Annotated in this window: 12 protein-coding genes (2 of these 12 running past the window's edge); 7 read left to right on the forward strand and 5 right to left on the reverse strand. The window is 70.8% G+C overall.

The genetic code is table 11. The features are described from left to right. The 3 genes in view from IEZ09_RS12295 to IEZ09_RS12365 are tightly spaced (at most 36 nt apart) and all read right to left on the reverse strand, a layout consistent with a single transcriptional unit that may run on beyond the window. Nucleotides 1-11,207: the beginning of a type I polyketide synthase gene (locus IEZ09_RS12295; RefSeq protein ID WP_189253776.1), read on the reverse strand. It extends 18,556 nt beyond the left edge of the window; the window shows 11,207 of its 29,763 coding nt (coding positions 1-11,207); the start codon lies at nucleotides 11,205-11,207; the stop codon falls past the left edge of the window. 24 nt (nucleotides 11,208-11,231) lie between these two features. Next, nucleotides 11,232-38,720 carry a type I polyketide synthase gene (locus IEZ09_RS47700; protein WP_308202380.1) on the reverse strand — a complete coding sequence of 9,163 codons (27,489 nt, stop codon included), beginning with the start codon at nucleotides 38,718-38,720 and terminating at the stop codon, nucleotides 11,232-11,234. Nucleotides 38,721-38,756: 36 nt separating this feature from the next. Beyond that, entirely contained in the window at nucleotides 38,757-46,544 is a 7,788-nt protein-coding gene (locus IEZ09_RS12365) for a type I polyketide synthase (RefSeq protein WP_189253777.1), read from the reverse strand. 269 nt (nucleotides 46,545-46,813) lie between these two features. On the opposite strand from IEZ09_RS12365, the gene IEZ09_RS12370 reads away from it, so the two are divergent. From IEZ09_RS12370 to mhpA, 3 genes are read left to right on the forward strand one after another with little or no spacing between them, the layout of a single operon-like run. Then, nucleotides 46,814-47,836: an FkbO/Hyg5 family chorismatase gene (locus IEZ09_RS12370; RefSeq protein WP_189253778.1), complete on the forward strand. Its 1,023-nt coding sequence runs from the start codon at nucleotides 46,814-46,816 to the stop codon at nucleotides 47,834-47,836. Nucleotides 47,837-47,871: 35 nt separating this feature from the next. Beyond that, nucleotides 47,872-49,080 (forward strand): 3-deoxy-7-phosphoheptulonate synthase, encoded by a 1,209-nt coding sequence (locus tag IEZ09_RS12375; protein ID WP_189253779.1) that lies wholly within the window; start codon nucleotides 47,872-47,874, stop codon nucleotides 49,078-49,080. A 19-nt stretch (nucleotides 49,081-49,099) separates the two neighbouring features. After that, the gene (gene mhpA, locus IEZ09_RS12380; protein WP_189253780.1) at nucleotides 49,100-50,701 is read left to right on the forward strand and encodes a bifunctional 3-(3-hydroxy-phenyl)propionate/3-hydroxycinnamic acid hydroxylase MhpA; all 1,602 of its coding nucleotides are present in this window, start codon (nucleotides 49,100-49,102) and stop codon (nucleotides 50,699-50,701) included. A gap of 125 nt (nucleotides 50,702-50,826) precedes the next feature. Here mhpA and IEZ09_RS12385 read toward each other — a convergent pair whose 3' ends face one another. Continuing rightward, complete coding sequence (locus IEZ09_RS12385; protein WP_189253781.1) at nucleotides 50,827-53,565, reverse strand: helix-turn-helix transcriptional regulator; 2,739 nt, start codon at nucleotides 53,563-53,565, stop codon at nucleotides 50,827-50,829. A 194-nt stretch (nucleotides 53,566-53,759) separates the two neighbouring features. Here IEZ09_RS12385 and IEZ09_RS12390 point away from each other — a divergent pair, with 194 nt between their 5' ends. Genes IEZ09_RS12390 through IEZ09_RS12405 form a run of 4 tightly spaced genes read left to right on the forward strand, consistent with a single transcriptional unit; the run spans nucleotide 53,760 to nucleotide 57,593 of the window. Next, the gene (locus IEZ09_RS12390; protein ID WP_189253782.1) at nucleotides 53,760-55,133 is read left to right on the forward strand and encodes a glycosyltransferase; all 1,374 of its coding nucleotides are present in this window, start codon (nucleotides 53,760-53,762) and stop codon (nucleotides 55,131-55,133) included. Nucleotides 55,134-55,140: 7 nt separating this feature from the next. Next, nucleotides 55,141-56,196: a DegT/DnrJ/EryC1/StrS family aminotransferase gene (locus IEZ09_RS12395; RefSeq protein ID WP_189253783.1), complete on the forward strand. Its 1,056-nt coding sequence runs from the start codon at nucleotides 55,141-55,143 to the stop codon at nucleotides 56,194-56,196. Nucleotides 56,197-56,202: 6 nt separating this feature from the next. Next, nucleotides 56,203-57,381 (forward strand): cytochrome P450, encoded by a 1,179-nt coding sequence (locus IEZ09_RS12400; RefSeq protein WP_189253784.1) that lies wholly within the window; start codon nucleotides 56,203-56,205, stop codon nucleotides 57,379-57,381. A gap of 17 nt (nucleotides 57,382-57,398) precedes the next feature. Continuing rightward, entirely contained in the window at nucleotides 57,399-57,593 is a 195-nt protein-coding gene (locus IEZ09_RS12405; RefSeq protein ID WP_189253785.1) for a ferredoxin, read from the forward strand. On the opposite strand, the gene IEZ09_RS12410 is transcribed toward IEZ09_RS12405, so the two are convergent. Beyond that, nucleotides 57,590-57,671: the 3' portion of a LysR family transcriptional regulator substrate-binding protein gene (locus IEZ09_RS12410; RefSeq protein ID WP_189253786.1), read on the reverse strand. The gene runs 608 nt beyond the window's last position; 82 of the gene's 690 nt are visible here — the last part of the coding sequence; the start codon falls outside the window, past its right edge; the stop codon is at nucleotides 57,590-57,592. The two genes, IEZ09_RS12405 and IEZ09_RS12410, sit on opposite strands and share 4 nt — an antisense overlap.

Genomic DNA, 57,671 nt, shown 5'->3' on the forward strand with positions numbered 1-57,671 from the left:
CCGACGCCAGCCGTCGCGATCGCCGCTGGATCGATCCCGCCTGGGGCCCCTCCGGGGGAGACCGAGGTCCCCATCCCAATCATCTCAGGCAGGTCCGACAATTCCGGAGCCTCGAGAATCACGTGAGCGTTGGTGCCCGACACGCCGAACGACGACACACCGGCGCGGCGCGGGCGGGAGACCGAAGGCCACGGGCGGGAGGTCGTCAGCACCTCGACGGCGCCCGACTCCCAATCGACCTGCGTGGTCGGCGTGCTGACGTGCAGGGTCCGGGGCAGCACGCCGTGGCGGAGCGCCTGCACCATCTTGATCACGCCCGCGACACCCGCGGCGGCTTGCGTGTGGCCGATGTTCGACTTGATCGAGCCCAGGTAGAGGGGCTCGTCGCGATCCTGTCCGTAGACCGCGAGCAGCGCCTGTGCCTCGATCGGGTCGCCGAGCTTCGTGGCGGTGCCGTGCGCCTCGACGGCGTCGACGTCCGCGGGCGACAGCCCGGCCGACGCCAGGGCGGCGCGGATCACGCGTTGCTGCGAAGGCCCGTTGGGCGCGGTCAGGCCGTTGGACGCGCCGTCCTGGTTCACCGCCGAGCCCCGCACGACGGCCAGAATCGTGTGACCGTTCCGCAGAGCGTCGGACTGGCGCTCCAGCACCAGCAGGCCGACGCCCTCACCCCAGCCGGTGCCGTCGGCGTCGTCCGAGAACGCCTTGCACCGCCCGTCGACGGAAAGGCCGCGCTGCCGGGAGAACTCGACGTAGGTGGTGGGCGTCGACATCACCGTCACACCGCCGGCGACCGCGAGCGAGCACTCGCCCGACCGCAGTGCCTGCGACGCAAGATGCAGTGCCACCAAAGAGGAAGAGCAAGCGGTGTCGACGGTGACCGCGGGGCCCTCGAAGCCGAACGTGTAGGACACGCGCCCCGAAGCGATGCTGCCCGCACTGCCCTGGCCCTGGTGCCCCTCGAACTCGGCACCGTCCAGAATGGACGCGTAGTCGTTGTACATGACACCGGTGAAGACACCGGTCGCACTGCCGCGCAAAGAAGCCGGGTCGATCCCGGCCCGCTCCAGCGCCTCCCACGTGGTTTCCAGCAGCAGGCGCTGCTGGGAGTCCGTGGCCAGGGCCTCGCGCGGCGACATGCCGAAGAACGCAGGGTCGAACGCGCCCGCCTCGTGCAGGAAGCCACCCGAGATCGAGTAGGTCGTGCCCGCGTGGTCGGGGTCGGGGTGGTAGATGCCGTCGATGTCCCAGCCGCGGTTGACCGGGAACTCGGTGATGGCGTCGACGCCGTCGGACACCAGCCGCCACAGGTCCTCTGGCGACGACACGCCTCCGGGGTAACGGCAGGCCATGCCGACGATCACGATCGGGTCGTCCGAAGTGGACACCGCAGCGGGCAGCGCGGACACCGGTGACTCGGCACCGAACAGCTCGTCCTTCAGGAAGCTCGCCAGCACCGCGGCGGTCGGGTGGTCGAACGTCAGCGTCGCGGGCAGCCGCAGCCCGGTGACCTCACCGAGCCGGTTGCGCAGCTCGACGGCGGTCAGCGAGTCGAAGCCCAGCGACTGGAACGCGCGCGACGGGTCGATCGTCTCGCCGCCGCTGTGGCCGAGCACGGCGCCGACCTCGGCACGCACCAGGTCGAGGAGCGCCTCCAGGCGTCCGGCGTCGTCGAGGCCCGCCAGCTTCTGCACCAGCGACGACGAGGTGGCGGACGCGGCCGTGCGGCGTGCGCGGACCTTCACCAGGCCCCGCAGCACCGCCGGAACCTCACCCCGCGCACGGAACACCGGCAGATCGAGCCGCAACGGCAACACCAGGCCCGCGCCGGAAGACAGTGCGGCGTCGAAGAGTTCCACGCCTTCCGCGGGTGTGATCGGCGGCATGCCCGACTTGGCGAGGCGTTCGGCGTCGGCACCCGACAGCATGCCGGTCTCGGCCCACGCGCCCCACGCCAGCGACACACCCGGCAGACCCTGCGCCCGCCGGTGCTCGATCAACGCGTCGAGGAACGTGTTGCCCGCCGCGTAGTTGCCCTGGCCGGACGAACCGAAGATCCCCGCACCGGACGAGTACACGACGAACGCGGACACGTCGCCGGCGAGCTCGTGCAGGTTCCACGCGGCGTCGACCTTGGGCCGCAGGACGTTCGACACGCGTTCGGGCGTGAGCGACTCGATCACGCCGTCGTCCAGCACACCGGCGGTGTGCACGACGGAACGGATTCGGTTGCCCGCAAAGAGGTTCGCGACGGCGTGCCGGTCGGCGACGTCGCACGCCACGACCGTCACCGACGCGTCCAGATCGGCAACCCAGTCCGGGGTCTCACCGCGGCGGCTGACCAGAACCAGGTCACGAACACCATGCGCGGCAACGAGATGCCGCGCGATCACCTGACCGAGCCCACCGGTGCCACCGGTGATCAGCACAGGTCCTTCCAGCACAACGCTGTCACCCGCGGCGATCCGCGCGACGCGCGGCACGAACACCTCGCCGCCCCGCACCCGCAGCTGCGGCTCCGCACTCGCGAGCACCGCGTCGGGCAGGTCGCCGTCGGTCTCGACCAGCGCGAAGCGGCCGGGGTGCTCCGACTGCGCGGCCCGCACCAGGCCCCACACCGCCGACGCACCCAAGTCACCTCGCCGGGTGACGAAAACGAGCTTCTCCGCGCGGTCGGCGGCGATCCACTCCTGGATCTTGGCGAGCGCGGAGGCGGTCACCGCGTGCGCGACCTCGACCGGTGACCCCTCTGCCGACACGTGCTCGACGACGTGCGCCGCCGGAACCGCGTCGGTGAGCGTGATCGGCACCCAGTCCAGCCCGAACAACGCCTCCTGCGCCGCGGTGAGCTGCTCCGCCGACACGGCTCGCGTCACCAGCGATCCGACCGTTGCCACCGGTGCACCGGTGGTGTCGGCGATGGCGATCTCCATCGAGCTGTCGCCGGTGGTCCACAGCCGCACGCGCAGCGCCGTCGCACCGACCGCGTGCAGCGCGACGTTTTCCCACGAGAACGGCACCGCGCCCTCGGTCCGCTGGTCGGCGAACGCCACGGCGTGCAGCGCCGCGTCCAGCAACGCCGGGTGGAGTCCGAAACCGGCGGTGGTCACGTCTTCGGGCAGCGCGACCTCGGCGAACACCTGGTCGCCCAGCTTCCAGGCGGCCCGCAGCCCCTGGAACGCGTGCCCGTACTCGAACCCGACCTCCGCGAACCGCTCGTAGAGACCCTCGACCGGCACTGCCTCGGCTCCGGCCGGCGGCCACGCGGACGCGTCGAAGGTGGAAGCGTCGAAGTCAGCGGCCGTGGTGCCGGCAGCCAGGAAACCGGCAGCGTGCTCGGTCCACGGCAGGTCGCTGTCCTCGGGACGGCTGTGGATCGCCACGGCCCGGCGGTCGCCTTCGGCACCGACCCGGATCTGCAGCTGAACGGCACCCGTGTCGGGCAGCACGAGCGGCGCCGAGATGGTCAGCTCGTCGACGCGGTCGAGGCCTGCCTCGTCCGCCGCCCGCAACGCGAGCTCGACGAGTGCCGCGCCGGGCACGAGCACCTTGCCGTGCAGGGAGTGGTCCCGCAGCCACGGGTGGGTGCGCAGCGACAGCCTGCTCGTGAACAGCAGGCCCTCTCCCCCGGCGAGCTCGACGGCGGCGCCGAGCAGCGGGTGTTCGACCGCGCCGAGGCCCGCCGACCGGACGTCGGACCTGGTGGACACCTCGGGCCAGAACCGGTGCTGCTCGAACGCATACGTCGGCAGGTCGATCTTGCGGCCATGTTGACAGAACTTGTTCCAATCAACATTGACGCCGTCAACATTGATTCGACTCAATGCCGTCAACATTGACTTGACTTCGTCAACATCGCGCCGGACCGCGGGCACGCATCCGTCCACCAGGGCGGACAGCACGCCATCGGGCCCGACCTCGAGGAACTTCACGTCACCCAGGGCCGAGACGTTGTCGTGGAACCGGACGGTGGCGCGGACGTGGTCGACCCAGTAGTCGACGGTGTCCACTTGTCCGGATGTTGACATTCGGACATTCGGCTCGTGGAACGTCAGCCCGCTGATCGCGTCGCGGAAGTCGTCGAGCATCGGCTCCATCAACGGCGAGTGGAAGGCGTGCGAGACCTTCAACCGCTTGTTCTTCCACCTCGCGGCGATGGCAAGCACTTCATCTTCGACGCCGGAGATCACGACAGACCGAGGCCCGTTGACCGCAGCGATGGCCACGCCATCGGTCAGATGGGCACGCACCTCTTCTTCGGACGCGACCACCGACACCATCGCGCCACCCGCGGGCAACGCCTTCATCAACGAGGCGCGCGCCGTGACGAGCTGGCACGCGTCCTCCAGGCTCAGCACCCCGGCGACGTGTGCGGCGGCGATTTCCCCGATCGAGTGACCCGCGATGTGATCGGGCGTCACGCCGTAGAACTCGAGCAGCCGGTACAACGCCACCTGGAACGCGAACAGCGCCGGCTGCGCATACCCGGTCTGGTTCAACGCCTCGGCGTCATCACCCCACATGACCTCGCGCACGGCGGGGTCGAGGTGGACGAGCACCGCGTCGAGCGCCTCGGCGAACACCGGGAACGCCTCGTACAGCTCGCGTCCCATGCCGAGCCGCTGCGACCCCTGCCCGCTGAACAAGAACGCCAGCTCCCCGGCCTTCGCCACGCCGGTCGCCAGCACTTCGCCGTCGAGCAGCACAGCCCGGTGGTCGAACAACGCGCGCGTGGTCAGCAACGAGAAGGCGATGTCCGCCGCGTCCCCCGGCCACGCCTTGATCCGCTCGACCTGCGCCGCCAGCGAGGCAGCCGATCGCGCCGACACGACCAGCGGAACCGAGCCCGCGCCGGTCGCGGCTGTATCGATCCCGGTTGGGGCCCCTCCGGGGGAGACCGAGGTCCCCATCCCAATCATCTCAGGCAGGTCTGACAGTTCCGGGGCCTCGAGGATCACGTGGGCGTTGGTGCCCGAGACGCCGAACGACGAGACACCGGCGCGGCGCGGGCGCGACACGGAAGGCCACGGGGTCGCGGTGGTCACCAGGGAGACGTCGCCCGCGCTCCAGTCGATGTGGGTGGAGGGCTGGTCGACGTGCAGCGTCGCGGGCACCACGCCGTGGCGCATCGCGTGGACCATCTTGATGACGCCGGCGACACCGGCGGCGGCCTGGGTGTGGCCGATGTTGGACTTGATGGAGCCGAGGAGGAGCGGCGACGGGCGGTCCTGGCCGTAGACGGCGAGCAGCGCCTGGGCCTCGATCGGGTCGCCGAGCGTGGTGCCCGTGCCGTGGGCCTCGACGACGTCGACGTCAGCGGTGGACAGGCCTGCGGAGGCGAGGGCCGCGCGGATCACGCGTTGCTGCGACGGGCCGTTCGGGGCGGTGAGGCCGTTCGAGGCGCCGTCCTGGTTGACCGCGGAGCCGCGCACGACCGCCAGGATGGTGTGGCCGTTGCGCAGGGCGTCCGATCGGCGTTCCAGGACCAGCAGGCCCACGCCCTCGCCCCAGCCCGTGCCGTCGGCGGCGTCGGCGAAGGACTTGCAGCGGCCGTCCATCGCGAGGCCGCGCTGCTTCGAGAAGGCCACGAAGGAGCCCGGCGTCGACATGACGGTGACACCGCCGGCGAGGGCCAGGGAGCATTCGCCGTTGCGCAGCGCGGAAGCCGCGAGGTGCAGAGCGACCAAAGAGGACGAACAGGCCGTGTCGACGGTGACCGCGGGACCTTCGAGACCGAAGGTGTAGGCGACGCGGCCGGACAGCACGCTCTGCGCGGTGCCGGTGCCCTGGTAGCCCTCGAAGATGTCGTCGGACACCAGAGTCGAGTAGTCGTTGGACATCACGCCCGCGAAGACGCCGGTCTTGGAGCCCCGCACGGTCGCCGGGTCGATGCCCGCGCGTTCGAAGGCCTCCCAGGCGGTCTGCAGCAGCAGGCGGTGCTGGACGTCCGTGGCCAGGGCCTCGCGCGGCGACATGCCGAAGAAGTCCGGGTCGAACGACGGGGCGTCGTGCAGGAAGCCGCCCTGCATCACGTGGGTCTTGCCGGCGGCGTCCGGGTCCGGGTCGTAGAGCCCGTCGAGGTCCCAGCCGCGGTTGACGGGGAAACCGGTGATGCCGTCGCGTTCCTCGAACACCAGGCGCCACAGGTCTTCCGGCGACGACACCCCACCCGGGTAGTGGCAGGCCATGCCGACGATCACGATCGGGTCGTCGGAAACGTCAGCGGACACCGTTTCCGGCACGAGGACGTCGGCGCCGAACAGCTCGTCGAGCAGGTAGGAGGCCAGGGCACCCGCGGTCGGGTAGTCGAAGATCAGCGTCGCCGGGAGGCGGATACCGGTGGACGAGGTGAGGCGGTTGCGCAGTTCGACCGCGGTCAGCGAGTCGAAGCCGAGGCCCTGGAACGTGCGGGTGCGGTCCACTTCGGACGCATCGCCGTGGCCGAGCACCGCGGCCACCTCGGTGGCGACCAGATCCAGCAACGCCTCCAGGCGCGCATCGGAACCGAGACGCGACAACCGCGCGACAAGGCCATCAGACGCAACGGACTGGGCCGCAGCACGGCGCTTCGGCGTCTTGATCAGGCCGCGCAGCAACGGCGGAGGCGTGCCCTGAGAACGCAGCGCCGGAAGATCCAGGCGAAGGGGCAGCAGGAAAGCGTCCGAGCCGGCGGCACCGGCGTCGAACAGGGCCAGCCCCTCGGCGACCTTCAGCGGAGGCATGCCGGAACGGGCGATGCGCTGCATGTCGGCGTCCGACATCGCGGCGGTCATGCCCGACGTCTGCTCCCAGGCGCCCCACGCCAGTGCGACGGCGTGCTTCCCGGACGCACGGCGGACGCGCGCCAGAGCGTCGAGGAAAGCGTTGGCGGCGGCGTAGTTCGCCTGGCCCGCGCCACCGAACGTGCCCGCGGCGGACGAGAACAGCACGAAAGGCACGTCAGGCAGAAGCTCGTGCAGATGCAGCGCCGCGTCGGCCTTGGGGCGCAGCACGGTGTCGAGCCGAGCGTCGGTGAGCGACTCGACCACGCCGTCGTCGAGCACCGCGGCCGTGTGCACCACGCCACCGACGGAATGCCGCGACAGCAACGATTCCAGCGCCGGCCGGTCGGAGACGTCACACGCCTCGACGATCACGTCCGCACCCAGCTCGCGCAACGCCGACACGTCGGCGGAACCACTGCGCGACACCAGCAGCAGCTCCCGGACGCCGTGCTCCTCGACGAGATGCCGGGCCACCAGCTGACCGAGACCGCCGGTTCCACCGGTGATCAGCACGCGGCCGGACCACGACAGGCGCTCGGCGGGCAGGGCGGCTCGGGCCAGCCGGGCCGCGAGAACGACACCGTCGCGGATCGCGAGCACCGGCTCGTCGGTCGTCAGCGCGTGCAGCACCGCGCCCGCGGACGCCTCCGAGAAGTCCAGGTCCACCAACACGAAACGGCCGGGGTGCTCGGACTGCGCCGACCGCACCAGGCCACGCGCGGCAGCCGCGGCGAGGTCGTCACCGTCCACCGCACCGCGCGTCACGAACGCCAACCGGCCGTCGGGTCGCGCGAGGAACTCCTGGATCAGCGCCAGCACCCGCGAACAGGTTTCCCGCACATCGGTGCCCACCACGGGAACCAGCGTCAGGTCCGCGTCGGTCAGCGACTCGACCACCGGTCCCGCCGCCAGCGACAGCACGTCCGGGCCGAGCACCGCGACGGTCTGCTCGGCGAAGCCGGCCGGCAGCTCGACGGGCGCCCACTCGATGCGGAACAACGAGTCGCGCTCCACCCCGGATCCCAGTTCATCCACGGGAACCGGCCGTGTCTGCAGAGCCTCGACGGACGCGACGGGAGCACCGGTCATGTCGGCGACGGCGATCTCCATCGAGCCGTCCTCGCCCCGCGACAACCGCACCCGCACCGCGGAAGCGCCCGCGGCGTGCAGGGAGACGCCCTGCCAGGAGAACGGCAGCCCGCCCCGGCTGATCGAGCCGAGGTCGCCGAACCCGGCGGCGTGCATGCCGGCGTCCAGCAACGCCGGATGCAGCCCGAACACCGACCCGTCCACGCCGTCCGGCAACGCGACCTCGGCGTACACGACGCCGTCACCGCCGCGCCACACCGCCCGCAGGCCCTGGAAAACCGGCCCGTAGTCGAAGCCCAGGTCGGTGAAGCGCTCGTAGGAGCCGGAGATGTCGACTGCTTCCGCACCCGCGGGCGGCCACACGGAAGCGTCGAACGACACCTGCGACGCACCAGCGCCGAGCACACCGGACGCGTGCTGAACCCAAAGCGCGTCAACAGAACCCTCGGGCCGCGAGAAGATCGCGATCGAACGGCGGCCGGTGGAGTCGACGGCCCCAACGGACACCTGCAGCTGAACGGCGGACTCCGGCGTCAGCACCAGCGGAGCGGCGAGCGTGAGCTCCTCGACCCGATCGCAGCCCACCTCGTCCGCGGCACGGACCGCGAGCTCCAGGAACGCGGTACCGGCGAACAGAACCCGCCCCATCACCACGTGATCGGCGAGCCACGGGTGCGTGGCCAGCGACAGCCGCGAGGTGAACAGGTGCCCCGCCGAGCCCGCGAGCTCGACGGCCGCGCCGAGCAGCGGGTGGCCGACCGAGCCGAGGCCCGCGCCGCGCACGTCGCCGGCCTGGGTCTTCGGCCGCGGCCAGAACCGCTGCCGCTGGAACGGGTACGTCGGCAGGTCCGTCCGGACAGCCCCGGAACCTTCGAACAACCGCGCCCAGTCAACGGGCACACCGGCGACGTGCAGGCGCGCCAACGCCGTCACGAACGCGAGCTCCTCGCCGCGGTCCTTGCGGGAGGTGGGCACCGCGCCGTCGACCATCGCGGACAGCACGCCGTCCGGGCCGACCTCCACGAACGTCTTGTCGCCCATCGCGACCACCGTGTCGTGGAAGCGCACGGCTTCGCGGACGTGCTGCACCCAGTACTCGGATTGTTGAACGATCCCACGAGTCAACAGCGGGATCGTCGGATTGTTGAACGAAATACCGGAGATGGCCGCGCGGAACTCGTCCAGCATCGGTTCCATCAGCGGCGAGTGGAAGGCGTGGGAAACGTCGAGTTGCCGGACCTTCCTGTCGTTGAATTGTTCAACGATCCTACGAGCCTCTTGTTCCACACCGGCGATGACGACCGAGCGCGGGCCGTTGACGGCGGCGATGGAGACGCCGTCGGTGAGGTGCGGAAGGACCTCGTCCTCGGTGGCCTGCAAGGCGATCATGACGCCGCCCGCCGGGAGCGCCTGCATCAGCGACGCGCGCGCCGTCACCAGCGTGCAGGCGTCTTCGAGGGACAGCACACCGGCGACGTGCGCGGCCGCGATCTCGCCGATCGAATGGCCCGCCACCTGCTCCGGCACCAGTCCGAACGACTCCAGCAGCCGGAACATCGCCACCTCGAAGGCGAACAGCGCGGGCTGCGTGTAGCGGGTCTGGTTCAGCAGGGCGGCGTCGTCGCCCCACATCACCGAACGCAACGACGGGTCGAGATGCGCGAGGACCTCGTCGAAAGCGGAAGCGAACACCGGGAACCGGGCGTGGAGCTCGCGGCCCATCCCGATCCGCTGTGATCCCTGACCGGAGAACAGGAACGCGAGCGAGTGCTCCTCGACGGCCACGCCGCGCGCGAGCTCGGTGCCGTCCGGCAACACGACAGCGCGTTGCTCGAACGACGCACGCGCGGTCGCCAGCGTGAACGCGACGTCGAGCGGCGACAAGGCATCCACGACCGACTGCAGCCGTTCCCGCTGCTCCTCCAACGCCGCCGGAGTGCGGCCGGACAACACCCACGGCAGCACAGCGGGAGCGGAAACCTCCGCAGGCGCCTCGAAAGCCGGAGCCTGCTCGATGATCACGTGCGCGTTCGTGCCCGACACACCGAACGCGGAAACGCCTGCGCGCAAAGGCCTGTCCACGGACGGCCACGGCCGCGCGTCGTGCAGCAGCGAGACGTTGCCCTTGGTCCAGTCGACCTGGGTGGACGGCGTGCCGAGGTGCAGGGTCTTGGGCAGCAGCCCGTTCCGCAGGGCCATGACGACCTTGATCACACCGGCGACACCGGCCGCGCCCTGGGGGTGACCGATGTTCGACTTGATCGACCCGAGGTAGAGCGGTTCGGCGCGATCCTGCCCGTACACCGAGAGAATGGCCTGCGCCTCGATCGGGTCGCCCAGGGTCGTTCCGGTGCCGTGTGCTTCAACAGCGTCCACATCGGACGGTGCGAGGCCGGCGTTCTGCAGCGCCTGGCGGATGACGCGCTGCTGCGACGGGCCGTTCGGGGCGGTCAGGCCGTTGGAGGCGCCGTCCTGGTTGACGGCGGAACCGCGGACCACGGCCAGGATCTTGTCGCCCGCGCGCTGGGCGTCGGACAGGCGTTTCAGCACCAGCACGCCGACACCCTCGGACCAGCCGGTGCCGTCCGCGTCGTCGGAGAACGCCTTGCAGCGCCCGTTCCCGGCGAGCCCGCCCTGCGAGGTGAAGGCGGCGAACCCGGCGGGCGTCGTCATGACCGCGACACCACCGGCCAAAGCCAGGTCGCACTCGCCGGCGCGCAGGGCCTGAGCGGCGAGGTGCAGGGCCACCAGCGACGACGAGCAGGCGGTGTCGACGGTGACGGCGGGGCCTTCGAGGCCGAGGAGGTAGGAGATGCGGCCGGACAGCACCGAGGCGGCGAACGCGGTGGTGGCGTAGAGGCCGACGTCCTCGCCGGAACGGGAAAGGAGATCGGCGTAGTCCTGCGAGGTGGTGCCCATGAACACGCCGGTCTTGCTGCCGCGCAACGACTGTGCGTTCACCCCGGCGCGTTCCAGTGCCTCCCAAGCGGTTTCGAGCAGGAGGCGTTGCTGCGGGTCCATGACCACGGCTTCACGCGGTGAGATGCCGAAGAACCCGGCGTCGAACGACGCCGGGTCTTCGAGGAATCCGCCCTCGATCGTGGCCGTGTCCAGTTCGGACAGGTCCCAGCCGCGGTCGGTGGGGAAGCCGCCGATCACGTCCCTGCCTTCGGCGACGACCTGCCAGAGGTCCTCCGGCGACGCCACGCCGCCGGGGTACCGGCACCCGATGCCCACGATCGCGATCGGTTCCACCGCCGCCGCGATCAGCTGCTGGTTCTGCCTGCGCAGCCGGTCGATCTCCTTCAGTGACGACCGCAGAGCCTCGACGTACTGGTCACCAGAGGTGGTCATCGCGCTTCCTTCTCGGATCGCCCGCTAGTTCATGGCGTCCCCGATCGCCAGACGCAGGAGGGCTTCGCCGTCCATGTCGTCGATCGATTCCGCCTCGGCTGCAAGCACAACATCTCCGGCGCTGTTGTTTTCCCCACTGTCTTGAGCGAGTTGGAGGACGAGGTCCAGCAGACCGGCCTTGCGCAGGCGGCTGACCGGGATCGACGCCAGCGTGGCGCGGATGTGCGCGTCCGGGTCGTTGTCCGTGCTCGCGGCCTCGCCGAGCAGCTCGGTGCGGATGAACTGGGCCAGCGCCGCGGGGGTCGGGTAGTCGAACACCAGCGTCGCGGGCAGCGCCACGCCGGTGACCGCCTTGAGCCTGTTGCGCAGGTCCACGGCCGTCACCGAGTCGAAGCCGACGTCGCGGAACGCCCTCGTCGGCCCGAACGCCTCCGCGCTCTCGAAGCCCAGTGTCGCCGCGGCTTCCGTGCGGACGAGGTCGAGCAGCGTCCTCGTGCGTTCAGCGTCCGGCAACGCCAGCAGCCGTTCCCTGAGCCCGGAATCCGTCGTCTCCGGTTCCGCCAGGGCCTGCTGGACGGACGGGATGCCCATGAGCAGCGGGCTCGGCCGGGACGCGGTGAAGCTCGGCGCGAACTTCTCCCAGTCCATGTTGGTGATCGTCAGCGACGTGTGGCCGTCCTCGACCGCCTGCTGCAGCGCGGTGATCGCGAGGTCCGGTTTCATCGTGTGGACGCCGCGCCTGCGCAGCTGTTCGGCGCCTTCCTCGTTCTCCGACGCCATCCCGGAGTCCGCCCACGCGCCCCAGGCGATCGAGGTCGCCGGCAGCCCCTGTGCCCTGCGGAAGTGCGCGAGGCCGTCGAGGTAGGCGTTGGAGGCGGCGTACGCGGGTTGCGCGCCGCTGCCCCAGCTCGCCGCGCCGGACGAGAACAGGATGAACGCGTCCAGATCGCTCGTCAGCTCGTGCAGCAGCCAGGCGCTCGTCATCTTGGCCTTGAGCAGGCGGTCCAGCTGGTCGAGGCCGAGCGTGTCGGTCGTGGCGTTGCCCTCGACGATGCCGGCCGCGTGCACCACGGCTCGCAGGTCGGGGACGCTGTCGATCACCTGCCGGAGACTGTCCCGATCGGACACGTCGCACGCCGCGATCGTGACGCGGGCCCCGAGCGCCTCGAGTTCCGCCCGCAGTTCCCGCGCTCCCGGTGCCTGGTCGCCGCGGCGGCTGGTGAGCAGCACGTGCTCGGCGCCGCGTCCGGCGACCCAGCGGGCGACGTGACCGCCCAGCGCGCCGGTGCCGCCGGTGATCAGGACGGTGCCGCGCGGCGTCCACTCGGCGGGCTTCGGCGCGCGCTGGGCGGGAACGAGCCGCCTGCCGTGGACGCCGGTCGCGCGGACCGCGAGCTGGTCCTCGCCGCCGGTGTTGGTGATCGCGGCGATCAGGCCCTGCTCGATCTGGCCGTCGATCGTCTCCGGCAGGTCGACGAGGCCTCCCCAGTGGCGCGGCAGGTCGAGCGCGGCCACCCTGCCGAGGCCCCACAACGCGACCTGGCCGGGGTGGGCGACGTGGTCGGTGGCGCCGGTGGAGATCGCCTGCTTCGTGACCGCCCAGAACGGCGCGGTGCTGCCGGCGTCGCCGAGTGCCTGCAGGAGCAGGACGTTCAGCGCGAGGCCGAGCGGGGTCGACGTGAACTCCCGGTGCGGCGTCTCCTGGGTGCCCAGCAACGAGATCACGCCCACCGGCTCGATGCCGGTCAGTTCGGTGGCGAGCAGCGCGCGTTCGGCGTCGGGCCGCACGGTGATCCGCACGAGGTCGTTGCCGAACGTCCGCAGCACCGCCTCGGTCCACTCGTCGGTCTCCTCGGGGACCGCCGCGAGCCACGTGCCGTTGATGCCGGTCGCCCCGACGCCGCGCAGGAGCTGCCACGAGTCGCGGTAGCGCCATCCGTCCACAGTGGACTGCGTCTTCTGCTTCGCGCGCCATTCCCGCAGCGCCGGCAGGACGTTCTCCGCGTCGACGCCGAGCACCTCGGTGAGGTCGCCGTTCTCGACGAGCTGCCAGAACGCGCTGTCCTCCGCGCTCGTGGTCTTGGTGCTCGCCTTCGGCCAGAACCTGCTGCGGTTGAACGGATACGTGGGCAGGTCGATCCTGCGTCCGCCGGGGTAGCTCCACCGGACGTCGAGGCCCGCGACCCACGCCTCGGCGAGCGAGGTGGTGAACCTGCGGCTGTTGCCCTGGTCGCGGCGCAGTGAGCCGATCGTGACGAGTTCTGCGCCGTCCGCGTCGGCGGTGGCCTGGGCGGACATCGTGAGCACCGGGTGCGGGCTGCACTCCACGAAGACGCGGTAGCCGTCCTCGACGAGCTTCCTGGTGATCGCGACGAACTCGATGGGCCGGCGCGCGTTCTCGTACCAGTAGCCCGCGTCGAGGGTCGCGGTGTCGATGCGTTCGGCCTTGACCGTCGAGTAGAACGCGATGTCGCTCGACCGCGGCGTGATCGTGCCGAGCAGGCTCAGCAGCTTCTCCCGCAACGGTTCGACCTGCGGACCGTGCGAGGCGACGGTCGAGGCGACCACCCTGGCCCGGATGTCCCTGGCCTGGCACAGTTCCACGAACTCGTCGAGCTCGCGCAGAGAGCCGGCGACCGTGCAGGCGTTCGGGCTGTTGATGCCCGCGATGGACAGCGCCGGCCACTGCTCGATGAGCTTCCGCGCTTCTTCGACGGGCAGCGCCACGCTCGCCACCGCGCCGTTGCCGACGAGCTCGTCCGCGAACAGCTGGGACCGCTTGACGACGATCTTCGCCGCTTCGTCGAGGCTCAGCGCCCCGGCGACGTAGGCGGCGGCGATCTCACCCTGGGAGTGACCGACGACGGCCGCGGGTTCGACGCCGTTCGCCCGCCACGTCTGCGCCAGCGACACCATCACGGCGAACAGCGTCGGCTGCAGGACCTCGATCCGCTCCAGCAGTGCGGCGTCGCCCCGCAGGACGTCGATCACCGACCAGTCGACGAGCTCGCCGATCGCTTCGTCGCAGCGGCGGATCCAGTGCGCGAACGTCTCGTCCTCGTCCAGCAGCTCCACGGCCATGCCGTGCCACTGCGAACCCTGGCCGGGGAAGATGAACACCGGCGCACTCTGTTGTGCAACGCCCTCGACCACTTCGTCGCCGATGAGCACCGCACGGTGATCGAACACCGACCGCGTCGTCAGCAACGAGAACCCGATGTCCTCCGCCTTGCCTTCGAGCGCGCGCACCTGCTCGATGCGGGCCTTCAGCGACGCCGGCGATTTCGCCGACACGACCAACGGCACCGCCCCCACCTGCGGAATCGATCCCGATTGGCGGGCCCCCTGGGGGGATTCACCCCCCATCCCAATCATCTCAGGCAGGTCTGACAATTCCGGCTGAGCTGGGGCTTCCTCGAGGATCATGTGCGCGTTCGTGCCGGAGATGCCGAACGCCGAGACGCCTGCCCTGCGCACGCGACCGTTGGACGGCCACTCACGTGCCGACGTCAGCAGCTCGACCGTGCCCGCGGACCAGTCGATGTGCGACGACGGCGCGGTGACGTGCAGCGTCTGCGGGAGCAGCCCGTGCTGCAGGGCGAGCACCATCTTGATCACGCCCGCGACACCGGCGGCGGCCTGGGTGTGGCCGATGTTGGACTTCACCGAACCCAGCCACAGCGGCGTCGACCGGTCGGCGCCATAGGTGTTGATCAAAGCCTGCGCCTCGATCGGGTCGCCCAGGGCCGTGCCGGTGCCGTGCGCTTCAACGGCGTCGATGTCACCAACGGACAGACCGGCGTTCGCGAGAGCAGCGCGGATCACCCGCTGCTGCGACGGACCGTTCGGCGCGGTCAGGCCGTTGGACGCGCCGTCCTGGTTCACCGCCGAACCGCGGATCACCGCCAGCACCCGGTGCCCGTTGCGCACCGCGTCGGACAGCCGCTCCATCACGACCATGCCGACGCCCTCGGACCAGCCGGCACCGTCGGCGTCATCGCTGAACGCCTTCGACCGGCCGTTCGCCGCGAGCGCGCCCTGACGCGTGAGCTCGGCGAACACGTGCGGCGTCGCCATGATCGTCGCGCCGCCCGACACCGCGAGTGAACACTCACCACCGCGCAATGCCTGCACGGCGAGATGCATGGCGACGAGAGAGGCGGAGCACGCCGTGTCGACGGTGACCGCAGGTCCCTCGAAGCCGAACGTGTAGGACAGGCGACCCGAGATCACCGAAGCCGCGAGGCCTGTGGCCGCGTGGCCCTCGGTGTCCTCGTCCGACGACGTCAGCAGAGTCGCGTAGTCCTGGCCGTTGGTGCCGACGAACACACCGGTCTGCGAACCGCGCAACGAGAGAGGATCGACGCCGACGCGCTCCAGGGCCTCCCACGTCGTCTCCAGCAGGAACCGCTGCTGCGGATCCATCGCGAGAGCCTCACGCGGCGAGATCCCGAAGAACGCCGGGTCGAAGTCCGCTGTTCCGGTGAGGAACCCGGCCTCGCGGGTGATCGACGTCGACAGCACCGACTCCAGGTCCCAGTCGCGGTCGACCGGGAACGCACCTATGCCGTCACGTCCGTCGAGCAGCAGCTGCCACAGGTCCTCGGGCGTGTTCACGTCACCGGGGAAGCGGCACGCCATGCCGACGATGGCGATCGGTTCGTCGTTGCGCGCAACGACGGTCTCCGACGAGTCAGCCGCACCTCCACGCAGGTGGTCGGCGAGACGGCGTGGCGTCGGGTAGTCGTAGACCAGCGACGCGGGCAGCGTCCTGCCGGTCGCCGCCGACAGCTGGTTGCGCAGCTCGACCGCCGTGAGCGAGTCGAACCCGAGGTCACGGAACTCCTTGTCCACGCCCACCGCGTGCGGACCGGCATATCCGAGCACCGATGCGACGGCGGTGCGCACGACCTCCAGCACGTCGCCGCTGACGGCGATCTTCTTCCGTGCCTTGGGCTTCTCGGGCAGGATCGCGATGGCGACGGTCGGCGCGTCCTCCGCGACCGCGCGCCACATCGACTCCACGGCCAGGTCCGGCCGCATCGTGATGCCGTGCGCGTCAACGCTTTCGGCCATGCCCGCGCCGGCCCAGGCACCCCACGCGATCGACGTCGCGGGCAGGCCGTGTGAACGCCGATCCCGTGCGATCGCGTCGAGCGCCGCGTTGGCGGCCGCGTAGTTGGCCTGGCCGGGGTTGCCGAGCGCGCCCGCGACCGACGAGAACAGCACGAACGCGTCCAGCTCCAGCGACCGCGTCAGCTCGTCCAGCACCAGCGCCGACGCGACCTTCGAGCGGAACACGTCCGCGAACCGTTCCGGCGCAAGGCCTTCCAGCACGCCGTCGCTCAACACGCCGGCGGTGTGCACGACGGCGTTCGGTGGGTACTGCTCCAGCAACTGCTGAACGGCGGCACGGTCCGCGACGTCGCACGCCACGATCTCCGCACCCAGCTCGTCACGCAGCTGCGCGGCACCCGGCGCGTCCAGGCCACGACGGCTGACCAGCACGATCTTCTCGACGCCGCGGCGCTTCAGGTCGCGGGCGACGTGCGTGCCGAGCGCGCCCGTGCCGCCGGTGACGATGACGGTTCCGTGCGGCTCCCACATCGCATCGGCAGGCGCACCGGCGTCATAGCGTCGCGCGAACACGCCCTCGGCACGGATCTCGACCTCGGCCTCCTCGCCGGCGAGCACCGCGCCGAGCTGCGCGACGTCCCCGGTGATGTCGACCAGGCCACCCCACTGAGCAGGCAGTTCCAGCGCCGCGACCCGGCCGAGACCCCAGACCGCGCTCTGTGCCGCGCTGGTCGCCGCGCCTCGCGTCACCACCCACACCGGAGCGCTGACACCCTTGCGCGCCAACGACTGGATCAGCTCCATCGTGGCGATCACGCCGCGCGGCACACCGTTTTCGTCCACGGCGGAGTCCAGCGCCAGCAGCGACACGATCCCGTCGAACGGCGTCTCGGGCACCTCCTGCACCACCGTGCCACCGACAGCCGCCGCGACGTCGCGGGCGAACTCGTCCTCCGCGCCGAGCACCAGCCACGTGCCGGAAACCATGCCGTGCGGGCTGATCTGTTCCCACGACTCGCGGTGCCGCCACGAGTCCACAGTGGACTTCGCGCGGTCGACCGGTGCGACGTCGAGCACGGTCGGCCAGTAACGCTCGTGCTGGAACGCGTACGTCGGCAGGTCGACCCGCCGTGCGCCCGTTCCCTCGAACAGCGCGCCCCAGTTCACCGTCGTTCCGCCGACGTGCAGGCGGGCGAGCCCGGTGACGAACGCCTGCTCCTCGCCGCGGTCCTTGCGCAGCAACGGGATGCCGCCGACCATCGCCGACAGCACGCCGTCCGGGCCGATCTCCAGGAACGTGCTGCCGTCGAGCGCGCGCACCGTGTCGTGGAACCGGACGGCGTCCCGGACGTGCCGCACCCAGTACTCGGGTTGTTGAACAATCCCACCAGTCAACAACGGAATCGTTGGATCGTTGAACGAAATGCCGGCGATGGCCGCGCGGAAGTCGTCCAGCATGGGCTCCATCAGCGGCGAGTGGAACGCGTGGCTGACCTTGAGCTGCTTAACCTTCCGATCGTTGAGTTGTTCAACAATCCTACGAGCCTCTTGTTCAACACCGGCGATGACCACGGCAGCAGGCCCGTTCACCGCCGCGATCGAGACGCCGCCGGTGAGCAACGGCGTGACCTCGTCCTCGCTCGCCTCGATCGCGAACATCGCGCCGCCGACGGGCAGCGCCTGCATCAGCGAGGCGCGCGCGGAGATCAGCGTGCACGCGTCTTCGAGGCTGAACACCCCTGCGACGTGCGCGGCCGCGATCTCACCGATCGAGTGGCCCGCCAACCGGTCGGCCTTGATCCCGAACGACTCCGCGAGCCGGTACAGCGCGACCTCCAGCGCGAAGATCGCGGGCTGCGCGTTCCCGGTCTGGTTCAACGCGTCGGCGTCCTCGCCCCACATGATCGACCGCAGCGCCGGGTCGAGGTGGGCGAGCACGGCGTCGAAGGCGTCCGCGAACACCGGGAACCGCTCGTACAGGTCGCGGCCCATGCCGAGCCGCTGCGAGCCCTGCCCCGTGAACAGCAGCGCCAGATCGCGCTCGGCCGCCTCTCCCCTGGCGATCTCGACGCCGTCGACGAGCACGACCCGGTGCTCGAACGCGCTGCGCGACACCGCGAGCGAGTACGCGAGGTCGAGCTGCGACGCCTCGACCGTGCCCAGACGGGCGAGCTGGTCGGCCAGCGCCTCCTCGGTCCTGCCCGACACCACGAGCGGCACCACCGACGCGGTAGCGGTCACCTCGGGAACCGCGGGCGTGAACTCCAGCGCCTCCTCGATGATCACGTGCGCGTTCGTGCCGGAGACACCGAACGACGACACACCGGCCCGCCGCGGACGGCCGTTCGCCGGCCACTCACGACGTTCGGTCAGCAGCTCGACGCTACCCGCCTGCCAGTCCACATTGGACGACGGGGCGTCGACGTGCAGGGTCTGCGGCAGCACGCCGTGGCGCAGCGCCATGACCATCTTGATCACACCGGCGACACCGCCTGCCGACTGCGGGTGGCCGAGGTTCGACTTGATGGAGCCGAGCAGCAGCGGCGTCGAGCGGTCCTGCCCGTACGTCGCGAGCACGGCCTGTGCCTCGATCGGGTCGCCCAGCGTGGTGCCGGTGCCGTGCGCCTCGACAGCGTCCACTTCGGACGGCTGGAGCCCGGCGTTCGCCAGCGCCTGCCGGATCACTCGCTGCTGCGACGGGCCGTTCGGCGCGGTCAGGCCGTTCGACGCGCCGTCCTGGTTGATCGCGGAGCCGCGCAGGACCGCGAGCACCTCGTGGCCGTTGCGGCGCGCGTCCGACAGCCGTTCGAGCAACACCACACCGGCGCCCTCGGACCAGCCGGTGCCGTCGGCGGCCTCGGCGAACGCCTTGCACCGGCCGTCCGGTGCGAGCCCGCCGGCCGCGGTGAACGCGGAGTAGGCGTTGGGCGTGGTCATGACCGCGACACCACCGGCCAAAGCCAGGTCGCACTCGCCGTTGCGGAGCGCCTGCGCGGCCCAGTGCATCGCCACGAGCGACGACGAGCACGCCGTGTCGATCGTGACCGCGGGGCCTTCCAGCCCGAGCAGGTAGGAGATGCGGCCGGACAACACGGACGCGGAGAACGCGGTCGTCGCGTACGGGCCGGTCTCCTCCAGCGACCGGTTGAGCAGCGACTCGTAGTCCTGCCCGGTGGTGCCGACGAAAACGCCTGTCAGGCTGCCCTTCAACGTGGTCGGATCGATGCCGGCGCGTTCCAGGGCCTCCCACGACGTTTCGAGGAGCAGGCGCTGCTGCGGGTCCATCACCACGGCCTCGCGCGGCGAGATGCCGAAGAAGCCCGCGTCGAAACCGGCGACGTCGTCGAGGAACCCGCCCTCGAACGTCGAACTCGCGAGCCGCTCGAGGTCCCAGCCGCGGTCGGCCGGGAACCGCGAGATCACGTCACGGCCCTCGAACACCAGCTCCCACAACGCTTCCGGCGTCGTCACGCCACCGGGATAACGGCAGCCGATGCCGACGATCGCGATCGGGTCGTCGGTGACGTTCGTGGCCGCGCGGACCTCGATCTGGTGCGTGCCACCGAACAGCTCGTCGCGGAGGTGCTGGGCGAGCGTGGTCGCGGTCGGGTAGTCGAAGACGAGCGTCGCGGGCAGCGCCAGTCCGGTCGCGGTCTTGAGGCGGTTGCGCATCTCGACCGCCGTGACCGAGTCGAAGCCCAGCTCGCGGAACGCCCTTCCTGCCGGAACCTGGTCGCTTTCGGTGTAGCCCAACGTCTTCGCGGCTTCCGCGCGGACCAGGTCGAGCAGTGCGCGGTCGCGTTCGGCCTCGGTGAGCCGGGCGAGGCGTTGCTTGAGCTCCGACTCCTCCACGGGCTCCTCGGCCAGCGCCGCGCGCACCTCGGGAATGGCGCTGAGCAACGGACTCGGCCGCTCGGCGGTGAAGCTCGGCGCGAACTTCGCCCAGTCGATGTTGGTGACGGTGAGCTGGGTCTGGTCGTCGGCGACGGCCTGACGCAGCACCCGCATCGCGAGCTCGGGCGGCATCGACCCGATGCCGATCCGCTGCAGCGCCTCGTACATGCCGTGATCGGCCGCCATTCCGGCGTCCGCCCACGCGCCCCACGCGATCGACGTCGCCTTCAGGCCCTGCGACCTGCGCAGATGCGCGAGGCCGTCGAGGTAGGCGTTGGCCGCGGCGTAGGCGGGCTGGCCGCCGCTGCCCCAGCTCGCCGCACCCGACGAGAACAGGATGAACCGCGCCCGCGGTGCGAGTTCGTGCAGGTGCCGGGCCGCGGTGATCTTCGTGTCGAGCAACGCGGTGACGTCGGAGTACCGGAGCTCGTCGATCGGGGCGTCGCCGGTGCCGATGCCCGCCGCGTGCACGACCGTGGTGAGGTCGTCGATGGTCTCCAGCAGGCTCGCCAGGGCCTCGCGGTCTGCCGCGTCGCAGGCCGCGATGGTGACACGGGTGGTTTTTTCGAGTTCTGCCTTGAGTTCTCGCGCGCCGGGAGCGTCGAGGCCGCGGCGGCTGGTGAGCACCAGGTGATCGGCGCCCGCCTCGGCCATCCAGCGGGCGACGTGACCGCCGAGCGCACCCGTGCCGCCGGTGATCAGGACGGTGCCGGACGCCTCGAACTCGGGGCTGTGGCGTGCGCTCGTGCGGACGAGACGGCGGGCGAACACACCGTTGTCCCTGATGGCGACCTGGTCTTCCGAACCGGTCAGCGCGGCCGCGAACCGTTGCGCTGCCTTGGTGTCCAGCGTCTCGGGCAGGTCGATCAGGCCACCCCAGCGGCGGGGCAGGTCGAGCGCGGCGACGCGGCCGAGGCCCCAGATCGCGGTCTGGGCCGGATCGACCTCCTCGTCGCCGATCGCGACGGCCTTGCGGGTGACGGCCCAGACCGGAGCGCTGACACCGGCCTCGGCCAGAGCCTGGACCAGTGTGATCGTCGCCTGCAGACCGGTCATCGCGATGACGCCGTCGATCGTCTCCGGCAGGCGCCCGACGAGGTCTTCGCGGCTGATCTGCTCGTCGACGTCGACGTGCACGGCGTTCAGCGCGTTGATCACGTCCTGGGCTTCGGTGCCGGACGTGACGGCGAGCCACGTGCCGCTCGGCGTGCCGGTGACGGTGACCGGGGTCCACTGGTCGCGGTAGCGCCAGCTGTCCACTGTGGATTCGGACTTGCGGCGGTTCCGCCACTGCGCGAGCGTGTGCGCGACATCCTGTCCGAGGCCGAGGTCTTCGAGCCCGCCGTTGTCGACGAGCTCCCAGAACTCGGCGTCGACAGGGTCGGACGTGTCCTTGACCAGCGGTTCCGGCCAGAACCTCTGCCGGTCGAACGGATACGTGGGCAGGGCGATCCTGCGCCCGCCGGGATAACGCCAGTCGACGTCGAGCCCCGCGACCCAGGCCTGGGCGAGCGAGGTCGTGAACCGCTGCCGGTCGCCCTGGTCGCGGCGCAGCGAGCCGATCGCCACGATCTCGGTGCCGGCGGCCTCGGCGGTCTGCTGCGCGGGCAGCATCAGCACCGGATGCGCGCTCGACTCGATCAGCACGCGGTGGCCGTCCTCGACGAGCCTCTCGACGGTCTTCGCGAAGCTGACTGGCCTGCGGGCGTTCTGGAACCAGTACTCGGCGTCGAGGCTCGCGGTGTCGATCCGCTCGGCCGTGACGGTCGAGTAGAACGGCACACTGCTGCTCTGCGGCGTGATGTCGGCGAACAGCTCCAGGATCCGGTCGCGGAGCCGGTCGACCTGCGCGCAGTGCGAGGCGACCGTCGACCCGATGACGCGGGCCCGGACGTCCTGGGCGACACAGCGCGCGACGAACTTCTCCAGCTCCGGGATCGCGCCGGCGACCGTGCAGGCGTGCGGGCTGTTGACTCCCGCGATCGCCAGTTCGTCCGGCAGCATGTCGCGCACCTGCTCGGCGGGCAGCGCGATGCTGGCGACCGCGCCGTTGCCGACGAGCTCGTCCGCGAACAGCTGCGACCGCTTGACGACGATCTTCGCGGCCTGGTCCAGGCTGAGGGCGCCGGCGATGTAGGCGGCGGCGATCTCACCCTGCGAGTGGCCGACGACCGCGGCGGGTTCGACTCCGTTCTCCCGCCACGTCTGGGCCAGCGAGATCATGATCGCGAACAGCGCGGGCTGCAGGATCTCGATGCGGTCCAGCAGCTCGGCGTCGCCGCGCAGCACCTCGACTACCGACCAGCCGACGTGCCGTGCGATGGCCCGGTCCGCCTCGGCCATCCACCGGGCGAACGTGTCGTCCTCGTCGAGCAACCGCACCGCCATGCCCGGCCACTGGCTGCCCTGGCCGGGGAACACGAACACCGGCCCCGGACCGGCCTCCACCACGGCGCCTTCGACGACCTCGTCGCCGACGATCACCGCCCGGTGCTCGAACCTGCTGCGGGCGGTCAGCGAGAACCCGACGTCCAGCGGGTTCTGCCCGGCGTCGACGAGCGCCTTGATCCGCTCGACCTGGGTGCGCAGCGACGTCGCGGACTTCGCCGACACCGCCAGCGGCACCGGTCGCGCCGCACCGGTTCCGGCCGTATCGATCGCCGCCGCAGGCAGGTCCGACAATTCCGGAGCCTCGAGGATGACGTGGGCGTTCGTGCCGCTGATCCCGAACGACGACACGCCGGCGCGGCGCGGGCGGGAGACCGACGGCCACTCGCGGGCCGAGGTGAGCAGCTCGACAGCGCCCGCGTCCCATTCAATGTGCGAGGAAGGCGCGGAGACGTGCAGCGTCTGCGGCAGCACGCCGTGGCGCAGGGCCATGATCATCTTGATGACACCGGCGACACCGGCGGCGGACTGCGTGTGGCCGATGTTCGACTTGATCGACCCCAGGTAGAGCGGCTCGTCGCGGTCCTGCCCGTACACCGCGAGCAGCGCCTGCGCCTCGATCGGGTCGCCCAGCGAGGTGCCTGTGCCGTGCGCCTCCACGGCGTCGACATCCGCGGGCGACAACCCGGCCGACGCCAGCGCGGCGCGGATCACGCGTTGCTGCGACGGACCGTTGGGCGCGGTCAGGCCGTTGGACGCGCCGTCCTGGTTCACCGCCGAGCCGCGCACGACGGCCAGAATCGGGTGGCCGTTCCGCACGGCGTCCGACTGCCGTTCCAGCACGAGCAGGCCGACGCCCTCGGAGAAGCCGGTGCCGTCCGCGCCCTCGGAGAACGCCTTGCACCGCCCGTCCGCGGACACGCCGCGCTGCCGGGAGATCTCGATGAACGTCGCGGGCGTCGACATCACCGCGACGCCACCGGCGAGCGCCAGCGACGACTCCCCCGTCCGCAGCGACTGCACGGCGAGGTGCATCGCGACGAGCGACGACGAGCAGGCGGTGTCGATCGTGACGGCCGGGCCTTCCAGACCGAGCACATAGGACACTCGGCCCGACGCGACCGACGGCGACGACCCCGTTCCGTGGTGGCCCTCGAACTCGCCGCCGAGCAGCTGCGCGTAGTCGTTGTACATGACGCCGGCGAAGACACCGGTGTCGCTGCCCCGCAACGAGATCGGGTCGATCCCGGCGCGTTCGAACGCCTCCCACGCGGTCTCCAGCAGCAGGCGCTGCTGCGAGTCGGTCGCGAGCGCCTCCCGCGGTGACATCCCGAAGAACACCGGGTCGAACTCCCCCGCGTCGTGCAGGAAGCCGCCGAGCCGGGTGGCCGAGGTGCCGGTGTCGTCGCCGGAGAACAACGCGTCGAGGTCCCAGCCGCGGTCGGACGGGAACTCGGAGATCGCGTCCGTGCCGTCGAGGACCAGCTGCCACAGCTCCTCCGGCGTCGTGACACCGCCGGGGAACCGGCACGCCATGCCCACGACGACGATCGGGTCGTCGTCCGAAACAGCGCGCGTGGCAACGACATCGCCGCCGTCCGCCCCGAACAGCTCGTCGCGCAGGAACGCCGCCAGCACCGCGGCGGTCGGGTAGTCGAACACGAGCGTCGCGGGCAGCCGCAGTCCGGTGACGGCGGTGAGGCGGTTGCGCAGGTCGACGGCGGTGAGCGAGTCGAAACCGAGGTCGCGGAACGCCTTTGCGGTGTCGAAGCTCTCCAACGCCAGCACCGCGCTGACCTGCGTGCGGATCAGGTCGAGCAGCGCGTCGAGACGTTCGGCGTCGCTCAACGGCCGCAGCTTCGCGGCCAGGCCGGTCGCCGCGTCGGAACCGGCGACCGTGCGGCGCGTGCGGGTCCGGATCAGCCCGCGCAGCAACGAAGGCACGTCACCCTGCGCGCGCAGCGTCGCGAGGTCGAGGCGCGCGGGCAGCAGCACCGCCTCGCCGGACGCGACCGCCGCGTCGAACAACGCGGTGCCCTGCGACGGCGTGATCGGCGGCATTCCTGCGCGCACCAGGCGTTCCCTGTCCGCGTCGGTCAGCGAACCGGTCAGGCCGACGGTGGCCTCCCACGTGCCCCAGGCGAGCGACACGGTGTTCGGCCGGTGCTGGGCGAGCGCGTCGAGGAACGCGTTGGCCGCGGCGTAGTTGCCCTGCCCCGCGCCGCCGAGGATGCCCGCGGCGGACGAGAACAGCACGATCCTGGCTTCGGGCAACAGCTCGTGCAGGTGCCACGCGGCGTCGACCTTGGGCCGCAGCACGGTGTCGAGCTGCTCGGGCGTCAACGATTCGATCACGCCGTCGTCCAGCACGCCCGCGGTGTGCACGACCGACTTCACGGGGTGCTTCTTCAGCAGGCGCTGCACCGCTTTGCGGTCACTGACGTCGCACTTGACGACCTTGACGGTCGCGTCGACCTCCCAGTCGGGTTTGCGGCCGCTGCGGCTGGCCAGGATCAGCTCGGTGACGCCGTGCTGTTCGACGAGGTGCTGCGCGATCACACCGCCGAGCCCGCCGCCACCGGTGATCAGCACGGGGCTTTCCCAGGTGATCTCCCGGGTTCCCGCGACGCGCTGCAGCCGTGGCGCGAACAGCTGTCCCTGCCGGAGACGCACCTGCGGCTCGTCCGTGGCGAGTGCTTGCGGCAGCAGGGTGTCGTCGTCGATGTCGAGCAACGCGAACCGGCCGGGGTGCTCGGTCTGCGCCGACCGCACCAGGCCCCACACCGCCTGCCCGGCGAGATCTCCTTCGCGGGTGACGAAAGCCAGCCGTTCCGCGCGTCCACCGGAAATCCACTCCTGGAGCTTGGCGAGCACGCGTGACGTCAGCGCCCGCGTCGAGGAGATGACGTCGCCGTCACCGGCGACGTGCTCGACGACCACGTTCTCCGCTGCCTCGGCAGGCAACGCGACGGGCGTCCACTCGATCCGGAACAGCGAGTCGCGGTCGATCTCGTTCCGCGGCACCGCGACGGGCCGCACGACGAGCGACTCGATCGTGGCGACCGGCTGCCCTGCGGTGTCGGCGAGCGCGATCTCCATCGCGTCACCGCGGGACCGCAGCCGCACCCGCAGCCGGGTCGCTCCGGTGGCGTGCAGCGACACGCCTTCCCACGAGAACGGCAGCCCGGCGCCGTCCTTCGCGAGCAACGCGGCGTGCAGCGCCGAGTCGAGCAACGCCGGGTGCAGCCCGAAGGCCGCGGTGTCCTCGTCCGTGGCGACTTCGGCGTAGACGTCGTCGCCGTCGCGCCACACCGCGCGCAGTCCCCGGAACGCGGGCCCGTACTCGAAGCCCATGTCCGCGAACCGCTCGTAAGCCCCTTCGACGTCAACGGTTTCCGCGTCCGGCGGCCACGTCGTCGCGTCGAAGTCGCTGACGGCGCTGCCCGTCGACAGCGTGCCGGAAGCGTGCTCCGTCCACGGCGCGTCGTCCTCGGTGCGGGAGAAGATCGCGATCGCGCGGCGCCCGTTCGGGTCCTCGCCCCGCACCGCGACCTGCAGCTGCACCGGTCCGTCGAGCACGAGCGGCGCGGAGATCGTGAGCTCGTCGAGCGTCTCGCACCCGACCTCGTCCCCGGCCCTGATCGCCAGATCGACGAACGCCGTGCCGGGCAGCAGGATCGTGCCGTTGACCGCGTGGTCCGCGAGCCAGGGGTGGGAGCGCGTCGACAGCGTCGACGTGAACAGCACGTCCTCGCTGCCCGCGACGCTCACCGCCGCGCCGAGCAACGCCTCGCCCGACCGGGCCGGCCAGAACCGCTGCCGCTGGAACGCGTACGTCGGCAGATCGACCAGCGCACCGCCGCGGAAGAACTCGCTCCAGTCGACGTCCAGACCGTTGACGTGCGCCTGCGCCAACGCCCTGAGCAGCTGTTCGCGCCCGCCTTCGTTGCGCCGCAACGTGCCGAGCACCACGGCGTCGACGTTCTCGACGGTCTGCTCGACGCCGAACGTCAGCACCGGATGCGCGCTGGGCTCGACGAAGAACCGGAACCCGTCCCGCAGCAACGCGTTCGTGGCGTTCTGGAACTGGACTGTCTGCCGCAGGTTCGTGTACCAGTAGCCGGCGTCCATGATCGCGGTGTCGATCGGCTCACCGGTCACCGTGGAGTACAACGGAATCGTGCTCGTGCGCGGCTCGATGCCCGCGAGGTCTGCCAGCACCCGCTCGCGGATCGCCTCGACCTGCGGCGTGTGCGAGGCGTAGTCCACCGCGATCATGCGCGCCCGGACGTCCTGCTCGTGGCAGGCGGCCACGATCTCCGCCAGCGCCTCGACCTCGCCCGCGACGACCGTCGCGCGAGGCCCGTTCACCGCGGCCACGGCCACTCGGTCCTCGTACCGGGCGATCAACGGCCGGACCTCGTCCACGGGCAACGGCACCGACAGCATGCCGCCCCGCCGCGACAACGCCTCGTCGACAGCCTTCGACCGCAACGCCACCACGCGCGCCGCGTCCTCCAGGCTCAACGCCCCGGCCACCGCGGCCGCGGCGATCTCGCCCTGCGAGTGCCCGACCACCGCTTGCGGCTCGACCCCGTAGGAGCGCCACACCTCGGCCAGCGACACCATGACCGCCCACAGCACGGGCTGCACGACGTCGACCTGATCGAGGGGCTGCTCGTCGGTGAGCACCTCGGCCAGTGACCAGCCGACGAACGGCCGCAGTGCCGCGTCGCACTCCGCGATCCGGCGTGCGAACACCTCGTTGCTCGCCAGCAGCTCGCGCCCCATGCCGACCCACTGCGAGCCCTGGCCGGGGAACACGAAGACGGCTTTGCCCGCGGTCTGCACCTTCCCGGTGACGACCTCGTCGCCGATGATCACCGCCCGGTGGTCGAACCGCGCCCGCCCGGCCAGCGTGAACGCGACGTCGAGCGGGTCGGCCTCCACCGCCCTGATCCGCTCGACCTGGGCCTCCAGCGCCTCGGCCGACTTCGCCGACACCAGCCACGGCACGCTCGCCACCGGTGGGCGGTCCGCAGGAATCGCCTGCGGGGCCGGGGCTTCGAGGATCAGGTGGGCGTTCGTGCCCGAGACGCCGAACGACGAGACACCGGCACGGCGCGGCCGATCGACGGAAGGCCAGGAACGCGTCGAGGTCAGCAGCTCGACCGAGCCCGCTTCCCAGTCGACGTGCGACGACGGTTCGGTGATGTGCAGAGAGCGCGGCAGGACGCCGTGCTGCAGCGCCTGCACCATCTTGATCACAGAGGCGACACCGGCGGCGGCCTGCGAGTGGCCGATGTTCGACTTGATGGAGCCCAGCAGGAGCGGCTCGGCGCGGTCCTGGCCGTAGGTGGCGAGCAGGGCCTGGGCTTCGATCGGGTCGCCGAGCGGCGTGCCGGTGCCGTGCGCCTCGACGGCGTCCACATCGGACGGAGCGAGGCCCGCGGAGGCCAGCGCCGCGCGGATCACCCGTTGCTGCGACGGGCCGTTCGGTGCGGTGAGGCCGTTCGAGGCGCCGTCCTGGTTGACCGCGGAGCCGCGGATCACCGCGAGGATCCGGTGACCGTTGCGCAGCGCGTCGGACTGGCGTTCCAGCACGACCTGGCCGATGCCCTCGGCCCAGCCCACGCCGTCGGCGGAGTCGGAGAACGCCTTCGAGCGGCCGTCCTCGGAAATGCCGCGCTGCCGGGAGAACTCGATGAACGTCGACGGCGTCGACATCACCGTCACACCGCCGGCGAGAGCGAGCGAGCACTCCCCCGACCGCAGCGACTGGATCGCCCAGTGCATCGCGACGAGCGACGACGAACACGCCGTGTCGACGGTGACCGCGGGACCCTCGAAGCCGAAGACGTAGGACACGCGGCCAGACGCGACACTGCCCGCACTGCCCTGGCCCTGGTGCCCTTCCAGGTCACCGCCGCCGACGACGGACTGGTAGTCGTTGTACATCAGGCCGGTGAACACACCGGTCGCGCTGCCCCGCAACGACGTCGGGTCGATTCCGGCGCGTTCCAGGGCCTCCCAGGCGGTTTCGAGCAGCAGACGCTGCTGGGTGTCGGTCGCCAGCGCCTCCCGTGGTGACATGCCGAAGAACGAAGGGTCGAACTCGGCCGCGTCGTGCAGGAAGCCACCGGACCGCGTGTAGGAGGTGCCGAGGTGGTCGGGGTCCGGGTGATAGAGGCCTTCGAGGTCCCAGCCGCGGTCGGTGGGGAACCCGGTGACGGCGTCGACCTCGTCGATCACGAGCTGCCACAGCTCTTCCGGCGTCGTGACACCGCCGGGATAGCGGCAGGCCATGCCGACGATCACGATCGGGTCGTCCGAAGTGGACACCGGCGCGGGCAGATCCGGCGTCTCCGCGACGCCGCCGAGCAGCTCGGCGCGCAGGTAGGAGGCCAGGGCTCCGGAGGTCGGGTAGTCGAAGATCAGCGTCGCGGGCAGGCGGATGCCGGTCGCGGCGGTGAGGCGGTTGCGCAGTTCGACGGCGGTCAGCGAGTCGAAGCCGAGGTCGCGGAACTGCTGCGCCGGGTCGATCGCGTGCGCGCCGCCGTGGCCGAGGACGCCAGCGACCTCGGTGCGCACGACGTCGAGCAACGCCTCCAGCCGGTCGGTCTCCGGCAGCGCCGAGAGCCGCGAGACGAGCGTGACCGCGGTGTCGGAGCCCGCCACGGAACGCTTCGAGCGCGTCCGCACCAGGCCGCGCAGCACCGGTGCCACCTCGCCCTTCGCCCGCAGCACGGCGAGGTCGAGCCGGAACGGCGCGAGCGCGGCGCCGCCGTGGGCGACGGCCGCGTCGAACAGCTCGACGCCCTGCTCCACCGGGATCGGGGGCAGGCCGGCGCGGCGCATGCGTTCGACGTCCACTTCGGACAGATGCCCGGCCATGCCGCCTTCCCAGGCGCCCCAGGCCAGCGACACGGTGTTCGGCCGATGCTGGGCGAGCGCGTCGAGGAACGCGTTGGCGGCCGCGTAGCTGCCCTGTCCCGCGCTGCCGAGCGTGCCGGCGACGGACGAGAACAGCACGAACCGATCGAGCTCGCCCGCCAGCTCGTGCAGGTTCCAGGCGGCGTCGACCTTGGGCCGCAGGACGTTCGACACGCGCTCGGGCGTCAGCGACTCGATCACGCCGTCGTCCAGCACACCGGCGGCGTGCACGATCGAGCGGACCGGGTGCTTCGTCAGCAGTTTCCGCACCGCTTCGCGGTCCGCGACGTCGCACCGGGCGACGGTGACGCGCGCGTCCAGCTCGTCGGCCCACTGCGGCTTCTCACCGCGCCGGCTGACCAGCACCAGCTCGTCAACGCCCTGAGCGACGAGGTGTTTCGCGATGACACCGCCCAGTCCGCCGGTGCCGCCGGTGATCAGCACCGGGCCCTGCCACGTGACCTCGCGCCGCGCGCCGGTCGCCCGCTTGAGCCGCGCGGCCTTCACCACGCCGTCACGGATGATCAGCTCGGGCTCGTCGATGCCCAACGCGCGTGGCACGAGCTCGCCGGAGTCGGTGTCGATGATGCCGAAACGGCCGGGGTGCTCGGTCTGCGCCGACCGCACGAGCCCCCGCACCGCCGCGCCCGCCAGGCAGCCCATGCCGGTGACGAACACCAGCTTCTCCTGCCGCTCTTCGGTGATCCACTCCTGCAGCCGCGCCAACGCTTGGGCGACAAGGGCGTGCGTCGCCTCGACGACCTCGCCCTCGGCGACGACGTGCTCCACCACGACGCCGTCCGCCGGTTCGGCGGGCACCTCGACCTCGACCCAGTCGAGCTGGAACAGCGAGTCGCGGTCCACGGTGGTGAGCTGCTCGGCGGACACCGCCCGCACCGCCAGCGCGTCCACCGACGCCACCGGCGCTCCCGTGGTGTCCGCCAGCGCGATCGCGATGCTGCTGCCGTTGCGGGTCAGCTTCACCCGCAACGCCGTCGCACCGGTCGCGTGCAGCGAGACGCCTTCCCAGGAGAACGGCAGCCCGGCGCCGTCGTCGACGAGCAACGCGGCGTGCAGCGCCGAGTCGAGCAGCGCGGGGTGCAGCCCGAACCCGCCGGCCGCCACGCCGTCGGGCAGCGCGACCTCGGCGAACACGGTGTCGCCGTCCCGCCACGCGGCCCGCAGCCCCTGGAACGCGGGCCCGTACTCGAACCCGTTCTTGGCGAACCGCTCGTAGGCGTCCGCGACATCGATGGCCTCCGCGCTCGGCGGCCACTCACCGATCTCGGCGACAGTCCCATCGGACCCGAGCACACCCGTGGCGTGCTCGGTCCACGGCTCGTCCACCGCCGTCTCTGGCCGGGAGTGGACGGAGATCGACCGGCGGCCGCCCTCCTCGGCTCCGACGATCACCTGGACCTGGACGCCACCCGTCTCGGGCAGCACCAGCGGTGCCGCGAGCGTCAGCTCCTCGACGCGGTCCAGTCCGACCTCGTCCGCCGCCCGCAACGCCAGCTCGACGAGAGCCGCGCCCGGCACGAGCACCGCGCCGTGGACGGTGTGGTCGGCGAGCCACGACCGGCGCGCCAGCCGCGCGGTGAACAGGTAGCCCGCTCCCCCGGCCAGTTCGACCGCGGCACCGAGCACCGGGTGCTCCACCGCGCCCAGGCCAGCCGACCGGACGTCCGACTTCGCGGTGGTCTCCGGCCAGAACGACTGGTGGTCGAACGCGTAGGTCGGCACGTCGACCCGTCGACCGCCCTCGTAGAACCGCGTCCAGTCAACATTGACGCCGTCAACATGTACTTGACTGAGTGCAGTCAACATTGATTCAACATCAGGCTTGACGCGCGTCAACGTCGGAATCAACCCGTCAACCATCGCCGTCAACTGCGCATCCGGCCCGATCTCGACCAGCGTCACGTCACCCAGCCGAGTGACGTTGTCGTGGAAACGCACGACGTCGCGGACGTGGTCGACCCAGTAGTCGACGGTGTCCACTTGTCCGGATGTTGACATTCCGACAACCGGCTCGTGGAACTCGATGTCCGCGATGGCCGCGCGGAAGTCGTCGAGCATCGGCTCCATCAGCGGTGAGTGGAAGGCGTGCGAGACCTTCAATCGCTTGTTCTTCCACCTCGCGGCGATGGCAAGCACTTCTTCTTCAACGCCGGAAATGACCACAGACCGAGGCCCGTTGACCGCAGCGATGGCCACGCCATCGGTCAGGTGAGCACGCACCTCTTCTTCGGACGCAACCACCGACACCATCGCGCCGCCTGCGGGCAGCGCCTGCATCAACGACGCCCGCGCCGTGACCAGCTTGCAGGCGTCCTCCAGGCTGAGCACCCCGGCGACGTGCGCCGCAGCGATCTCGCCGATGGAGTGCCCCGCGACCTTCGCGGGCCGCACGCCGAACGACTCGAGCAACCGGTACAGCGCGACCTGAACTGCGAAGATCGCGGGCTGCGCGTTCCCGGTCTGGTTCAACGCCTCGGCGTCGTCGCCCCACATGACGTCGCGAACGTCGAGATGCGCCAGCACCTCGTCCAACGCACGCGCGAACACCGGGAACGCCTCATACAGCTCCCGCCCCATGCCGAGCCGCTGCGACCCCTGCCCGGAAAAGACGTAGGCCAGCGGCTTCCCGCTCACCACACCCTTGGCGACGACCTTCCCGTCGAGCACCACGGCCCGGTGGTCGAACATCGTCTTCAACGCGAGCGAGTACCCGATGTCGCGCGGGTCGCCGTCCAGCGCCAGCACCCGGTCGACCTGCGCGTCCAGCGACGTCGCCGACTTCGCCGACACCAGCCACGGCACCCCGGCCTGGATCGATTCCGGCTCGCCCCCTCCGGGGGAGACCGAGGTCCCCATCCCAATCATCTCAGGGAGGTCTGACAATTCCGGGGCCTCGAGGATCACGTGGGCGTTGGTGCCCGAGACGCCGAACGAGGAGATGCCCGCGCGGCGCGGGCGCGAGACCGACGGCCATTCGGTGGTGGAGGTGACGAGGGTGACGTCGCCCGCGTCCCAGTCCACGTGGGTGGAGGGCTGGTCGACGTGCAGGGTCGCGGGCACCAGGCCGTGGCGCATCGCGTGGACCATCTTGATCACGCCCGCCACGCCCGCGGCGGCCTGGGAGTGGCCGATGTTCGACTTGATGGAGCCGAGGAGCAGCGGGGTCGTGCGGTCCTGGCCGTAGGTGGCGAGCAGGGCCTGGGCCTCGATCGGGTCGCCCAGGGTGGTGCCGGTGCCGTGGGCCTCGACGACGTCCACATCGGACGGCGACAGGCCCGCGGAGGCGAGGGCCGAGCGGATCACGCGTTGCTGGGACGGGCCGTTCGGGGCGGTGAGGCCGTTGGAGGCGCCGTCCTGGTTGATCGCGGAGCCGCGGACCACGGCGAGGATCTGGTGGCCGTTGCGCAGGGCGTCGGACTGACGTTCCAGGACCAGCAGACCCACGCCCTCTGACCAGCCCACGCCGTCGGCGGCGTCGGCGAACGACTTGCAGCGGCCGTCCGCGGAAAGCCCGCGCTGGCGGGAGAACTCCACGAACGTGGACGGCGTCGACATCACCGTCACGCCGCCGGCCAGGGCCAGGGAGCATTCGCCGTTGCGCAGGGCCTGCGCGGCCAGGTGCAGAGCGACCAAAGAGGACGAGCAAGCCGTGTCGACGGTGACGGCCGGGCCTTCGAAGCCGAAGGTGTAGGAGACGCGGCCGGACGCGAACGTGCCGGCGCTGCCCATGCTCTGGTAGCCCTCGAACTCGCTGCCGCTGATCACCACCGAGTAGTCGGTGTACATGACGCCGGCGAACACGCCGGTGTCGCTGCCGCGCAACGAGACCGGGTCGATGCCGGCGCGTTCCAGGGACTCCCAGGCGGTTTCGAGCAGGAGGCGCTGCTGCGAGTCGGTGGCGAGGGCCTCGCGCGGCGACATGCCGAAGAACGCCGGGTCGAACAGCGGGGCGTCGTGCAGGAAGCCGCCGGAACGGGTGTAGGAGGTGCCGACGTGGTCGGGGTCCGGGTGGTAGAGCGCGTCGACGTCCCAGCCGCGGTTGGTGGGGAAGCCGGTCACGGCGTCGACGCCGTCGACGACCAGGCGCCACAGGTCTTCCGGTGACGACACGCCTCCGGGGTAGCGGCAGGCCATGCCGACGATCACGATCGGGTCGTCGGAGACGGCGGAACGCGCCTCGGTGGGCGCGATCGCCTGGTCCGAGCCGAAGAGCTCGTCGCGCAGGTAACCGGCGAGCACGCCCGGGTTCGGGTAGTCGAAGATCAGGGTCGCGGGCAGGCGCAGGCCCGTGACGGCGGTGAGCTGGTTGCGGAGTTCCACGGCGGTCAGCGAGTCGAAGCCGAGGGACTGGAAGGCGCGGCCCGGGTCGATCTCGTCGGTGCCCGCGTGGCCGAGAACGGTGGCGACCTGGCCGCGCACGAGGTCCAGCAACGCTTCCAGGCGAGCGTTCTCGTCCATCCGGGCGAGACGGGTGGTCAGTGACGTGTCGGCGACCACGCGGCGCGGGCGGGTCTTGATCAGGCCGCGCAGCATCGGCGGGATGTCCCCGCGGGCCCGCAGCACGGGCAGGTCGAGGCGGACCGGGACGGCGTTGCCCGCGCCGACGGCCGCGTCGAAGAGCTCGACGCCCTGCTCGACGGTGATGCCGGGAATTCCGGTGCGCGCCATGCGTTCCGCGTCGGCGCCGGACAGCATGCCCGCGATCCACGGGCCCCACGCGAGCGACGTGCCGGGCAGGCCGTGCGCGCGGCGGTGTTCCATCAGGGCGTCGAGGAACGCGTTGGCGGCGGCGTAGTTGCCCTGGCCCGCGGTGCCGATCGTGCCCGCGACGGAGGAGAACACCACGAACGCGTCGAGGTCCGGCGCCAGCTCGTGCAGGTGCCAGGCAGCGTCGGCCTTGGGGCGCAACACCGTGCCGACGCGGTCGGGCGTCAGCGACTCGACGGTGCCGTCGTCGAGGACGCCCGCGGTGTGCACGACGGCACGGATTTCGTGGCGCGACAACAACGATTCCAGCGCCGCGCGGTCGGAGACGTCGCACGCCTCGACGATCACGTTGGCGCCCAGCGCTTCCAGCTCCGTGACGTCGGCCTCGCCGCGGCGCGAGACGAGCAGGAGGTCGCGGACGCCGTGCGTGGCGACGAGGTGGCGGGCGATCACGAGGCCGAGGCCGCCGGTGCCGCCGGTGATGAGAACCCTGCCCTGCCAGGAGAACTCGGCGGCCGGGGACAGGCGGGCCAGGCGCGGCACGAAGGCCTGGCCGTCGCGCAGGCGGATCTGCGGCTCGTCCAGCGCGAAGACCTCCGCCGGGACGTCGCCGTCGGACTCGACCAGCACGAAACGGCCGGGGTGCTCGGTCTGCGCCGACCGCACCAGGCCCCACACGGCCGCGGCGCCCAGGTCACCGGGACGGGTGACGAACGCGAGGCGGTCCTGGCGTTCGTCGGCGAGCCATTGTTGGAGGCGCTCCAAGACCTGCGCGGTCAGGGCATGCGCGGACTCGATCGGCGAGCCGGTGGACACGACGTGCTCCACCACGGCTTCGGCGGTCTCGGCGGGCAGCGCGACGGGCGTCCAGTCCACGTGGAACAACGCCTCGCGCGTGATGCCCGAGTCGGTGGAGATCGGGCGCGTGACGAGCGAGTCGACTGAGACGACGGGCGTGCCGTTGGGGTCGGTGGCGGTGACGGCGAACGACTCGCCCTGAGGACGGATGCGCACGCGCAGTGCGGAAGCGCCAGTAGCGTGGAGCGAGACTCCTTGCCACGCAAAGGGCATGCCGCCCTCGGACGTGCTGAGTTCTGCGGCATGCAGGGCCGCGTCGAGCAGGGCGGGGTGCAGGCCGTAGCGGTCCGTCTCCTCGGTGACGGCGACCTCGGCGTAGATGTCGTTACCGAGCTTCCAGGCGGCTTGAAGGCCCTGGAACACCGGTCCGTAGGTGAAGCCCTGGTCCGCGAGACGGTCGTAGAACCCTTCCAGCGCAACCGGTTCCGCGCCCGTGGGCGGCCAGGTGGTGGTGTCGAAGCCGGTGTGGGCCGTGCCGGACGTGAGGAAGCCGGTGCAGTGTTCGAGCCACGGGCTGTCGGCGTCGAGGCGCGAGTACACGGCGATGGAACGGCGGCCGGTGTCGTCCGGCGCGCCCACCGCGACCTGGATCTGCACCGGGTCGTCGAGGACCAGCGGTGCCGACAGCGTGAGGTCGTCGAGGCGGTCCAGGCCGAGCTCGTCGGCCGCGCGCAGGGCGAGTTCGACGAAAGCCGTGCCGGGGAACAGGGTCCGGCCGCCGACGACGTGGTCCGCGAGCCACGGCTGGGTTGCGCTGGACAGCCTGCTGGTGAACAGGACGCCTTCGCCGCCGGCGAGTTCGACGGCGGCGCCGAGCAGCGGGTGGCCGACGGCGGTGAGACCGAGGCCGGACGCGTCGGCGTTCTTGGTGGTCGACGGCCAGAAGCGCTGACGCTGGAACGCGTACGTCGGCAGGTCGATCCTGCGGCCGCCCTCGTGGAACGGCTTCCAGTCGACCGTGGTGCCTTCGACGTGCAGGCGGGCCAGCGCGGTGATGAAGGTGCCGGTTTCGGGACGGTCCTTGCGCAGGGTCGGGATGCCTCCGTCGACCAGCGCGGACAGCACGCCGTCGGGTCCGATCTCCAGGAACCGCTTGTCGCCCAGGGCGGTCACCGTGTCGTGGAAGCGGACGGTGTCGCGGACGTGGCGGACCCAGTACTCGGCGTTCGCGACGTCGCCCAGGCCGGGCACGGCCGGGGCGGTGAAGGTCAGATCCGCGATGGCCGCGCGGAAGTCGTCGAGCATCGGGTCCATCAGCGGCGAGTGGAAGGCGTGGCTGACCTGGAGCTGCTTGGTCTTGCGGCCTTCGAACCTCGCGATGACGGCACGTGCTTCTTCTTCGCCGCCCGCGATGACGATGCTCGTGGGTCCGTTGATCGCGGCGATCGACACACCGGGGGTCAGGTGCGGGTTGACTTCGGCTTCGGTGGCTTCGAGCGCGATCATCACGCCGTTTCGCGGCAGCGCCTGCATGAGGCGAGCGCGCGCGCTGACGAGCTTGGCGGCGTCTTCGAGGCTGAACACGCCTGCGACATGCGCGGCGGCGATCTCGCCGATCGAGTGACCCGCGACGTGGCCGGGCCTGACGCCGAACTCCTCCAGGAGGCGGTGGAGGGCGACCTGCAGGGCGAAGATCGCGGGCTGCGCGTTGCCGGTCTGGTTCAGGGCTTCGGGGTCGTCGCCCCACATGACGTGCCGGATGTTCAGGTGCCGGTCGACCTCGTCGAACGCCTCGCGGAACGCCGGGAACGCCTCGTAGAGCTCGCGGCCCATGCCGAGGCGCTGCGCGCCCTGGCCGGTGAACAGCATCGCGAGCGGTTTTTCGCTCGCGATGCCGCGGGCGATCTCGGTGCCGTCGAGGATCACGGCGCGATGGTCGAACAGCGCGCGCAACGACAGCGAGTAGCCGATGTCCTTCGGGTCGCCGGTCACGCCCGACAGCTGGGCGAGCTGGCCGTCCAGCGCCTTCTCCGACTTGGCCGAGACCGGCCACGGCACGCTCGGAATCGATTCCGACTGGCCGGCCCCCTGGGGGACGGCAGTCCCCACTCCAATCGTCTCAGGCAGGTCTGACAATTCCGGGACGGACGATTTCGGGCCGGTCAGAGCCGGGTCGGACGATGCCGGGCCGGACGGAGCCGGGGCAGACGATGCCGGGCCGGACGGAGCCGAGGCCGACGGAGCCGGGGCAGACGATGCCGAGGCGATCGGAGCCGGGGCGGACCGTGCCGGACCGGACGATGCCGAGGCCGACGGAGCCGGAGCCCACGATGCCAGCTCCGGCGGGGCCTCCACGATGAGGTGCGAGTTCGTGCCGGACACACCGAACGACGAGATGCCGATCCGCCGCGGCCGGTCCACCGCAGGCCACGGGGTCGCGGAGGTCAGCAGGGACACCGAGCCCGCGGACCAGTCGACGTGGGAAGACGGCGAGGTGACGTGCAGGGTGCGCGGCAGCATGCCGTGCCGCATCGCCTGCACGGCCTTGATCACCGACGCCACGCCTGCCGCCGCCTGCGTGTGGCCGATGTTCGACTTGATCGAGCCGATGTAGAGGGGAACGGCGCGGTCCTGGCCGTAGGTCGCGATCAGCGCGGCGGCCTCGATCGGGTCGCCCAGGGTCGTGCCGGTGCCGTGTGCTTCCACGGCGTCGACGTCCGCAGGGGCCAGACCGGCCGATGCCAGGGCCGCGCGGATCACGCGTTGCTGCGACGGGCCGTTCGGGGCGGTGAGGCCGTTGGAGGCGCCGTCCTGGTTGACGGCCGAACCGCGCAGCACGCCCAGGACCTGGTGGCCGTTCGCCACCGCGTCGGAGAGGCGTTCGAGCACGAGCAGGCCCGCGCCCTCGGACCAGCCGACACCGTCGGCGGAGTCGGAGAAGGCCTTGCAGCGGCCGTCGGCTGCCAGGCCGCGTTGCAGTGTGAACTCCACGAACGCGTGCGGCGTGGCCATGATCGTGACACCACCGGCCAAAGCGAGAGTGCATTCGCCGGAACGCAGGGCCTGCATGGCCAGATGCATTGCCACGGAGGAGGAAGAGCAGGCCGTGTCGACGGAGACCGCGGGGCCCTCGAAGCCGAACGTGTAGGAGAGGCGGCCGGAGAGCACGGACGCGATGAGGCCGGTGGAGGCGTGCCCGTCGCCGTCCACCGACACCAGGTCCGCGTAGTCCTGGCCGTTCGTGCCCACGAAGACGCCCGTCGGTGAGCCGCGCAGGGCCGAGGGGTCGAGGCCTGCCCGTTCCAGGGCCTCCCAGGTGAGCTCCAGCATCATGCGCTGCTGCGGGTCCATGCCCAGCGCCTCGCGCGGCGAGATGCCGAAGAAGTCGGCGTCGAACGACGCCAGGTCGTCCAGGAAACCGCCCTCGGAGGCCAGGGAGGCACCGGCGCGCAGCGACGAGAGGTCCCAGCCGCGGTCCGCGGGGAACGGCGAGATCACGTCGCGTTCCGAGGACACGACGTCCCACAGCTGCTCGGGAGTGGTCACCCCGCCGGGGAAGCGGCACGACATGCCCACGATCGCGATGGGCTCGCTGTGCTTCTGCTCCAGCTCGAGGACGCGTTCACGAGTCCGGCGCAGCTCGACCGTGACTCGCCTCAGGTAGTCGGCAACCTTGTCCTGCTGCTCTTCCTGCACTGGTCCGTCCTCATTTCGTGCGGGCAAACACTGCTTCTACGAGAGGTCGAGCAACTCGTCGTCGATGATGGTCAGGAGGTCCTCGACGGAGACGTTGCGGATGTCGTCGTCCGAAGTGGACACGGGCTTCCGCAGGCGCGCCAACGTCTTCTCCAGGCGCTCGCGGATCACGTCGTGGTCGGCGTCGGAGGCCGAGGCCAGGGCCGCTTCGAACCGGGCCAGCTCGGCCAGCGCCGAACCGTCCGCGGATGACGACAGCCCGGCGAGCAGGTGCTCGGCGACCAGGCGCGGTGTCGGGTAGTCGAAGACCAGGGCCGACGGCACGGGCAGGCCCGTCGCGGCCTTGAGGCGGTCGCGCATCTCCACGGCCGTCAGCGAGTCGAAACCCTGGTCGCGGAACGCTTTGTCGGCGTTGATCGACTCGGCGCCCGCGTGGCCCAGCACGGCGGCGGCCTCGGAGCGCACCAGGTCCAGCAGCACGCGCGACCGGTCGGCCTCCGACAGGCCGGCGAGCTTCTCCTGCAACGCCACCTCGGCGCCGGAGTCGTCCGCCTCGGTGGCCAGCGCGGCGGCGGCCTCGGGAATCGACGAGAACAGCGGCGACGGGCGGGCCGCGGTGAAGCCGGGGGCGAACCGGGCCCAGTCGGTGTTCGTGACGGTCAGCACCGTTTCGCCGTCCGACACCGCCTGCACCATGGCCGTCAGGGCCAGCTCGGGGTCCATCGGGAGCACGCCGTGGCGGCGCAGCTGGTCGTAGGCCTCGGGATCGGTCGCCATGCCCGCCTCGGCCCACGCGCCCCACTGCACGGACGTCGCCGGCTGGCCCTGGCCGCGGCGGAACTGCGCCAGGCCGTCCAGGTAGGCGTTCGCGGCCGAGTACGCGGGCTGGCCACCGCTGCCCCACGCCGCCGCACCCGAGGAGAACAACACGAACGCGTCCAGGTCCGAGGTCAGCTCGTGCAGGTTCCGCGCCGACACCATCTTGGCGCGCAACAACTCCCCGAGCCGATCGGCCGACAGCTCGGCCAGCGGAGCGTCACCGGAGTCGATGCCCGCGCAGTGCACGACCGCCGTCAGGTCGGGCAGCCGGTCCAGCAGCTCCGCGAGAGCGGCGCGATCGGCGACGTCGCAGGCCTCGACCGCGACCTCGGCACCGAACCCTTCGAGCTGCGCGACGAGATGCTCGACGCCGGGAGTCCGCGGGCCGCGGCGCGAGGTCAGCACGATGTGCGAGGCTCCCCTGGCGGCAAGGGACCGCGCCACGAAACCACCGAGAGCGCCGGTGCCGCCGGTGATCAGGACGGTGCCCGACGGCGTCCAGTCCTCGCCGTGCTCGCCGCGCGGCGCGGGCACCAGGCGGCGGGCGAACACGCCGTTGCCCCGCACCGCGATCTGGTCCTCGCCCAGCGAGTTCGTCAAAGCCGCCTGCAGGCCCTGCGCGATCTGGGTGTCCACGCTGCCCGGCAGGTCGATCAGCCCGCCCCACCGGCGCGGGAACTCCAGCGCGGCCACCCGGCCCATGCCCCACAACGCGGCCTGCACCGGCGACGTCACGATGTCCCCGTGCCCGGTCGACACGGCACCACGCGTAACCGTCCACAGAGGAGCGTCAACGTTCAGGCCCTGCAGCAGTTCCAAGGTTCCGGACAACGGGAAGGGCACGTCACCCGAGTCGTCGGCGACACCGAGCAGCGACACGACACCCGTGAACTCACGGCCGGCCACGGAGGCGATCTCGTCCACCGGCACCGCCACCCCGCCGAGGATCTCGACGACGTCCCGCGTCCAGGTGTCCTGCTCCCCCGGCGGCACGACGACCAGCCACGACCCGGAGAAGGCACCGGACAGCGACAGCCGCGTCCACGACTCGCGGAACCGCCACGAGTCCACAACGGACTGCGCCCGCTGCCGCGTCCGCCACGACGCCAGGGCGGGCACGACCGCCGCCGCCACCTCGGGGTCCAGGTCCAGCACCGAGGCCAGCTCGTCGTTCTCCACCAGCTGCCAGAACGCCGCGTCCAGCGGATCCGCCCGGCCGGCCACGACCTCGGGCTCCGGCCAGAACCGCGACCGCTGGAACGCGTACGTCGGCAGGTCGACCCGCACCGCGCCGGTGCCCTCGAACAACCGGGCCCAGTCCACGGACACCCCCGCGACGTGCAGACGCGCCAGCGCCGACACCGCGGACAGCTCCTCCGGCCGGTCGCGGCGCAGCACCGGCACCACAGCGGTGTCCAGCGGAACGGCACCGGTCTCGGTCATCTCCGCCACCAGCGCCGACAGCACCCCGTCCGGGCCGAGCTCCAGGAACGCCGACACGCCCTGACGCCCCAACGCCCGCACGCCGTCGGAGAACCGGACGGCCTCACGCACGTGCCGCACCCAGTACTCCGGCGAGGTCAGCTGCTCGCGCACGGCGAGCTGCCCGGTCACGTTCGACACGACCGGGATCTGCGGTTCGGAGAACGACAGGCCCTCGACGACCGCGCGGAACTCGTCCAGCATCGGGTTCATCAAGGGCGAGTGAAACGCATGGCTCACCGGGAGACGCTTAGTCTTGCGATCCGGGAACCGGCCGGCGACCGCCAGCACCGCCTCCTCCGCCCCGGCGACGACGACCGACCGCGGCCCGTTCACCGCCGCCAGCGACACGTCGGGCCCGAGCAGCGGCAGCACTTCCTCTTCCGTCGCCTGCAGCGCGACCATCGCACCGCCGGCGGGCAGCGCCTGCATCAGCCGTGCCCGCGCGTCCACCAGCCGGCACGCGCCCTCCAGCGAGAACACCCCGGCCACGTGCGCGGCGACGATCTCGCCGATCGAGTGCCCGCCGACGAAGTCCGGCCGCACACCGAACGACTCGATCAACCGGAACAACGCCACCTCGATCGCGAACAGCGCGGGCTGCGTGTAGCGGGTCGCGTTCAGCGCATCGGCGTCGTGACCCCACATGACGTCCCGCAACGGGCCGTCCAGGTGCTCCAGCACCGCGTCGAACGCGGCGGCGAACACCGGGAACCGCTCGTACAGCTCACGTCCCATGCCGAGCCGCTGCGCTCCCTGCCCGGAGAACAGCACGGCCAGCTGCCGCTCGGACGCCACCCCGCGCGCGATCTCGGTGCCGTCCACCACGACGGCGCGGTGCTCCAGGTGCGTCCGCGTCGTCACAAGCGACCAGGCCACGTCGAGAGCGGGCGCCTGCACCGACCGGACCCGTTCCAGCTGCGCGTCCAAAGCGGCGGAAGTCTTCGCCGACACCACCCACGGCACGACGGACAGCACCGACGTCGGCTCCTCCGGCGTCACCTCGACCTCGGGCGCCTCCTCCAGGATCACGTGCGCGTTCGTGCCGGAGACACCGAAACCCGACACCGCGGCACGCCTTGCCCGCGACACCGACGGCCACGGCTGCTCGGACGTCAGCAGCTCGACCCGCCCAGAGCCCCACTCCACGTGCCGGGACGGCTCCGTCACGTGCAGGGTGCGCGGCAGCACCCCGTGCCGCAACGCCATCACCATCTTGATCACCCCGGCCACACCCGCGGCGGCCTGCGTGTGACCGAGGTTCGACTTCACCGACCCCAGCCACAACGGCACGTCGCGGTCCTGGCCGTAGGTCGCGAGCAACGCCTGCGCCTCGATCGGGTCACCCAGCGTCGTCCCCGTGCCGTGCGCCTCCACCACGTCCACGTCCGAAGTGGACAGACCGGCGGACGCCAGCGCTTGCCGGATCACCCGCTGCTGCGACGGGCCGTTCGGCGCGGTGAGCCCGTTCGACGCGCCGTCCTGGTTGATCGCCGATCCCCGCAGGACGGCCAGCACCTGGTGCCCGTTGCGGCGGGCGTCGGACAACCGCTCCAGCACCACGAGACCGGCGCCCTCCGACCAGCCCGTGCCGTCGGCGGAGTCGGAGAAGGCCTTGCAGCGGCCGTCGGCGGACAGCCCGCCCTGGCGCGAGAACTCCACGAACGTCTGCGGTGTCGACATGATCGTCACGCCACCCGCCAGCGCGATCGACGACTCCCCCGACCGCAGCGACTGCGCGGCCCAGTGCAACGCGACCAGCGAGGAGGAACAAGCGGTGTCGACCGTGACGGCCGGGCCCTGCAAACCCAGGGTGTAGGCGACGCGGCCGGACACCACGCTGCCCGCGGTGCCGGTCGTCCAGTACCCCTCCGTGCCGGCGGGCGCGTCCAGCAGCCCGGCGCCGTAGTCGTGGTACATCACGCCGGCGAACACACCGCCGTTGGTGCCGCGCAACGACATCGGGTCGATGCCCGCTCGTTCCAGCGCCTCCCACGACACCTCCAGCAGCAGCCGCTGCTGCGGGTCCATCGCCAGCGCCTCCCGCGGCGAGATCCCGAAGAACTCCGCGTCGAAGTCGGCGGCGTCGTGCAGGAACCCGCCCGAGCGGGTGTGCGAGGCGCCGTCGAACAGCTTCTGCAGGTCCCAGTTGCGATCCGCCGGGAACGCCGACACGACGTCGGTCCCGGACAGGACGAGCTGCCACAGGTCCTCCGGCGAGGTCACCCCACCGGGATACCGGCAGGCCATGCCGATGATCGCGATCGGCTCGTCCGGCACCGCCCGCACCGCCTCGACCGGCTCCACCGCGGCCCGTTCGCCCAGCAGCTCGGTCCTCAGGTGACGGGCGAGCACCGCGGGGGTCGGGTAGTCGAACGCCACCGGCGCGGACAGGTGCAGTCCCGTCGCCGCCGTCAGCCGGTTGCGCAGGTCGACGGCCGTGACCGAGGTCAGGCCCAGCTCGCGGAACGTCTTCTTCGGCTCCGCCCGGTCCGCGCCGGTCAGCCCGAGCACGCCCGCGACCTCGGTGCGCACCAGGTTGAGCAGGAAGATGTCCTGCTCCTCCGGCGACATCGCCACGAGCCGCTGCCGCAACGCGGCGAGGTCGCGCTCGTCCGGGGTCGCGAGCCGCGCCGACACGTCGATCAGGCCGCGCAGCAACGCGGGCACCTCGGTCGACGACGTCTGCTCCCGCAACGCGGCGCTGTTGATCCGCATGATCACGGCCTGCGCCAGCCCTGCGGAGGTCGCGGCGTCGAACATCGCGGTGAACTCCTGCGTCGACAGCTCCCCGACCCGCGAGGCCGTCGTCGGCGCGTCCGTCGAGCCGACGGCGAGGAACGTCGCGGCGAGCTCGCGCTTGCGGCGGTAGCGGGCCAGCGCGTCCAGGAACGAGTTCGCCGCCGCCTGCTCCCCCGAGCCGACCAGGCCCAGGGCGCCCGCGACCGTGCAGAGCATGACGAACGCGGAGACGTCACCGCTCTTCGTGAGCTGGTGCAGGTTCACCGCACCGTCCACAACGGACCGGAAGACGTTCTTGTCCCGCGACAACGACGGTTTCGCCGGGTGCTCGCCCTCGCTGTGGACGACCGCGGTGATCGGCCGCTTCAGCTTGCCCAGCACCTCGGCCAGCGCGGCCCGGTCGGCCACGTCGCAGGCCGCCACCGCGACCCGCGCCCCCAGCTCAGTGAGCTCCGACTCGAGCTGCGCGGTCGCGGTGTCCGCTCGGCCGCGCGGGCTGATCAGCAGCAGGTGCCGGGCGCCGTACGCCGCAACGAGATGCTTGGTGAGCGCGGCCCCCATCGTGCCGTCCGCACCGGTCACGACGACCGTGCGCTTCGGGTCGATCCGCAGCACCTCGTCGCTGTCGACCGACGCCGACACGCGCTTGAGCCGCGGCATCAACGCGATGCCGGACCGGATCGCGAGCTGCGGCTCGCCGGCGGCCACCGCCAGTGGCAGCACTCCCGTGGAGGACGGCAGGTCGTCGACGTCGATCAGCGTGAACCGGTTCGGGAACTCGACCTGCAGCGACCGCAGGAGTCCCCACACCGGCGCGTGCACGAGGTCGCGCACGTCCTCCACCCCGGCGGCGACCGCGCCGCGGGTCAGCACGACCAGGCGGGAGTGGGCGAACCAGTCGTCGTTCACCCACGTCCGCAGCACGCCGCCGACCTTGCGCAAGGCCTCCTGCGCGGCCGTGGTGAGCTTGCCGCCGGTGTCCATGTCGTCCGGGCAGCACAGCACCGCCACGTCCGGTGCCGGTACACCATCCACAACGGACACGTGCAGCGCGGCCGCGTCGGGGTAGGTGGCGACGTGCACCCCGGACGACACCAGGGAAGCGGTCAGGCCGAACACGTCAGGGCCGACCACCGCCCAGCGCTTCGCCAGTTCGAGCGACGTGGTGCGGACCGACGGCATCGGCGCCCAGTCCATGCGCAGCAACGACTCGTGCTGCCCACCGCTCGCGGCCCGCAGCCGGGCCGGGCGGTCGAGCAGCACGTGCCTCGTGATCTTGCCCGACGTCGTGCGCGGGATGTGGTCGATCTCGTACAGCTCTTCCGGCACCTTGAAGTTCGACAGCTGCTCGCGGCAGGCGTCGTACAGGCGCACCGGATCGAGGCCCTGCCCGCTGGGCACGACGAACGCGATCGGCACCTCGCCGAGGATGTCGTGCGGCTTGCCGACCACCGCCGCGTCGGCGACACCGGGGACGGCGAGCAGCACCTCCTCGACCTCGCCGGGGTGGATGTTCTCGCCGCCGCGGATGATGAGCTCCTTCACCCGGCCGGTGATCGTCAGGTAGCCGTGGACGTCGCGGCGGGCCAGGTCACCGGTGCGGTACCAGCCGTTCGGCATCGCCTGCGCCGTCGCCTCCGGCTGGTTGTGGTAGCCCGCCATGAGACTCGGGCCGCGCACCCACACCTCGCCCTCGGCGTCGGCGTCGACGTCGGCACCGGTGTCCGGGTCGACCAGCCGCACCGCGAGACCGGGCACCGGCAGCCCGCACGAACCGGGAACCCTGGTGCCGCGCGCCCAGTTCACCGCGATCAGGCCGCACGTCTCGGTGCTGCCGTACCCGTCGAGCAGCGGGACGCCGAACAGCGCCTCGAACTCCACGCGCAACGCCGGCGGGCAGGACGACCCGGCGGTGAGACACCGGGTCAGCGCGCTCGACGACACCTCGCGCGTGCGCGCGACTTCCAGAAGATGGTGGTACATGGCGGGAACACCGCACATGAACGTGTAGTCGTCGCCTGCCAGCGCCGTCAGCACCTCGTCGGCGGCGAACCCGTCGAGGATGCGGGCCGTCGCGCCGACAGCGGTCACGCCGACGACGCACAGCACGTGCGCGAGGGAGTGGTGCAACGGCAAGGGCCACAACACTTTGTCTTCGTGGTTCAGGCCGATCACCGGCGCGTAGCAGGCGGCGACGGACCACAGGCAGCTGCGCTGGGTCGACAGCACGCCCTTCGGTTTGCCGGTGGTGCCGGAGGTGTAGAGCATGAACGCCACGTCGTCGAGGCCCTGGTCGTCGCGCGCGGGAACAGCGGGGTCCTTCGACATCAGTTCCTGGTACGACACAACGGAGCCGCCGCGCGGGACCGGCTCGTCGCCGCTGACGACCACCTTCAGGTAGGGCCGGTTCGGCAGCAGCGTGCGGACCTGGTCGAGGTGCGCGGAGTCGGTGATCACGACGCGGGCGCCGCTGTCGTCCAGCACGTAGGCGAGCTCGGCGTCGGCGGAGTGCGGGTTGAACGGCACCGCGACCGCGTTGGCGCGGGTGACCGCGAGGTAGCTCTCGATGATGTCGACGCTGTTGCCCAGGAAGATCAGCGCCCGGTCACCCGGTTGCAGCCTCAGCTCGGCGAGGTGCCCGCCGAGCCGCCAGGTCCGCCGCTCCAGTTCGGTATAGGTGACCGCGCGCCGCGAGTCCGCGAACGCGACCTTCTCCGGTGCGGTCGCGGCGTGGTATCGCAGCAGGTCGGACAACGGCCGGATCAGTTCTGTTCGAAACATGCCGACGGCGCTCCCTATTTACTGGCGACGAGGCTTGCACCTCGGGCGATGCTAGCCTCGGCCTCATCAGCGCGGTAAGTAGGAAATCCCCTAGCACCCCCCTAGTACCCCCCTATCCTCCGGCACCGGGGAGCTTTTCCCTGGCCGAGGAGTTTTGCGGAGCGAAGCCGGTGCTAATCTTCAATCACCAGCCGGGAAGAGATGTTCGAAACAATGTCACCGGTTTCATTCTGCAAAATGTTTCACCTACTCCTCGGAGGGGCATCGACATGACTCAGGAACAGCAGACGGTGGACCTTCCCCGCTCCGTCTTCACCGGCCTGGCCGAAGCCCGCGGCGGCGCGGTCACCGGAAACGTTCTCGGAGTCATCAACTACACCACCGAATGCACCGGCCCGCGGGTGGAGAACGGCCGGCTGACGCTGGACCTGCACATGGCGGCAGACGCCGGCGAGGCATTCGCGGAGGTGTGGACGACCGGGCGCGAGGTCGTGACCGGTGAGCACCACGGCGTTGTTTACGCCCATGACGGCGAGTACCTGCTCGTGGCCGGCCGGATCGCACCGGCGGGCCGTTACACCGAGGACACCCGCGCGGCCTACGTCGCGGCGCTGGACCTGATGGACACCCTCGGTTACAAGAACTGCTTCCGCATGTGGAACTTCATCAACGACATCAACGCCGACAACGCCGACGGGCTCGAGGTCTACCGCGACTTCTGCAAGGGCCGCGCCGAGGCGTTCGAGCTGTTCCACTTCGGCGACTCCGAGGTGCCGAGCGCGACCGGAATCGGCTCGCTGGGCGGCGGGATCGCGTTCTACTTCCTCGCCTCCCGCTCCGCCGCGCTGACGTCGGTGGAGAACTCCAAGCAGATGGCCGCCTACCACTACCCGAGGCAGTACGGGCCCCGCCCGCCGAAGTTCGCGCGGGCCACCTACCTCGCCACCACGCACACCGACCGCAGGTCAGGGCAGATCTACGTGGCAGGCACCGCCAGCATCCGCGGGCACGAGACGCTGCACGCCGGTGACATCGAGGCCCAGGTGAAGCTGTCCCTGGACAACATCGAGCACCTCATCTCCGACGAGAACCTGGCGGCCTACGAGATCACGCAGGGCAATTCCCTGCACAACCTCGACAACATCAAGGTCTACGTCCGCCACCGCTCCGACATCCCGGCCGTGCGCAGGATGTGCGAGGAGCGTTTCTCCCCGAACGCTCACATCCAGTACCTGAACGTCGACGTGTGCCGCGCCGATCTCCTCGTGGAGATCGAGGGCATCGTCGCCTGAAACGTCCAGCGGAACCAGCCACAGGAGCGAGAACAATGCCTCAGACGGTGAAGCTGACGGAGTTCACGCACACGCGTGCCGCGACGCCCTGGATGACGTTGCCCGCGACCCAGCAGCCCCACTGGCACCACCACCCCGAGTTCGACCTGATCGAAGCCGAACTGTCCGGCGCGCTCCCCCTGGTCGCGCATTCCGAAATTCGCGAGGCGAGGCGTGCTCTCGGTCTCGCCGCGCTCGGCGAGGCGCGCGTGCTGCAGCTCGGAGACTGCGCGGAGTCCTTTTCCGACGCCGATCCCGCGACGACCCTCCGAAAAGTGCGGAACATCCAGAAGATCGCTTCCCGGCTCGCGGAACGCACGGGCCAGGAGGTGGCACGTTTCGGACGGATGGCGGGCCAGTACGCGAAGCCACGTTCGAGCAACTTCGAAACGGTGGACGGGGTCGATCTGCCGTCGTTCCGCGGCGAGCTGGTCAATTCGTTTGAACCCGATAATTTCGCACGCCGGCACGACCCGGAACGAATGCTGAAGGCCTATGACGCGTCGGCCGCCGTTATCCGAGAAGTGCGCGCCCATTGGACGGGAAGTGTCGAGGAACTGTCCGGTGGCCCGTGGGTAGCTCACGAGGCATTGGTGCTGGATTACGAGAACGCGCTCATCCGCACGGACGAGCGCACCGGCGAGCAGTTCCTCACCTCGACGCACTTCCCGTGGATCGGCGAGCGCACCCGCCAGCTCGACCACGCGCACGTCAGCATGTTCGCGGCGATCGCGAACCCGGTCGGCTGCAAGATCGGCCCCACCGCGGACCCGGAGACCGTGGTGCGGCTGTGCCAGCTGCTCGACCCGCACCACACGCCCGGCCGCCTGACGCTGATCGTCCGCATGGGACGTGAGGACATCCACGTCGCGCTGCCGCCGATCGTGCGTGCCGTGCAGCGCGCTGGCCACCCCGTCGTGTGGCTGTCGGATCCCATGCACGGCAACACCGTCACGGCCGAGTCTGGGCGAAAGACTCGACATGTCAGCCATATCATCGAGGAGGCCACGGCGTTCCGGCACATCCTGGAGACCGAGGGCGCGCACGCGGCCGGCTTGCACCTGGAAGTGGCCGCGACCGACGTGACGGAGTGCGTCGGCGGGCCTGTCCCCGACGAGAACGCTCTCTCCGAGCGCTACGAGACCCTCTGCGACCCGCGTCTGAACCCCGCTCAGGCGCTCGGAGTGATCGACTCGGTTTTCTGATCCGCAGACAGGGAAACAGATGACGTCACCGCAGACCTCCGGCCGGGCTGCAGCCACCACCGCGGACGTCGCGGTGGTCGGCTGCGGCCCGGTCGGCCTCGTTCTGTCCATCCTCCTCGCGCACAAGGGATGGCGGGTCGTCATCCTGGAGAAGTACCGCGGGCAGTACCCGTTCCCGCGCGTCGTCGCGTTCGACGGGGAGACCGCGCGCTCGTTCGCCGCCGCCGGCATCGGCGCCGACCTCATGGAGCTCGGCGAACCGCTGGGGCAGTACATGTTCCAGAACGCCGAGGGCCGCGAGCTGTTCTCGTTCGAGGCACCGTACGAGCCGGGCAGGGACGGCTGGCCGATCGCGACGGTCATGCACCAGCCGACGTTCGAGAAGGCGTTGCGCGAGCACGTCGCCACGCTGCCGAACATCACGACGTTGTTCGGGCACAAGGTGGAGGCGATCACCGACCACGGCACCCACGTGTCGCTCACGGCGCCCGGCCCCGACCACGAGGGCGACGTCACGGCGTCGTGGGTCGTCGGCTGCGACGGCGCGAACAGCTTCGTGCGCGACGTCATGGGCACGAAGATGATCGACCTGAACTTCCGGCACGACTGGTTGCTGGTCGACGTCGTCTTCCACGAGAAGCGCACGTTCCGCCCCAACGACGTGCAGGTGTGCGACCCGGCCCGGCCCACCACGATCGTCGCGTCCGGGCGTGGACACCGGCGGTGGGAGTTCATGCGGCTGCCCGGCGAGACGATCGAAGAGCTGTCCACTGTGGAACGCATGTGGGAGCTGCTGAAGCCCTACGACGTGACTCCCCAGAACGCCGACCTGACGCGGAACATCGTCTACACGTTCCAGGCGGCGCTGGCGGACAAGTGGCGCGAGGGCAGGCTGCTGCTGGCCGGCGACTCGGCGCACCTGATGCCGCCGTTCGCCGGGCAGGGCATGTGTTCGGGCATCCGGGACGCGGCGAACCTCGCGTGGAAGCTCGACCTCGTGCTGCGGGAGGTGGCCTCGGACGCGTTGCTCGACGCGTACCAGGCCGAACGTGCCCTGCAGGTGCGGCACACGATCGAGATGTCCATCGAGGTCGGCAAGATCGTCTCCGAGCTCGACCCCGTCGCCGCAGCGCGGCGTGACGCGTTCCTGATCGCCATGCAGGCCAAGCCCGAGGGCGTCGACCTCGCCCCCTCCGCCTACGCGCTGGAGGACGGGATCGTGCGCAGGACCCCGGAGGTCTCACTCCCGGACGGCGAGCTGTCGCCGCAGGGCGTCGTGGCCCGCGGGACCGAGCGCGACCGGTTCGACGAGGTCGTGGGACGCGGGTGGCAGCTGATCACCACCCTCGACCCGTACGAGGCGCTGGGCGAGGACGAGCTCGAGTTCCTCAAGACGCTCGGCGCGCACCTCGTGCGGGTCATGCCGGCGGGGATCCCGCCGAAGATCGCCAGGGCGCACGAGGTCGTGGACGTGCAGCGGCTGTACCTGCCGTGGCTCGCCGGGCACCGGAAGGTCGCCGCGCTGGTGCGGCCGGACTACTACGTGTTCGGGTTCGCGAAGGACCGTGCGGATCTGCCCCAGCTGGTGCAGGAGCTGAAGGCGCAGCTGCCGCTGCTCTGACCACCACCGCGAGGACCACGAGCCAGGCGCCGGCGACGACCACGACGGTCGTCGCCGGCGCGTAGTGGCGGAAGCAGCAGGGGAACGCGACCTCCCGGCTCGGCCCTCCGCAGGGGCAGCGTATTTCAGGCCGTGCTCGGCAGGTACGAGTGCAGGTCCGCGGGCAGGTCCTTGCGGTACTTGACGTTCAGCTTCCGGTACACCCTCGTGAGGTGCTGCTCGATCGTCGACGGCGTGATGTACAGCTTCGACGCGATCTCCCGGTTCGTGTACCCGACGGCCGCCAGCGCCGCCACCCGCCGTTCGGCATCCGTCAGCGTGGCAATGGGATCGACCGGCTTCTCCTCCGCCGGGGCGTCCTCGGCGTCGGCTTTGCCGCGCGAGGGCAGCAACTCCTCGCACAACTCGGCGGCGTCGCACACGTTCGCGACGTGCCACGCCCTGCGCGCCACGGTCCACGCACGGCGGTGCTCGCGCAACGCCTGGTGCGCCTTGGACAGGTCGGCGAGAGCGCGCGCCAGTTCGTACTGGTCGCCGTACTCCTCCAGCACCGCCACGGCGTCGCGCAACAGCTGCGGCCGGTTGTGCGGCTGGTTGGTGGCGGCGAGCAACCGCAACGCCACCCCGCGCGTGCGGGACGCGTCCGGCCCCAGCCGGGCCAGCTGCTCGTTGATCAGCCGCTTGGCCTCGTCGCGGTTGGCGCCGTGCAGCAGCCAGGCCTCCGCGGCCGAGGTCCGCCACGGCACCAGACCGGGCCGGTCCACGCCCCAGGAGGTCATCAGCTCGCCGCAGGACAGGAAGTCCGCGAGCGCCGCGTAGTGCCGGGACGTGGCCAGGTAGTGGTGGCCTCGCGCGTACAGGTAGTGCAACCCGTACCGGGACTGGAACATCGCCTCGGGCACCGGTTGTTCCAGCAACGCCGCGGCTTCCTCGTGCCGGCCCCTCTTCGTGGCCGCGTTGATGAGGATTCCCAGCGGCATTCCCAGCGCGACCCCCCACCCGCCGGCGGGCATGACGTCCAGCGCGGTCTGCGCGTGCTCGAACGCCGAGCCGAGATCGCCGCGCCGCAACGACACCTCGGCCCGCACGCACGAGAAGAACGCCCGTGCCACGACGAGGTTCTTGGCCCGCGCCTCCTCCAGCAGCCGGTCGCACCAGTGCGCGGCCACGTCGAGCCGGTCCGCGTACACCAGGGCCTGCAACGCGAGCATCGCCGACTCCGGCCCCCACGACGCGCTGTCGGAGGGTCTCGCCGCCTGCAGGACGTGTTCGGCGTCCGTGGCGGACTCGTCGTTGGGGCCGTAGGTCAGCACGTTGGCCAGAGCGGCGACGGCCTTCAGCATCGGCCCGGACGTCAGGCTGACCGTCCTGGCCTTCACCGGCTCCGCCAGGGGACGCCGCGCCAGCGTCGGATGCGAGCAGGCCAGCCACAGCTCCACCGCCCGCAGGCCGCTGCCGGAGGACCGCCGGATCCGTTCCAGGGCCTCGGTGGCCTCGTCGACGTGGCAGTTCCACAGCATCGGCTGCACCAGTGACGTCACGTCGCGATCGGAGAGCTGCCCTGCCCGCATCGCCGGGACCACGGTGCCCAGCCGGCGTCCGGCGGCGGAGGGGTTGACGCGCCACTCCACCCGGACGAGCTTCGCCGCGATGGCCGCCCTGCCGTGCACCTCGACGCACGCACGATGGGCGAGCTCCAGATACCGCAACGCCGTGTCGATCTGCTCGTCGCGCAACGCGTGTTCGGCGGCCTCCTCGAAGACCGGCACCATCCACGGGTTCTCGGAGTGGTCGGCCATCACCAGGTAGGGCGCCACCTCGGTGGCGGGCGCGCCTTCGTCGTGCAGCAGCAGCGCCGCCCCGAGGTACATCTCCTTGCGGTCCTGAGTGGACAGATCGTCCAGCACGGCGGTGCGGGCGGCGGGGTCGCGGAACCAGCCGTCGCCGAGCAGGCCCGCCTCGTTCATCACGTCCAGCGCCGACGCCACGGCCTCGGCGTCGACGCGGGCCAGGCGGCTCAACGACTCGCGGGTCGCGTTCTCCCCCGTCACGGCCAGGGCCCGCGCGACCGGCAGCACGTGGTCGTCGCAGCGGTGCAGGCAGCTGACCAGCGCACGCCGGTAGCCGGGGCCGATGACGAGGCCGCCGTCGTCGCGCGGCTTGCACAGGCGCTGGTCGTCGAGCAGCGACCGGATCAGCAACGGGTTGCCGCCCGTCAGCCTCATCGCGTCCGCCGCGTGCCGTGGCGACTCGAACAGCTCGTCCACCGCACCCAGTGGTGCCAGCGGGACGTCCCGGCAATGCGGGTGCCGCAACAGTTCGGTGTGCAGCGGGGTGTGCGCGGCGCGCGGTGACGCGGTCTCGCTCAGCATCAGCAGCACCTTGGCCTGGCCGAGCCGCCGGATGAGGTAGAGCAGCCAGTGCAACGACGGCGGGTCGGCGTGCTGGACGTCGTCGACGCCGATCACCAGCGGCGTCTCGGCCGTCAGGTCCAGCAACGCGATGCACAGCGCGTGCAGCTGCCGGGCCGACGGGCCGTCGGCGGACCGCGCGGCGGCGTCGAGGAGTTCGCCCACCTCCGCCGGAACGTCCAGCGGGTGGAAGATCTGGCTCACCACGCCGAAAGGCAGGTCCTTTTCGAACGCCGAACAGGTCGCCTTCACGAAACTGACGCCGGACGCCTCGCCGAACGCGTGCAGCAGCTCGGTCTTCCCGCTCGCCACCGGCCCGGTCAGCAACGCGACCCTTCCGGATCCTGACAGGGAGTCCGTCAACAGCGTCTGCAGGGTGGCCCACTGGTCGTCGCGCTCGATGAGTCCCGCGAGCCTTGCCCTGGTCACACTGTTGTCGGACGTCCTGGTCATGATGATGTACCTCTCGCCACGACGGTCAGCCACGAGGGTCGCAGGTGGACACACCCTCATCAAATCGATACGTGCCGGTTCTAGGTGTTCTCCTGGAGCTGGGACGTCATCCGGGACACACGCCCGCGGCGTCCGGCAGGCTCGCACTCACAGTGTCATGTCCTCGTTGGGTGTCAGCCCGAAGGGTGAAGTCCATGAGCCAGCGGCCGATCCTGTTCGTCAGCCTGCCCGAGAGCGGCCTGCTGAACCCGATGCTCGTGCTCGCGGAGGAACTGTCGCGCCGCGGCGTCGAGAACCTGTGGTTCGCCACCGACGACAAGGGCCGCGAGGAGGTCGAGGCCGCCGCGGTCGGCTCGCCGATCGAGTTCTTCTCGCTGGGCGAGGTGATCCCGGAGATGTCGTCGGTGACGTGGCCGAACGACGTCTACGCGAAGGTGACGCAGCGGTCGCGGTTCAAGGCGCGCAAGGCCGTGATCGAGCAGACGCACCGGCCGGAGCTGCGGATTCCCAAGTACCGCAAGCTCGCCGAGCTCGTCGACGAGATCAAGCCCGCGTTGATGGTCGTCGAGTCGATGTGCATGTTCGGCTACGAGGTCGCGATCACCAAGGGCGTCCCGTACGTGCTCAGCGACCCGTTCGTGCCGTCGAACCTCGTGACGTCGGCGGTGCCGATCGGCCCGTCGTACACCCCGAAGGACTTCCCGCGCCCGCACACCGGCCTGCCCGCGGACATGACGTGGACGCAGCGCTGGGCCAACCGGCTCTTCGGGTGGCGCACGCTCGCGATGGCGTTCTCCAAGGGCAACAAGGAACGCAACGCGCGCAACCAGCAGGTCGTCGCCGAGCTCGGCATCTCGCCGGAGGCGCTCGGCCAGTTCGCGCGGGTCGAGAAGTCCGAGCTGGTGCTGTGCTACTCGATCCCGGAGATGGACTACCCGTTCGACGTCCCGGAGAAGATCCGCACGGTCGGCGCGCTGGTGCCGCCGCTGCCGCAGGCCGAGCCCGGTGAGCTCGGCGAGTGGCTGGACGCGCAGAAGTCCGTGGTGTACATGGGGTTCGGCACGATCACCCGGCTGACGCGCGACCAGGTCGAGGCGTTCGTGCAGGTCGCGTATCGGTTGGAAGGCAAGCACTCGGTGCTGTGGAAGCTGCCGCGCGACCAGCAGAAGTTCCTGCCGGGAAAGCTTCCGTCGAACCTGCGCATCGAGGCGTGGGTGCCGTCACAGCTGGACGTGCTGGCGCATCCGAACGTCAAGGTGTTCTTCACGCACGCGGGCGGAAACGCCTACACGGAAAGCATCTACTTCGGCAAGCCGATGGTGTCGCGGCCGCTGTGGGTCGACTGCTACGACCAGGCCGTGCGGGCGGAGAGCTTCGGTGTCGGGCTGACGCTGGACAAGCCGCACACCGTCGACCCTGCCGACGTCGTGGACAAGCTCACCCGCGTCCTGGACGACCCGGCGTTCCGCGAGAACGCCGAACGTCTCGCCGCGCTGCAGCACGCCGCCGGTGGCCGCAAGACCGCCGCCGACCTGATCCTCTCCCTTCCCGCGCTGTCCTCGAAGTGAGTTGACGATGAGCTACCGCTACCCCGTGTCGATGCCTTCGTTGCGCGGCAACGAGCTCGAGTACACGACGAAGGCCGTGACGGACGGCTGGATCTCCTCGCAGGGCCCGTACGTGCCGCGGTTCGAGGAGGCTTTCGCCGCCTACAACAACGTGAAGTACGGCGTCGCGTGCTCGTCCGGCACGACAGCGCTGACGCTCGCGTTGCGCGCGTTGGGGATCGGCCCCGGCGACGAGGTGATCGTGCCGGAGTTCACGATGATCGCCTCGGCGTGGGCCGTGACGTACACCGGTGCGACGCCCGTGTTCGTGGACTGCGCGGACGACCTGAACATCGACGTGACGAAGATCGAGGAGAAGATCACCCCGCGCACGAAGGTGATCATGCCGGTGCACGTCTACGGCCGGCAGTGCGACATGGAGCCGATCCTCGAGCTCGCCTACGAGTACAACCTGCGCGTGGTCGAGGACTCGGCCGAGGCGCACGGCGTGAAGCCGACCGGGGACATCGCGGCGTTCTCCCTGTTCGCCAACAAGATCATCACGTCCGGCGAGGGCGGTGTCTGCGTCACGAACGACCCGCACCTGGCACGGCAGATGGCGCACTTGCGGGGGATGGCGTTCACGCGCGACCACAGCTTCCTGCACAAGAAGCTCGCCTACAACTTCCGCATGACGAACCTGCAGGCCGCGGTCGCGCTCGCGCAGACCGAACGCCTCGACGAGATCATCGCGACGCGCGCGCGGATCGAGAAGCGGTACGACGAGGGACTTCGGGGCATCGAGGGCATCACCCTCATGCCGCCGCGTGACGTGTTGTGGATGTACGACCTGCGCGCGGAACGCCGTGACGAGCTGATGGCGTTCCTCGCGGAGAAGGGCATCGAGACCCGGCTCTTCTTCAAGCCGATGAGCAGGCAGCCCGGCTACCTCGACCCGGTGTGGCCGTCGCTGAACGCGAACCGGTTCGCCGAGGACGGGCTCTACCTCCCCACCCACGCCGAGCTGACCGAAGACGACCAGGACTACATCGTGGGGCAAGTCCGCCAGTTCTACGAGGGATGACATGACATGACGAGCACTGACGCCGCCCAGCTGGTCCCGTTCATGATGCGCCGTCCCGGCGCGCCCTTCCCTCCCCCCGAGTACGAGGAGTTCCGCACCAAGCCCGGCCTGGTGAAGGCCGCGTTGCCCTCCGGTGAGACCGTGTGGCTGGTCACCCGGCACGAAGAGGTGCGCGCGGTGCTCACCGACCCGCGCATCAGCTCGAACCCGGCGAACGAAGGCTTTCCGCGGCCGTCGCGCACCGTGGGCGCGCCGTCCGCGGACGAGGTGCCCGGCTGGTTCGTGTCGCTGGACCCGCCCGACCACAACAGGTTCCGCAAGGCGCTCATCCCCGAGTTCACCGTGCGCCGCATCCGGTCGCTGCGCCCGGCGGTCGAGGAGATCGTCGACCGCGCGATCGACCAGATGCTGGCTCGCGGTGACAGCGCGGAGCTCGTCGAGGACTTCTCCCTGACGGTGCCGTCGCTGGTGATCTCGTCCCTGCTCGGAGTGCCCAAAGTGGACCGCGACTTCTTCGAGGAGAAGACGAAGGTCCTCGTGACGCTGACGTCGACCGACGAGCAGCGCGACAAGGCGTCCGAACACCTGCTCCGCTACATCAACCGGCTGATCACGATCAAGTCCAAGCGCCCTGGCGACGACCTGATCAGCAGGCTTCTCCAGGGCGGTCTGCTGACGCCCCAGGAGCTGTCCGGTGTCGCGATGCTGCTGCTCATCGCGGGCCACGAGACGACGGCGAACAACATCTCCCTCGGCGTCGTCACCCTGCTGCAGCAGAAGCAGTGGATCGGCGACGAGCGCACGATCGAGGAGCTGCTGCGCTACCACTCGGTGGCCGACCTGGTGGCGTTGCGGGTGGCGGTCGAGGACGTCGAGATCGGCGGGCAGCTGGTCCGCAAGGGCGAGGGGATCGTGCCGCTCGTGGCGGGCGCAAACCACGACCCGGAGATGTTCGAACGGCCGCACGAGTTCGACCCGTCCCGTCCGGCCACGGGACACGTGGCGTTCGGGTACGGCGTGCACCAGTGCCTCGGCCAGAACCTGGTGCGGCTGGAGATGGAGGTCGCCTACCGCGGCCTGTTCGGGCGGATCCCGACGCTGGAGGTCGCGGTGCCGCTGGAGGAACTGCAGTTCAAGTACGACGGAGTCCTCTTCGGACTCCACGCGCTTCCCGTGCGCTGGTAATCGTGGGAGGGACTTCGATGGCTCGGATCACCGTGGACACCGGCAAGTGCATCGGCTCGGCCCAGTGCGTGCTGGCCGCGCCGGACGTGTTCGACCAGGACGACGACGGGTTCGTCATGGTGCTCGACGACAACCCGTCCGGTGAGGCGGAGACGACGGCGCGCACCGCCAGGGGCATCTGCCCCGCGCAGGCGATCACCGTGCACGACTAACGGCCGCGGCGGGGTTTCGCGCGCTTGGCCGGCTTCTGCTGCCGGGGTGCGGGACCGCGCCGCTGCTGCTTCCTCACC

Source organism: Lentzea flava (genome assembly GCF_014648475.1).
GTDB classification, from domain to species: Bacteria; Actinomycetota; Actinomycetes; order Mycobacteriales; family Pseudonocardiaceae; genus Lentzea; species Lentzea flava.

Excerpts from the sequence above, each read along its gene's own strand:
- IEZ09_RS12365 (WP_189253777.1), bottom strand. The coding sequence starts at position 46,544 with ATGTTTCGAACAGAACTGATCCGGCCGTTGTCCGACCTGCTGCGATAC.
- IEZ09_RS12370 (WP_189253778.1), top strand. The coding sequence starts at position 46,814 with ATGACTCAGGAACAGCAGACGGTGGACCTTCCCCGCTCCGTCTTCACC.
- IEZ09_RS12375 (WP_189253779.1), top strand. The coding sequence starts at position 47,872 with ATGCCTCAGACGGTGAAGCTGACGGAGTTCACGCACACGCGTGCCGCG.
- mhpA (WP_189253780.1), top strand. The coding sequence starts at position 49,100 with ATGACGTCACCGCAGACCTCCGGCCGGGCTGCAGCCACCACCGCGGAC.
- IEZ09_RS12385 (WP_189253781.1), bottom strand. The coding sequence starts at position 53,565 with ATGACCAGGACGTCCGACAACAGTGTGACCAGGGCAAGGCTCGCGGGA.
- IEZ09_RS12390 (WP_189253782.1), top strand. The coding sequence starts at position 53,760 with ATGAGCCAGCGGCCGATCCTGTTCGTCAGCCTGCCCGAGAGCGGCCTG.
- IEZ09_RS12395 (WP_189253783.1), top strand. The coding sequence starts at position 55,141 with ATGAGCTACCGCTACCCCGTGTCGATGCCTTCGTTGCGCGGCAACGAG.
- IEZ09_RS12400 (WP_189253784.1), top strand. The coding sequence starts at position 56,203 with ATGACGAGCACTGACGCCGCCCAGCTGGTCCCGTTCATGATGCGCCGT.
- IEZ09_RS12405 (WP_189253785.1), top strand. The coding sequence starts at position 57,399 with ATGGCTCGGATCACCGTGGACACCGGCAAGTGCATCGGCTCGGCCCAG.